Here is a 43692-nt window from a genome sequence, read left to right as displayed (position 1 = left end):
AGACGGAGGCGATGTTACGGACCTGGCTGGTCAGGTTGGCGGCGAGCTGGTTGACGTTCTCCGTGAGGTCGCGCCACGTACCCGAAACGCCTCTGACCTGGGCCTGACCACCCAGCCGGCCCTCGGTGCCCACCTCGCGGGCCACCCGGGTCACCTCGTCGGCGAACGACGACAGCTGATCGACCATCGTGTTCACGGTGTCCTTGAGCTCCAGGATCTCGCCCTGGGCAGCCACGGTGATCTTCTGCGACAGGTCGCCCTTGGCCACCGCCGTGGAGACCTGGGCGATGTTGCGGACCTGGCTGGTCAGGTTGGACGCCATGGAGTTCACCGAGTCGGTGAGGTCTTTCCAGGTCCCGGCCACATTGGGTACGTCGGCCTGGCCCCCGAGCTTCCCCTCGGTGCCCACCTCGCGGGCCACCCGGGTCACCTGCTCGGCGAATAGCCGCAGGGTGTCGGTGAGCCCGTTCATCGTGTCGGCCAGCTCGGCCACCTCGCCGCGGGCGGAGACCGTGATCTTCTGCGACAGGTCACCGCGCGCCACGGCGGTCGCGACCTGGGAGATCGAGCGCACCTGGTGGGTGAGGTTCGAGGCCATCGTGTTGACGGAGTCGGTGAGGTCCTTCCACGTGCCGGCGACACCGCGCACATCGGCCTGGCCGCCCAGCTCCCCCTCGGTGCCCACCTCGCGGGCCACCCGGGTCACCTCGTCGGCGAACGACGACAGCTGATCGACCATCGTGTTCACCGTGCGGCCGATCCGGAGGAATTCACCCCGAAGAGGTCGTCCGTCCATCTCGAGGGCCATGTGCTGGGAGAGATCGCCGTCGGCCACCGCCACGATGACCCGGGAGATCTCCGTGGTCGGGCGGGCCAGATCGTCGATCAGTGAGTTGACCGAGCGCACGCTGTCGGCCCAGGCCCCGTCGAGCCCCTCGTCATCGAGCCGCTCGGTGAGCCGGCCCTCCCGTCCGACCGTGCGGCTGATCCGGCGCACGTCGAGGTTCTGCTGCTCCTGCAGCGACACGACCTCGTTGAACGCGTCCACGAGATCGCCGAACGATCCGTTGCGCCGGGCCAGCCGTACCTTGAGATCGCCCCGACGGACCCGCCGCAGAGCATCGGCGACCTCATCGAGCAGGGCGGTCTCGTCGGTCAGACCGACGGTGACCTCTTTGGCCGCAGTCATGCTGTCCTCATTCGCTGTCCGACGCCTTGGGCGATCCATCATCCCTCGCCCGGCCGGGTCTTTGCGAGATGTGGCTTTGTGCATCCGGGCGTCGGCAGGAGAAGATGCATGCGTGCCGGTGGAGGTGGGACACGCGACGGGCGCCCTGGTGCGCCGGGTACGACTGCCCAACGACCGGCGTACGCCCGCGGCTGCCCGCGCTCTCGTACGCTCGGTCCTGGAAGAAGCCGGCCTCGAGCCCCTCGTGAACGAGGCGCTGCTCCTGACGACCGAGTTGTCCACGAATGCCGTGGTGCATGCCGGCACGGAGCTCGACATCGAGGTCGCTGCCGACCCGGCCGGGCTGACGGTCACGGTGACCGACTTCGCCCCGGGCCCGGTCGAGGAGCTCGCAGTCGGCCCCAGAAACGATAAAACGGACATCGGCGAGGTCGCCGAGCGCGGCCGCGGGCTGCTGCTCGTCGACCACTTCGCCAGCCGCTGGGGCACCGTGCACGAGGGCACCGGCAAGGGCGTGTGGTTCCGGCTGGAGAACCGCGACACCACCACGGCACCGGCCGCGCTGCCCGTCACCGAGGGCGACCCCACCCCCAGCGTCGGCGAGCTGACCGCGCTGCTGGAGGTCGACCCCGGCCGCGCCACCGACGACGCCCTGGCCGAGTTCGCCGCCGAGCTGCTTGCCCGGCTGTCCCGGCTCACCGGCGCGACCGGTGGTGTGGTCCGTCTCGACCGCGGCGAGGGCGCCGGCCGCCAACTGCTCGCCCGGCACGGCCGCGCTCCCCGGGACGACGCCGCCACCATCAAGGTGCCGCTCTCCGTGCATCGCCCCTATACGGGCGAGCTGGAGCTCGACGCCTCCCCCGACGGCTACGCCCAGCCGCTCGCCACGATCGTCGCCGAGCGACTCTCGCTGCACCTCGAGAACGACCGCCTGCGCCGCACCGACCTGCGCCGGCAGACGTGGCTGACGTTCCTGGCCGAGGCGAGCGAGCTGCTCGCCCAGAGCCTCGACGTCAACCTCACGATGGCGCTCATCCCCCAGCTCGTCGTCCCCCGCCTCGGCCAGTGGTGCGCCGTGCACACCACCGACGCCTGGGGCCGGCTCCAGCTCGCCGCCGCCACCCACGCGGACGAGGCCGCGGTGAACGAGCTCTACGGCACGCTGTCGGAGACCGGGCCCGACTCGATCCTGTCGCGGCTCGAGGAGGCGTCCCGGCTCGGCCAGCAGGTCATGTTCGGATCCCCCTCCGAAGGCTTCGCGGTGCCGCTGGTCGCCCGTGGCCAGCGCCTCGGCACCCTCGCGGTCGGGCGGCACCTGCGACACCGGCACGACGCCGACGAGGTCGCCGTGCTGGAGGACGTGGCCCGGCGGGCGGCGCTCGCAATCGACAACGCGCGCATCCACGACGAACGGCACAAGGTCGCGCGTACGTTGCAGGCCTCGCTGCTCCCCCCGGCCCTGCCGCACGTCGAGGGTGTCGGCTTCGCCGCCGAGTACGTCCCGACCGGCTCGGAGGTCGGCGGCGACTTCTACGACGTGGTCCCCTCGGGCGACGGCTGGATCGTGGTGGTCGGCGATGTGTCCGGCAAGGGCGTCCAGGCGGCGACGGTCACCGGCCTGGTCCGCGACGTGATCCGCATCCTGGTCGACGACGCCAAGCCGATGACCGAGATCCTCTGCCGGGTCAACCGCACCCTGGTCCAGCGAGGCGGCGGTCGCTACTGCACGCTGGCGATGGCCTCGGTGACCCGCAACGACAAGAACCTCGACGTACGCCTCCACCTGGCCGGCCACGACCGCGCCGTGCTGGTCCGCGCGGACGGCAAGACGTCCTTCGTCGGGGAGGGCGGCACGGCGCTGGGCCTGCTCGAAAGCATCTCGTCCCCGGACGCGCTGGTGACGCTGTCCCCCGGCGACTCGCTCATCTTCTACACCGACGGCGTCACCGAGCGCCGCCGCGGCCGCGAGCTGTTCGGCACCGCCCGGCTGCGCGAGGCCGCAGCACCGCTGGCGGGATATCCCGCGGACGTGATGGCGGCCCGGCTGCGCTCCACGACGATCAACTTCTCGGTGGAAGAACCACGCGACGACATCGCGATCCTCGTCCTACGAAACGACGCCTGACGTGGCCAGGACCCAGTACTACACCGCGACGAGTATCGACGGTTTCATCGCCGATCAGGACAACTCGCTCGACTGGCTCCTGCAGATCCCCGACGACCGCGCGAACGCCAACCCGTTCGGCCGCTTCTTCGCCGACGTCGGGGCATTCGCGATGGGTGCGACGACCTACGAGTGGGTCCTCGAGCACGAGGGGATGATCGGCGAACCCCTGAAATGGAAGAACTACTACGGCGACACCCCAGCCTGGGTCTTCACCCACCGCGAGCTGCCGGCCATCCCGGGCGCCAACCTGACCTTCGTCCAGGGCGACGTGCGACCGGTGCACGCGGCGATGACCGCAGCGGCCGGCGACAGGAACCTGTGGGTGGTCGGCGGCGGGGAGCTGGCCGGCGACTTCGCCGACGCCGGCCTGCTCGACGAGCTCATTCTCGGAGTCGCGCCGGTGACGCTGGGAGCGGGAGCCCCACTCTTCCCACGGCGGCTGCTCTCGGCGCAGGTCTCGCTGACAAAGGTCGAGCACCTGGGCCAGTTCGCCTACCTGACCTACGCACTGACGTCCTGATTCCGCGGTATTGCCGTTTTCGGCGCAACTTCACGCTGCGCTCCGGTGCTGGTTCCTGCCGCCATCGCCACCCACCGCAAACGAAGGCCCGACCTCGCCCACGGACTCGGCGTGCTCCATCAACTGGGGCCTAGCCTGATTCGACCTTTTTGTCGGCTCAGTCGTGGCATCGTGTTGGTCGTGGCGACGACTCAGTACTACACGGCGGCCAGCATCGACGGCTTCACGGCGGATCTGGACAATTCGCTTGAATGGCTGTTCGAGGTCGATGAGGGCACGGACAACCCGTTCGGTGCGTTCTTCTCCAACGTCGGCGCGTTCGCGATGGGTGCCACCACCTACGAGTGGGTGCTCAAGAACGACAACGTGCTCGAGGAGCCCGAGAACTGGCACGAGATGTACGGCGAGGTCCCCTGCTGGGTCTTCACCCACCGTGAGCTGCCCCTGGTGCCCGACGCCAACATCTTCATGGTCAGCGGTGACATCCGCCGGGTCCATCAGGCGATGACGGTCGCCGCCCAGGGCCGCAACGTGTGGCTGGCCGGCGGCGGTGACCTGGTAGCCGAATTCGCCGACGCGGGCCTGCTCGACGAGCTCATTCTCGCCGTGGCCCCGGCGATCCTCGGCGCGGGCACCCCGATGCTTCCTCGCCGCCTGCACGCCCGCCAACTGGCGCTGACCCACGTGGCCCAGATGGGCCAGTTCGCCTACCTCACCTATGCGGTGGGCAACCTGGCGAACCTCGGCCGGCACCTGGCTGCCGAGACGCTGAGCCGCACCCACCCGACCCTGCTGACCGCCCACGGCCAGGACATCCGGGTCAGCTCCTGAGCAGCCGCCGGATCTTCCCGGCCGCCTGATCGGCGATGGCGTGCCCCACCGGACGGGTCACCAGGTCACTGAGCGCGAACATGTCCAGCACGTCACCGACATGGGCCCAGTCGTCGACCAGGGGCAGGTCTGCGGGCTGATGCTCGGCGAAGCCCGCGCGGAAGCCGTCCAGGAAACCGTCGGGATGCTCGGCACCGAACCGGGCCATGTTCGCGGCATCGGCATACGGGCTTCCCGAATAGCTGAACTCCCAGTCGAGCAGCGCATTCACCCGCCAGCCGCCGCCCGCCCGGGAGACCAGGATGTTCTTCGGGTTGATGTCGGCGTGCACCAGCCGCGTGTGGCCGTCGATGCCTTCCAGCGCCGGCGCGTGCGTCGCGCACAGCTTCACCCAGGCCCGCCGCGCCTCCCCGTCGAGCCGGCCCTCGGGAACCGCGGCCATACAGCCCTCGGCGACCGCAACCAGCTGCTGCGACCAGGGCTGCTCCTCCTTGACGGTGAGGTCCCCGTCCTTGAAGAACCCACGCCGGTCGAACTCCACGACGGAGACGCCCGCGACGACCCGCCCAACCTCGGCTCCCAGCGCGGTCGCCTGCCGCCGATCAAGATCGTGCACCTGGCTCAGCACGAGGCCGTCCACAAACTCGAGGACCATCAAGCCGGGTGTCACCAGCAGGACCTCCGGGACCGGCACATGCGGACGCGCGGCCGCCATGACCGCCGCCTCGATCGCCGGGTCTCCCCCGCCGAACCGGGCGACGACCTGGCCGTCGGCGAGCGTGAGCAGGCGGGTCTCGTGCGAGAAGCCGCCCGCCAGCACCGATGTCGACACCACCGTGCTGCCGAGCGCTGCCGCGATGTCGTGAAGCTCGTCATCCAGCATCAGAACAGGTCCCGGGTCTGGGCCATGTCGATGTGGGCGCTGATCTCCGGTGGGGCCGCGATCGCCACGCAGCGACCGTCGCGGGCCAGCAGCACCCCGCGCACCGCGTCGAGAATCCCCTCCACCCGCTGGGCCGTCAGGGTCCCCGGCAGCACCGCGTGCATGGCGCCGCCGCGGCCCGCGGAGCCACGGATCGGCACCGGGATGCCGGTCGCGTCACCCAGGGCGTAGACCGCGGCCTGCAGCTCGGCGATCGGGACGGTCACCCGCAGCGCAACGGCCCCGCGCGCGAACGGGTAACGCCCCCACCAGGGCGGTGCCGTCGGCGCGACTGCCGCGTTGACGCCGAAGCCCGTCGCGAGACGTTTCGCCCGCTGCACGACGTCGGCCGGGTCTCCTTCGAGGAGCACCGCCAGGATGCCCGGGGGACGGCGGCCGGCCGGGGTCGGGAGGTCGACCTCGATCGCGCTGGGTTGCACGTCCAGAGCCCGGATCTCGGCGACCCGGCCGGGCACCTCGCGGGCCGCGCTCACCGGCACCGTCACCCAGCGGCGGGCCGCCGGCAGCGGCTCGAGGCGGACCAGCGCCGACAGCAGGACGCCGTCGATCTCGCCGATGCCCGGACGGCCCTGCTCGCCGTCGGACTCCGCGCGGTCACCGGCGCTCGTCACATAACTGATCCGCTCGATCTGGGCCGCGGGCGTGCCGAAGCGGTGACGCAGCGGGCCCGACTCGTTCCACGCGAGCATGCCGCCGAGCGTGGCCGTCGCCGAGGGCGGGTCGACCGCCAATCGCTGCCCGCTCAGGGCCAGGGCCGCCTGCACGGCTCGGATCGGGGTGCCGACCCCGATCTCGGCGGTGGCCGCCTCGCGGTCGTGATGCCAGATGCCGTCGAGCCGGCCCGTGTCGAGGAGCAGGTCGACGCCCAGCGGACGTTTACCCCAGTCCATCTTGGAGCCGGAGCCCCGCGGGACCACGGCGAGACCACGCTCGGCGGCGAGCCCCACGGTGTCCACGACGGTGTTGGTGGTAGCCGGTGCCGCGACAAAGGTTGCCCGGCGTCCCGCCACAGCATCGGCGGCGCCGGCCGCACGGGCGAAAGCCGGGCCGCAGATGTCCACCAGCGCCCTGAGCACCGGCTCGCGCGCTGGAAGACCCGGCCTCGTCGAGTCCATTCCGCCCCCGCCCCTCACCCACGCCGAAGACCGCTACGAAGACCATATTCGCCGATCAGCAACGAAGATCACCCGCTGTGGATCCCAGCGGAGATCGTCCACTCTGCACATCGTACACATGTTCGAATAAAGCGGGGAGACCCGACCGGCGTACGCCCCCGCGCGACCCCCGGGCGCCCGGTAACGTGGCAGGCGTGACGACTGAGATGCCCACGACACCGCCCACGGTGCGCCAGGTGCCCGCCGAGCGCACCTTCCACGGCGACACCGTCACCGACGAGTTCTCCTGGCTGGCCGAGAAGGAGAACCCGGAGACCATCGCCTATCTCGAGGCGGAGAACGACTGGACCGGTAAGGCCACCGCCCACCTGGACGGGCTGCAGACGACGATCTTCGAGGAGATCAAGGCTCGCACCCAGGAGACCGACCTCTCCGTGCCCCAGCGCAAGGGCTCCTTCTGGTATTACACGCGCACGGTCGAGGGCAAGCAATACGGCATCCAGTGCCGGGTCGCTGCCGCACCCGACGACGTGAGCCCGCCCGCGACCGGTGACGGCGCCCCGCTCGCCGGCGAAGAGGTGCTGCTGGACGGCAACGAGCTGGCCGAGGGCAAGAATTTCTTCGCGCTCGGCACCTTCGACGTGACCCCGGACGGCAACCGGCTCGCCTACTCGGTGGACTTCGACGGCGACGAGCGGTTCATCCTCAAGGTCAAGGATCTCGTCACCGGCGAGACGCTGGCCGACGAGGTGCCCGACACGTTCTACGGGAGCGCCTGGTCGTCGGACGGCTCGACGCTGTTCTACATCACCGTGGACGACGCGTGGCGGCCCTACCGGGTGTGGCGGCACGTCGTCGGGCAGCAGGCGGCCGACGACGTCATCGTCTTCGAGGAGGCCGACGAGCGCTTCTGGGTGGGTGTCGAGCTCACCCGCAGCGAGAAGTTCATCGTCATCGACGCCAACAGCAAGGTGACCTCCGAGGTCCGGGTGCTCGCGGCCGACAACCCGACCGCCGAGCCGGCCCTGATCCGCCCGCGGGTGCAGGGTGTCGAGTATTCGATCGACCACCACGGCCACCGCTTCCTGGTGCTGCACAACGAGGACGCCGAGGACTTCGCCCTCGCGTACACGTCGGTGGACAACCCCGGCGACTGGGTCGAGCTGATCCCGCACACCCCGGGCACCCGCCTGGAGTCGGTCGACGCGTTCCAGCGGCACATCGTCGTCTCCCTGCGCCGCGACGGCCTCACCGGCCTGCGCGTGCTGGCCGACGGCAGCACCGACAGCTACGACATGGAGTTCCCCGAGCCGCTCTACAGCGTCGGGCTCGCCGGCAACCCCGAGTACGACACCAACCTCGTGCGGATCAGCTACACGTCGATGGTCACCCCCGACTCGGTGTACGACGTGGACCTGATCACCCGCGCGATGGAGCTGCGCAAGCGCAAGCCGGTCCTCGGCGGTTACGACCCGGAGCAGTACGAGCAGTATCGCGAGTGGGCGATCGCCGACGACGGCACCCGGGTGCCGATCTCGGTCGTCGCGCGCAAGGACGTCCCGCGCAACGGCACGGCTCCGCTGCTGCTCTACGGCTACGGCTCGTACGAGATCAGCATGGACCCGTATTTCTCCATCGCCCGGCTCTCCCTGCTCGACCGCGGCATGGTCTACGCGATCGCGCACGTCCGCGGCGGCGGCGAGATGGGCCGCCGGTGGTACGAGGACGGCAAGATGCTGACCAAGCGCAACACGTTCACCGACTTCATCGCATGTGCGCGCACCCTGGCCCGCTCGTCGTGGACCAGCGCCGACAAGATCGTGGCGCGCGGCGGCTCGGCGGGTGGCCTGCTCATGGGCGCGATCGCCAACCTGGCCCCGGACGCCTTCGCGGGCATCGTGGCCCAGGTGCCGTTCGTCGACCCGCTCACCTCGATCCTCGACCCGTCGCTGCCGCTGACGGTCACCGAGTGGGAGGAGTGGGGCAACCCGCTGGAGAGCGCCGACGTGTACGCGTACATGAAGTCGTACAGCCCGTATGAGAACGTCGTGAAGCAGAAGTACCCGGCAATTCTCGCCGTGACCAGCCTGAACGACACCCGCGTGCTCTACCACGAGCCGGCCAAGTGGATCGCGCGCCTGCGTGCCACCGCGCCGGAGGGCTCATACCTGCTGAAGACCGAGATGGGCGCCGGGCACGGCGGCCCGAGCGGGCGCTACGACTCGTGGAAGGAAGAGGCGTTCGTGATCGCCTGGACCCTCGACACGGTCAACCTCGCCTGACGTGCTGAAAGGGGGGCTCGGGCCCCCCTTTCGCCTCATGCCGCGCGCAGTTCCTCGAGGTCGGTGCTGGATCGCAGGACCACCAGGCCGACCCCGGTGGCGATCAGCATGATGAGGAAGGCGCCACCTCCGAGCAGAGCAAGAGATCCCACGGGTACGGGCACCGTGAGCTGGACGGTGGGGGCTACGACCTCGGTGCCGGTGAGCCGGATGAGCCCGATCCCGGACGTCACCGCGAGCAGCAACGCCGGCGCCAGCGGCAGCATCGTCTGCCACAGCACCGATTCGGAGAGGGTTCTGCCCGGCACTCCCGCCGCGGTGAGCGCCGCATATGTCCGGCGCCGCGCCACGATCCCCTCGGCCAGCGAGATGAGCACCCCGGCCGCCGCGACGGTGACCCCGATCCCCACGGCGACCATGATCAGGTCGACCGCGCCGGTGTAGAAGCCCTCTGGCGCTCCGGCGCCCAGCTGCTCCTCATGGTTCTGCGCGTTGTAGCGGTTCCACGCCTCGAACTGGGTGACCAGGCTGATCCGGAAGCCGAGTGCGATGGCCCCGATGACGACGCTGGCGAGCAGGGCCGCGAGCGTACGACTGCCACTCCACGGATCGGCCATGAGCCGCCGCCCGGCCAGCAGCATCGCCGGACGGGGCCCGAACCGCAGCAGCAGCCGGCCCGTCGTGTGCGCGATCCACCCCGTGCCCAGGACCACCCCGATCGTGGTCAGCGCGACGCCGCCGCCGAGGAGCACCGCCCACCGATTCGTGCCGACGTCGATCCCTTTGATCTGTGCCGGCAGCTGGAAGATCACCAGACCGACGACGATCAAGAATCCCGGCCACGGCCAGGGACCGCGCTTACGGGTACGCCGGACCACCCCGAGCGGACTGATCACGACCTGCCGCAGCAGCAACGCGCCCACCAGCCCCGCCATGACCGGGACGAAGGCCATCAGAATCACGATCCACAGCACCGACGGCAGCACGTCCGTCGGGAGCAGCAACTCGCCACCGGCGTTGCGGCGTTCGAGCACCATGCGGAGCAGCAGGAAGACGCCGAGGCCCATGAACGACCCGATCACCCCGGCCGCCACGGTTTCGGCGCCGGCGATCAGCACCGCCTGCCCGGGGGTCGCGCCGGCCAGCCGGATCGCGGCGAGGCGACGGTCACGGGCCGGGGCGCCGAGCCGGATGGACTGCCCGGCCAGCGCCAGGATCGGCACCGCCAGCAGCACCAATGCGGCGATCACACCGGGTCGCAGCCCCGGCTCGGCGAGCAGCGAGCTGGCGTAATGGGCGTTCTCCCCCGATTCGCCGTTCTTGATCGCGATCACGGTGGCGGCGGCGAGCAACACGGCGAGGGCCAGTGCGGAACTCGCGGCCGTCAACGCCGTACGCAGATGGTCGGTCCGGTTTCCCGCCACCGCGAGCCGGAACAGGGTCGCGGGCCTCATGCGTGGGTCCGCAGGCCGAGACCGGTGGGGTCGAGGGCACCGTCGCGCAGGGAGATCTCGCGGTCGGCGTACGCGGCGATCTGCGCCTCATGCGTGACCAGCACGACCGCCATGCCCCTCTCCCGCGCGACGCGGACGATCTCGCCCAGCACCTGCTCTCCGGTGAGAACGTCGAGCGCGCCGGTCGGCTCGTCGGCGAAGAGCGCCCGTGGCTCGGTGACCATGGCCCGCGCCACCGCACAGCGCTGCTGCTGGCCCCCGGACATCGCGCCGGGCAACTTGTCGGCGAGCTCAGCGACGCCGAACCGGTCGAGCCACTCCTCCGCGGTCTTGCGGGCCTCACGCCGCTTCGCTCCGCCGAGGAGCAGCGGCAGCGCGACGTTCTCGCCCGCGGTCAGCTCCGGCACGAGCTGACCGAATTGGAAGAGGACGCCGAATTCCGTACGCCGCAGCTTCGACCGCGCCGACTCGGACCACAACCCGATGTCCTGATCCCGGTAGCGGACCGATCCGGAGTCGACCCGCATGATCCCCGCGAGACAGTGCAGCAGCGTGGACTTGCCGCAGCCGCTGGGACCGGTGATGGCGACAATCTCACCCTCGGTGACTTCGATGTCGACGCCGCGCAGGGCAGGCGTGGGTCCGTAGGCCCGGTGCAGAGCGGTTCCCTGTAGCAAGGTGTTCATGGGTTCATCTCCTCGTTCAGGTCGGCGAGGCGCAGCAGCGTGGTCTGCAACCAGCGCAGGTCCGCGTCCAGGTGGGCGATGGCGTAGTCGGCCGCGACGACGTCACCGACGGCGGCGGCACTGTCGGTCTTGACCGCGGTCAGCTCCCGCAGCCGGGTGATGTGGGCCGTCCGCTGGGCGACGAGATAGTCGGTGGCCGTCCGCTCCCCCGAGGCGAGCAGGCTGACCACGACCTTCGCGAAGAGTGCGCTGGTCACGTATGGTGCGGGCGCCTCGACCTCGGTCAGCCACTCACCCAGGCGGGCCCGGCCGGCCTCGGTGATCACGTACGAGGTGCGGTCGGGGCCGCCGTCGCGGTCCTGCCCGCTCTGCTCGACGAGACCGTCGCGTTCGAGGCGGCCGAGGGTCGCGTAGACCTGGCCGAAGGCGAGCGGCTTGGCCTGTGGCAGCCGCTCGTCATGCGACCGCTTCAGCTCGTAGCCATGGCGCGGACCGCCGGCGAGGAGCCCGAGAAGCACATGCGACGTGGACATGGCGGCCACTATTCACTGAGTGAATAGAGGTCGTCAAGAGGATAGGGTCGCGACTATGGGTGAGTTCATAACCGCAACCGCATTCCAGACCGAGGACCTCGACGCCGTACGCGAAGCAGTGCTCGGCTTCTTCAACACGAACTCATGGGCCGCCGAGAACGTCGACGAGCAGTCCCCGCCGACCGAGAACGACGTACGGGTCTACTCCCCCACCGGCGGCTGGACCGTGATCCTGTGGCCGACGCCGTTCTCCGAGCTGGCCGCCGCCGAGTTCGTGTCCCGCCGGCTCGGCACCCTGGCCAGCTCGGTCAGCCTCTACGACGGCGACTACTGGCGGCACATGCTGCTGCGCAACGGCGTGACGCTGGACCGGTTCGCGAGCCTGCCGGACTACTTCGCCGAGAGCCGGCAGGACGCCGACCGCCTGCGCAAGAAGTACGCCTCCCGGCCCGCCACGGTCGCCGACGCGGTCGGTATCCCCGTCGAGCAGGTGACTCCCTACCTGACGCCGGTCAAACTCGACGACATCGAGGACCTCGACATCGAGCGCGGCACGGCGTTCCCGGACGACGAGTTCGAGTTGGACGACCCGTGGGTCTTCGTCGACTTCTGGCGCCACTTCGGCCCGCAGTACCCCCAGGACCCGGCCGCGGCCCGGCTCATCATCCGGCTCGCGCCCGGCTGGCTGGAAAGACTGCCCTACGGCGACGGCGAGCTCTGAGCTCCAGGCCGTGTCCTGCCGATCACGGCGAGCCTGCCTAGGCCACTCGCCCCAGCGACGAGACCAGGTGATCCAGGGCCGGGGCTCCGGCCTGTGCGGCGATCGGCGGGGCGAACGGGCGGCGCGGGACCGGCATCGCGGCCAGTGCCTTCGCGGTGAAGCCCAGCTCCTGGACCACGATCTCGTCCGGGAAACCGGCCTGCTGACCGGTGGCCCGGGCGATGTCCCACCCGTGGACCAGCAGCTCGGTCAGCCTCAGGTGCAGCGCCATCAGCCCGTCGACCCGGCCGAACGGCACCTCGAGGATCCGGTCCAGCACTCCCGGTTGCCGGAACGCCGCGATCAGGGTCGCGGCGGTCTCGTCGAAGCCGGCGAGCAGCTCGCGATGCTTCGGCGGACGGGTCAGCAGACCGGAGGCATCCATGACGTTGCCCAGCACCAGATGCCGGACCAGGGCCTGCACGTCCCACTCGGGGCAGGGGGTCGGATCCCCCCACTGATCAGGCTTGATGCCATTGATCAACCACCCGACGTGCTCGGCCGTCTCGGCCAGCTGATCAACGGTCGCCGCGCTCACGCCAACACTTTATGGGGCCGCGCAAATTTCTGGCTCAGTAGACCCACACCTTGGTCTTGAGCGGGATCTTGTCGTTGGTCCAGAGATAGTTCATCGCCGAGATCGACAACCGGGCACAGCCATGGGACGCGGCGTACGGCGGGACGCTGTTGGCGCCGTGCACCGCGATGCCACCGTTGAAGTACTTCGGGCGCCACAGCAGTCCGAGCGGCGCGTTCCGCCAGCCGTCGATCTGACGTGAGACCGAGAACCTGCCCGCCGGGGTGGACGCGACGTGGGTCGAGCCCTCCTGCTCGTACTGCGCGCCGGAGCCCGTCGACGTGTTGAAGACCTGCGTGACCTCGCCGTCGTCCACGAGCATCAGGAGCTGGCGCTTCTTGTTGATCTCAATGACGTGCCCGCTCGTGCTCTTGGCCTTGGGCCGCACCCCCTTGTCGAGGGCCTTCTGGGTGTCGGCGCCGACCACGCCGTCGCGGTCCAGGCTCGCGGCCTTCTGCAACGCGTAGACCGCCTGCTGGGTCTGACCGCCGAATTTGCCGTCCGCCTTACCGTTCCAGTAGCCGAGCTCGTTGAGCCGCTGCTGCAACGCGACGACCCGGTCACCCTTCGCCCCCTGCTTGAGCTTGTCCGAGGTGGCGCTGGGTGTTGGCGCCGGCGTGTTCTCAGTCGGCTCGGCAGGCGCAGGAGCAGCTGTGGACGGCGCCGCCGAGGCTGTGGACGGGGCTGTGGATAACGTCGGAGTTGCCTGGTCAGAGGCGTCGGAATCACACGCGGTCGCGAGCGCTGCCGCCGCGGACACCGCCACGACGAACGTCAGAGCTCTGCGCACCACGATCCCCTCCCTGCTCGATCATCACACGCGAGAAACTTTCCAGTCCGGGTAATGGTCCGTCAAGGGTAATGACCAGGCCGACCGGGCTGCGGGGCGCGAAAAGAAACAAGTAGGCTTCGCCTATGTCATGGAAGGCGAGCGCCAGGCACGGCGTACGCGAGGCGCCCGCCGGCCTCGCCCTCCTGCAGGATCTCCTCAACACCCGGGCGACCATGTCTTACGCCCCCGACCTGCTCGGCAACCCGGACGACGCGCAGCGCTGGCTGAGCGACGCGCTGGCCACCTGGTCGCGGGTCTCCGCACTGCCCGCGCCGGTGCTCCTGCTCTCCTCGAGCGACATGCGTTCCCTGCGCCGGCTCCGCAGCACCTTCGAGGGCGTGATCCTGGCCGGCACCGGCCGCGAATCGGGCCAGGAGGGTTCGCTGCCCCCGGCCGACGTGCCCGTCACGCTCGTCCCGGAGGCCGACGGCTGGGTCCGGATCGTGCCGGCCGGGCGCGGCACGAGATGGCTGGCCTCGGCGCTGTGGTCGGAGGCCCTGCTGGCCCAGCAGGCCGGGCTCTGGCCCCGGCTCAAACTGTGCAACAACGTCGAATGCCGGGCCGCCTTCTTCGACACGTCCCGCAACAACAGCGGGGTGTGGCATGACGTCAGCACCTGCGGCAACACGGCAAACCTGCGCGCCTTCCGCGAACGGCGCCGGCTGATGGGCAACACCGGCGGCAACGCCTCGGTCCAGCGCCCCGACATATAGGCACTGGCATATAGGCCGCGGGAACTCTTCGGCCGCGCCGCGCGACTATGGGGGTATGGCGTGTGAGCAGTGGCGCGAGAAGCTGTCCGCTCAACTGGACGGCGAGGACGATCCGGCTGAGCGGGCCGGTGTCGACGAGCACCTGGCCGGGTGTGCCGGTTGCCGGGAGTGGCTGGATCGCGCCGCCACGGTCAACCGGCTGACCCGCACCGGCCTGGTCACCGACGTCCCCGACCTGAGCGGCGCGATCATGGCCGCCCTCGCCCACCCCGAGATCGCCCACCCGACGGCCCCTCAGCCGAAGCTGATCACCACCGACTCCCCGGCCGCCACCGGCCTGACCGGCGGGCAGCTGGCCGGCGCGGGGAAGGCCGGCGCGGGAAAGGCCAGCGCGGGGAAAGCCGGCGCGGGGAAGGCCGCGGCGGAGAAGGTGGCTGCGAGGTTGGGCCGGAGGCTGCCGGAGGACTGGCGGGTGCGGGCGACGGCCATGCTCTATGTCGCGCTGGCCGCGGTCGGGGCCGTGCAGCTCATCCTCGGCCTGGCGCAGGTCGGTGGCGGGGCGGCGAGCCTGCATGTGCACACCGGGCTGGACGCGACTCCCGGGCACCTCTGGCACGAGTCCGCCGCCTGGAACGTCGCGGTCGGGGCGGGCTATCTCTTCATCGCGCTGCGACGGAGCCGGCCGACCGGGCTGGTGCCGATGCTGACCGCTTTTGTGGGGATGCTGCTGCTGCTCTCCGTCAACGATCTTTCGGCCGCGCGGGTCGACGCCACGCGGCTCGTCAGCCACGGCTTCGTGATCATGGGTTATCTGATCGTGGTGGCGTTGTCGCGGGTTGCTGAGGGCTTCGCGCAGCCGCCGGGCAATCGCGTCTCCACCGGCCTTGGATGGCATCTGGTGGAGGAGGACGACGAGGCTGGGAGCACTTCACAGCAGCCACGGCTCCGGTTGATCCCGTCGGGCCCGCTGACCGCGCAGCACGACGAGGGCGAGCGCCGGGAAGCAGCCTAGGCCCGGGGCCGGACGGAGAGCTCACGCCAGTCGTCCGAGCCGTTCAGCAGGGCGCGGACCATGTCCAGCGCCTCGTCCTCGCTGTCGTACTCGAAGAAGTGGGAGACACCGTCGGAGCCGCCCGCGCGCTGCTCGACGTACCACTGGTCACCGCTTGTGCGCAGGTATACGTCCTTGCGAGCGACGCGTCCCCATTTGCCGTTCCACCAGTGCTTACGCTGCTCCATCCCGGCACTGTATCGAACATTTGTTCGAACAGTGCCGGATGGGGTCAGCTTTTCCGATCTTGATCAGGAAGGGCCCTGATCAGCGCGGCGGGTCCTGCTGGTGGCGTCCGAGAATGTCGTTCACCGCACCCGGGGCGACCTGCTGGCGCACGAGGGCATCGCGGATCTCGGTGAGCAGCTTGACCTCTTCGCTGGGGGCCTCCGGCGGCGGCTCCTCGCCGCGCTTGCGACGCTCGGCGAGCCGGTTCAGCGGGTAGACCACGAGGAAGTACAGCACCGCGGCGGTGAGGAGGAAGGTGATCACCGCGTTGAGGAAGCCCGGGATGTCGAACTCGACGCCGCGGATGGACGGCTTCCCCGCGCTGACGCCGGACCCGCCGCTGATGAGCTTGATGAGGGGCTCGAGGAACGCCTTGGTGAATGCGGTCACCACCGCCGTGAACGCAGCGCCGATGACGATGCCGACCGCGAGGTCGACAACGTTGCCGCGCATGATGAAGTCTTTGAAGCCTTTGAACATCGAACTCACGAGCACTCCTGCTGACGGGGACCGAGGGGGTTCGACCGCAGCAGTTTCCCGCGACCGATCAGCGACAAACTACGCTGATCGGCCATGAGTTAAAAAGGGCACACTCAGTCGAGCGCCGGCTCCTCGGCCGTCACGGCCTCATCAACCGTCGGGTACGTGTGGAGCACCTCGACCAGACCGCTGACCTCGAGGATGCGCAGCACTCCGCGTTGCGGGGCGGCCAGACGCACGACACCACCCGCGTCGTCGGTGCTGTTCTTGGCGCGGACGAAGACGGAGAGACCGGTGGAGTCGCAGAACGACACCTCGGCGAGGTCGAAGACCAGCCGGGTGCGGCCCTTCTCCAGCAGGTCGCTGATCTGGTCCTGCAGCTGCGGAGCGGTGGCCATATCGAGCTCACCACCGACCGACACGACGACGACATCGCCGCGCTGTTCCGTTTGAACCGTCAGGGACATTCAGGACCTCCCACTATTGAGCTGAACGTTACTCCACGGAGCCGCCGCTTCGCCGAACGGGGAGGCCGAGCTGACCATGGAGTATTAGTTGGCCTAAGGCAAGTAAAGGACGCCCCGATGGTAAAGTCCGGCGCGGCTGCCCGCGACCCGCGGCAGGCTCTACCCGGCAATGTCACGGGAGGCAGCGGTGGCGCTGAGTTCGGAACAAGGAAGTCGTCTGGCCGATCTGTTCAAGGGGCACGAGGACGCCATCATCGCGTCCTGGACCGAGGAGATCGCAAGGACCACCCGGGGGCGACTGAGCCGGGCTGAGCTGCAACGCCAGACCTCGGAACTGCAAAAAGGCTTTCAGACCGCGCTCCGGGGCGGCGCCCCGAACCTGCATGACGACCTGGCCGCCGAGCTGCGCGCGCAGCTCGCGGAGCTCTCCAGCACCAGGGCGCGACAGGGTTTCACCGCGAATGAGACCGCGGTCGGCGTCTTCGCACTCAAGGACGCCATGCTCGAGCTCGTCCAGAAGGGCGACGAAGCGGACGCCGGTGCCTTGCGGGACTACATCGCCTTCTCGGCGTTTGTCGACCAGGCAGCCCTGTTCACCTTTGACACTTATGTTCGGATTCGCGAGGAGCTGATCGCCGACCAGGCGGAGCAGTTGCTCGAGCTCTCCACCCCGGTGGTGAAGCTCTGGGAGGGCGTGGTCGCGGTGCCACTGGTCGGCACGCTGGACTCCGCCCGCGCCCAGGTGGTGATGGAGCGGCTGCTGCAGACCCTGGTCGACACCGGCTCGCCGTACGCCATCATCGACATCACGGGTGTGCCTGCGGTCGACACCCAGGTCGCCCAGCACATCCTCAAGACCGTGGTGGCCGCCCGGCTGATGGGCGCCGACTGCATCATCTCCGGCATCCGCCCGCAGATCGCCCAGACGATCGTGGCGCTCGGCATCGAGTTCGGGGACATCGCCACCAAGGCGACGCTCGCGGACGCCCTGCGGCACGTCCTCCGGCTGACCGGGACCAAGCGGCAGGAGCGCTAATGGAGCGCGTACCGGTTCTGAAGATCGGCGACATCCTGCTGGTGTCGATCCAGATCGACATGGAGGACCAGGTCGCCCTGCAGCTGCAGGAGGACCTGGCTGACAAGATCGTTGTGACCGGTTGTCATGGCGTGATCATCGACATCAGCGCGCTGGACATCGTCGACTCGTTCGTCGGGCGCACCCTCGCGACCATCGCCTCGGTGTCGAAGGTGCTGGACGCCGACACCGTGGTGGTCGGCATGCGGCCCGCGGTCGCGATCACGCTGGTCGAGCTCGGGCTCTCGCTGCCCGGCATCCGGACGGCGCTCAACGTCGAGCTCGGCATGAAGCTGCTCGCCCAGGAGCGGGAGCAATACGAGCTGGACCTGGAGGACGAGGACGAGGAACCGGCGGTTTCCACGCGATGACGACGTGGGACGGCGCGGCCGCCGCCGAGCGGGTTGCGATCATCTCGGACCAGGACGTGGTCCGGGTGCGCCAACTCGTCCGCACCCTCGCCGTGGCCGTGAAGCTGTCGCTGGTCGACCAGACGAAGATCGTCACCGCCGCCAGTGAGCTCGCCCGTAACACGCTCGTCTACGGCGGTGGCGGCAACGCCGAGGTTTCCCGGGTCGACAACGGGCGCAAGCCGGGAATCCGGATAGTGTTCGCCGATGAGGGCCCCGGAATCCCCGATCTCGACCTGGCGCTGACCGACGGTTACACCACGGGCGGCGGAATGGGTCTCGGGCTCTCCGGTGCACGACGGCTCGTCGACGAGTTCGAGATCGACACCGAGGTGGGTAAGGGCACGACCATCAGCGTGACCAAGTGGTGCCGATGAGCGGAGGCGCAGTGGCGTCAGTTCCCGAGGGCCTGCTCGATGAGGGCATCTGGTTCCGGGTCGAGGACGCGAGCACTGCCGCCGCCGTACGCCGGGCCGCCGAGCGGCTCGCCGCGGAGCTGGGCATCTCGGAGCGGGACACCGCGGATCTCTCGATCGTCGCCGCCGAGACCGCGGGCAACCTGGTCAAGCATGCCGACGAGGGCGTGCTGCTGGTGCGACCGGTCCGGGTCCGGGAGCGCGCCGGGGTGGAGATCGTCGCGATCGACCGCGGACCCGGCATGGCCGACGTCCCCTATTCCGTCGGCGACGGGCACTCCACCGCCGGCACCCTGGGAATAGGGCTCGGTGCGATCCTGCGCCAGGCGACCTGGTCCGATCTGCACTCGGTGCCCGGCAGGGGCACGGTGCTCGCCGCCCAGGTCTGGACCGGGCGGCAGGCCGAGCAGACCTGGGCGAGCGGGCTGATCCGTCCGATCAATGGCGAGACGGTCAGTGGCGACGCCTTCGCGATCCGCGAGGTCGACGGGCGGCGTCAGGTGCTGGTCTGCGACGGCCTCGGTCACGGTCCGCTGGCGAACGCCGCCGCGCAGGCCGCGGTGCGAACCTTCCATATGACTCCGATCGCGCCGCCCGCCGCGGTCGTCGAGGCGCTGCACCGGGCTCTGGGGCACACCCGCGGCGCCGCGCTCGCCGTCGCCGAGCTGGACGCCGACCGGGCCACGCTGCGATATGCGGGGCTGGGCAACATCTCCGGCACGATCCTCAACCCCGACGGCACCCGCCGGGGTCTGGTCTCGCTGCCGGGCATCGCGGGGCATCAGAAGCGCCAGATCCGGGAGTACGACTACCCGTTACCGCCGGAGTCCGTCCTGCTCATGCACTCTGACGGTATCGTCGACCGGTGGAGTCCCGCCGACTATCCCGGGTTGCTGACCCACTCCCCGCTGGTCATCGCGGCGACCGTGCTCCGTGACGCGGGCACCCGTCGGGACGACGCGGGCGTGCTAGTGGCGCGGTTGCCATGACCGAGCCGCTGATGCGGACGAGGATCCGGGTGGAGCAGGACGTCTTCGCCGCCCGGCAGCTCGGCCGCGAGGTGGCGCGGGAGGTCGGCCTGGTCGATCAGGACCAGACCAGGCTCGCCACGGCGCTCAGCGAGGTGGGCCGGCTGATGGTCGCCGCCGGACGCGATGCCGACGTGGCGTTCACCGCGAGCACCGACGGGGTACCAACCCTTCTGGTAGAGATGGCGCATGCGGTGTCGGGGGACGCGGAGCGCCTGGCGTCGCAGCTCGTCCAGGTGCGCCGCCTCGTCGATACGATGGAGGTAACCGATGACGAGCCCGGCACAGTGGTCCGCATGTCCCGGCGCTTGCCCGCAGGCGCGCCAGTTCTGAGCCACGACCGCATGGACGAGATACGAGAGCGCCTCTCCAGCCACGTGCCGGGGACGCCGTTCGATGAGCTGTCGGTGCAGAACCAGCAGCTCATCGCGGCCCTCAACGAGGTGCGCGCGCAGCGTGACGACCTGGCCCGGCTCAACGCCGAGCTGGAGGAGACCAACCGCGGCGTGATGGCGCTCTACCACCAGCTCTCCGACGAGCTGGAGGAGACGAATCGCGGCGTGGTGGCGCTCTATGCCGAGCTGGACGAGAAATCGGTGCAGCTGCGGGCGGCCAGTGAGGCGAAGAGCCGCTTCCTGGCCAACGTCAGCCACGAGTTGCGCGCCCCGGTCACCGCGATCATCGGTCTCGGCCGGCTGCTCGCCGACGATGCCTCCGACGACCTGACCTCGGAGCAGGACCGCCAGGTCGAGCTGATCCGTGGCTCGGCAACCGACCTGCTGACGCTGGTCAACGATCTGCTCGATCTCGCCAAGGCCGAGGCCGGCCGGATCGAGCCGAACTGGTCCGATGTGGACCTCAAGGCGGTCTTCGGTCAGCTCCGCGGCACGATGCGCCCGCTCGCGACGCGACCCGAGGTGGAGTTCGTGGTCGAGGAGCCGACGGTCGCGTCGATGCGCTGCGACGAGGTGCTGCTCGCCCAGGTGCTGCGCAACCTGTTGACCAACGCGATCAAGTTCACCGCGAAGGGCTCGGTGCGCCTCAGCATGGAACGCGCGGGCGGGGATGTGCGCTTCACGGTCGCGGACACCGGCGTCGGCATCCCTCCCGAGCTACAGGAACGCGTCTTCGAGGAGTTCTATCAGGTGCCCGGCAGCCACGCGCTGAGCGGAAAGGGCACCGGCCTGGGCCTGCCGTACGCCCGCCGCCTCGTCACGATCCTCGGCGGCGCGATGCGCGTCACGTCCGTGCCGGGCGAGGGCAGCACGTTCATCGTCTCGCTGCCCTCCGGAGAAAACCCGCTGCCCTCCGCGGAAAACACCGGCGAAGGCCGGCCCCGATGACCCCATCGGCCACCGTCCTTGTCGTCGACGACAGCGCCACCAAGCGTTATCTGCTGGTGAGCTGGCTGTCGCGGGCCGGCTTCACGGTGGTCGAGGCGGAAACCGGTGGTTCGGCGCTGGAGATGCTCCGCGAGATCACGGTGGATCTGGTCGTGCTGGACGTGAAGCTGCCCGACATGAGCGGCTTCGAGGTGTGCGAGCAGATCAAGACCGACCCGGAGTACGGCGTACTCCCGGTCATCCACGTCTCCGCGCACGCCGTCGACGTGGTCGACCGCACCCAGGGCCTGAACCGGGGCGCGGACGCCTACCTCGTCGAGCCGATCGAGCCGGACGAGCTGATCGCGACCTCCCAGGCGGTGCTGCGGTACTACCGGGCCCGGCAGCGCGCCGAGTCGCTGGCCGCCCGGATGGTCAAGCTGGCCGAGACCACGCTGGCGATCAACTCCGCGCCGACGCTGGCCGTCCTGCTGCAGGCCGCGGCGGACGGCGCGTACGAGATCTTCGGCGGTCCGATCGTGGTGATCACGGAGAACGCCGAGGGTGACGGCCTGGCGGCGATCGCAGCGACAGGCCCGGCGACAGTGCAGCCGTGGACGGCCGAGGACCATGACACCGCGGTGGGTTCCACCGTACGCACGGACGAGCCCTCAGCCTGGCCCATGGTCGACTGGCCCGAGGGCGAATCCGTCGCGGTCGCCTCCGCCCGTCTGCGCAACGACCGCACCCCGGTCTACATCGCCGTCCCGGCCAGCTCGCAGAGTCCTGGCTTCCCCGTGCTGCGCCAGCTGTCCCAGGCGGTCGCGGCAGCCGTGGAGGCGCAGCGCTCCTTCGACGAGGAGCACCGGATCGCCGTCACGTTGCAGCGCAGCCTGCTGCAGTCGCGCCTGCCCGACGTGCCGGGCCTGGAGCTCGCGGTGCGTTACGAGCCCGCCGGCGCGCAGACCGAGGTGGGCGGCGACTTCTACGAGCTGACGATGCTCGACGGCCGCCTGCTGGTGGCGATCGGAGACGTGGCCGGCCACTCCCTGCACGCTGCCACGGTCATGGCCGAGCTGCGGCATGCGGTCCGGGCGTACGCGGTGGAGGGTCATCCGCCGGGTACGGTTCTCCAGCTCGTCAACCACTTCATGCGTACGGTGCTGCCGACCGAATCAGCGACCGTCTGCCTGCTGACGCTGGAGCCTGACACCGGCCGGGTACGCCTGGCCAGCGCGGGCCATCTCCCCCCGCTGCTGCACATGCCGGATTCCGGCGCGGGTTTCCTGACGCCGCGCGGGCCGCTGCTGGGTATCAACGCGCCCCGGCCGGCGGATCTCGAGTTCACCCTCCCGCCGGGCGGCACGCTGGTCCTCTACACCGACGGCCTGATCGAACGGCGCGACGCGGACATCGACGTCGGGCTGAAAGCGCTCGCGGAGTGTGCGGCGGAGGTCGAGCCGAGCCTGGACGCGTTCTGCCGGCGATTGCTGGATCATCTCGCCGTCGCCGAGGACCAGGCCGACGATATCGCCGTCGTGGCGCTCCGCCGCCGCCCCTGACGCTTATCCTGGACAATCCGGGTATAGCGGAAGCGAGGCGAGCACCATGACGCACGAGGCACCCGATCCAGCGGTTCCCGAAGAGGCGAAGTGGGCGCTCGCCGAGGCCAAGAAGGAAGCCATGGCGGTCGCCGCCGGCTGGTTCCGGGCCTGGCCCAGCGGCGACGAACGCTGGTCGGTGGTCAACATCCGCGCCGCCACCCAGGTCATCGTCAACCACAGCCGTGAGGACGAGCGACACCCCAACAGCTGGACCGTACGCGCCCTGTTCGGCGACAAGGCCGTGGAGTTACGCGTCGGCCCGTACGACAACAAAGAGCAGGCCATCTGGGTGGCCCACGCCGTCCTGAATCTAGCCTTCGCCCCGGATCCCGCTTAAGCGGACGCCTGCAACGACGTGACGGCCTCCATCGCTGAAACGAACGCGTCGACCTGCTCCCGGCTGGTCCGTGGCATGCAGATCAGGTGGCTCTGACCGATCGTGTCGTTTGCGAGCGGCCACCGCTGCTGAATGCTCGCCGGCGGCGTCGGGAAGACCACCGTGAAGGACCACGGATGCCGCCAGGCCGGCCAGCCGATCGCATTGAGCCGATTCTCCGCGTACGCGGCCAGCCGCCGGGCAGCGTGCGCCTGCGCCCGTAACCCGTGCTCCCCCTGCGTGGCGACGGTGTACCACATCATCGCGATCGGCAGCCCGTCGATGCTCCCGACCGGGGTGTCGTCGATGGCCGAGATGTAGGAGACGCGCTCGCTACGGCGGCCGGCGGCTTTGCGACCCACGATCAGGCCGCCGACCCGGGGCGTACCCAGAAATTTGTAACCGCTGAGCGAGACCGAGTCGACCCCCTCGGTGACCAGAGCCCCGTCGAGCGCGAGCGGGATGGCGCTCAGTGCCCCGTCGCAGTGGACATAACGGTCCTCGATGCCTCCTGCATCGAGCACGGCATGAACCTTGCCCGGATCGTCGACGGCCTCGGTCATGGTCGTGCCCGCCGTCACCGTGATGATGGCCGGGGCTCCGGGGCGCAGCTGCTCGGCGAGGTGCCCGTAGTCCATCTCGCCGTACGCGTCGGTGTGGATCCGCACGGCCGGGATGTTCAACTCGTGCAGCATCTTGGGGACGCTGTAATGGGCGGCCGCCGAGTAGTAGGCGACCGCCGTCGTCATGCCGTACGGCGTACGCGGAAAACGGTCCCGCGCGATGAGCAGGCCCGCGCGATTTCCCGCCGTGCCACCGGTGGTCGCGTTGCCCCACCAGTCGTCGGCCGGCAGGCCGAACAACCGCGCCGCCCAGGCCAGCAGCGCCCGTTCCAAGCTCTTGGTGTGATTGCCGCCGGGCGGATTGGAGCCGGCGCTGCCGATGTTGTTCCAGAGCACGTCCTGGAACCGTTGCATGGCACCGAAATTCCCGGCCGGACCGGTCGGGAAGAACATGTGCCGTTCCGCTTCGCCGTCGCGCTGGGCGAGCGTGGCGCCGAGGACCTCGTCGACGTTGACGGGGTTGCCGCTGATCAGGGAGGCGGCTTCGTCCAGCCAGCCGACGCCGGGATCCCCGGGCGGGGTGTTCATGAGCTCATCAGGACGTGATGCAGCTTCTCCAGCGCCTGCCAGATCAGGGTCTGCTCCAGCGAGGCGTTGAAGAGCAGCTCGTTGTCCAGCGTCGGCCGGTAGATGCTGTGCACCGGCCGGTTCGTGACGATCAGGTGCTGGCCCGAGCCGCCGCTCATCTGGGCTGCGCGCAGGAAGTACATGGCCGAGCCGTCCTTGAGCAGCACGTAGCCCTGTCCGGCGAGGTTGAGCCCGTCAGCGCCGGTCACCGTGCGCTTGAGCTCGTGCCACGGCGCCACCGGGGTGTCCAGTGTGGAGATCGCGAGCCCGACGTACTCGGTCTGCGGGGTGACCGGGTCACTGCGCAGGACCAGCCCGTCCATGGGCGTACGCGGATCCCACCGCTTCCCGGTGCGATGCGCGGCCTGGATCTGCGTCCACGCATGGTTGGTGAGCGAGGTCAGCATGGCCGGCAGGTCCTCGCCGCGGTGCTCCTCGTAGTCGAGGCGCGTCGCGGTGCTGAGCTGGAACGGCCGTGCCGTGCCGTCCACCGAGAACAGGATCAGCGCGTGCTCGCCGAGCGCGTCCCGGGTGCCGATCCGGTCCGCCGCGTTTCGGGCGTGCGAGGCGTTGACCTGGATGCTGCGGTCCAGCGTGCGGCCGCGTACCGAAGGAGTGATCGCACTGTCCTCGGCAGGCTGGGGTTCCTGGAAAGCCTGCGGGGCCGGTTGTCCCCAGGAGGGGGCAGCGGCCGGGGTGAAGTGATGACGGCCGGAACTCTGATAAGGCTGCTGGGTCACGACGTCGTCCTCAGAGTTCGATGTCCGCGAGCCGGGCCGCCGGCACCGCGTGCCGGTTGCCCTGCCCCTGCCCGATCTGCTCCCACACGTCGGGACGCGAGCTGCGCAGGTATCCGGCCCAGAACAGACCGGCGATCGCGCAGGCGACCACCACGGCCGGGATGATCAGCGGCACCGAGGAACCGGGCGCGCTGCCCATCAGGGCGTCCGCGTTGACCACCATCAGCACCAGCACCACGAGACCGCCGGCGACGCCGAGCCCGGGAGCGATCACGCGCTTCCAGCCGCTCGCCTGGGCGGGGCCACCCTCACGCAGGTATCGCATCGCCGAGATCGACGTGAGGATCAGCAGGGTCATCAGGCCCAGCGCGCCGACCGTCGAGAACCAGGCGAACAACGAGGCCAGCGGGTCGAGATCGAGGATGGCGAAGACCGCGATCACCACGACCGCGATGCCGCTCTGCAGCAGGGATCCGCCGACCGGGGCACCCGTACGCGCGCCGCGCCCGGTGCTGCCGATCCACCGTGGCAGCACACCCTCACGTGCCATGCCGAACCCGTAGCGGGCGGCGATCGAGTGCAGGGCCAGCATCGACGTGATGATCGCGAAGATCAGCACCATGGTGACGAACGGCGGCATGAGCGGGCCGTACTGCAGGTCGAATGCTTCCATCGGGTCCGGCAGACCGGCGGTGACCTGGCCGGGGCCGACCGCGACACCGACCGCCCAGGCGACCACTGCGTAGACGACCACGAGCACCAGCAGGGCGACGGAGACGGAACGCCCGGGTCCGCGCGGGGTCCGGGCCTCCTCCGAGAAGCTGGCGCCGGCTTCGAACCCCATGAGCGAGGCGAGCACGTACGCGGCCGCGCCGCCGATGCCACCGGTGAGCCCGGCGGTGCTGAAACCGTCCGGGTTGTAGTTGCCGGGCAGCGCCGGGTTCTGCACCGCGGCGATCACGAACATCACCACGACCAGCACCGACACGGCGAGCACCAGGGAGAGCACAACCGTCGAGCGGGTGATGCCGCTGCTGCCGAACGCCGCGATGAGCACGGCGACGATCAGCGCGCCCACCCACCACTTGCCGCCGAACGTGTCGGAGAGCTGGGCGCCGAGGAGCCCGTACAGCGAGGTCTGAATGCCGTTGTAGGCCAGGAGTGCGATGAAGCCGGCGGCGACCCCGGTGGATTTGCCGAGGCCCTTGGCGACCGCGGCGTAGTAGACGGCCGGGTGCGGAGCCTGGCGCGACATCTCGGTGTAGCCGACCGAGAGGAAGCCCACGACGGCACCGACGAGCAGGAACACCAGCGGCACGGCGAGCACGCCGGTGGTCGCATACGTCGCCGGGATGCTGCCCAGCAGGACGACCGGCAGGGCGGACGCGGCGACGGCGAACACCCACATCGCCGGCGCGGTCATCGTCTTGCGGTCGAGTGCGAACGGTTGGTTTGTCATCGTCGGCTACCGCCCCCGCAGCTGGCCGAGATGTCAGTTTCTGGTCCTGTGTGGACGTTGGAGTCGGACGTAAGGGTCCGGCGGAACACGGGGGCCTCCGGGAAGAGTGGATTGTGGATCTTCGACGTTCGGCGGACACCTTACGACGAAAATGCTTCCCGGAGCAGCGGCTGCGCGAAAGTAGTGCTAATCACGCTTTGGGATCATGCGTTATACGCGCCGTTTAGTTCTTTTGCCATCTAACGGCCTAAAACGGGTCAGCCGGCAACGGCCAGCGAGTGGGTCACGCGGCGCAGGAATTCCCTGTTCGAGCTGGTCGTACGCAGTTGGGCGAGCAGTTGCTGCAGCCCCTCGCGCCGATCCTGTCCAATGAGGGCACGCCGGATCAGCGCGGCCGCGGCAAGCTCGCCGGGAGCCATGATCGTCTCGTCGTGCCGGGTGCCCGAGCTCGCCAGGTCGACGGCGGGGAACAGCCGCGACTCGGCCAGCCCACGGTCGAGCTTGAGCTCGGCGTTCCCGGTGCTCTTGAACTCCTCGAAGATCACGGTGTCCAGCGCGGACCCGGTCTCCACCAGCGCGGTGGCGATGATCGTGAGCGAGCCACCGCCCTCGATGTTGCGGGCAGCGCCGAGGAAACGCTTCGGCGGGTAGAGCGCCTCGGAGTCCAGCCCGCCGGAGAGCGTGCGCCCCCGGCCACGGGCACTCAGGTTGTACGCCCGCCCGAGCCGCGTGATCGAGTCGAGCAGCACCACAACGTCCTCGCCGAGCTCGGCGAGCCGCTTGGCCCGCTCGATCGCCAGCTCCGCCAGCGCGGTGTGGTCCTGCGGCGCCCGGTCGAACGTCGCCGCGACGACCTCGCCGCGGATCGAGCGGCGCATGTCGGTGACCTCCTCGGGGCGCTCGTCGACGAGCACCACCATCAGGTGCACCTCGGGGTTGTTCTCCGCGATGGCGTTGGCCACCTCCTGGAGCACGGTCGTCTTGCCCGCCTTGGGCGGCGCGACGATCAGCGCCCGCTGCCCCTTGCCGATCGGCATGACGAGGTCGATGACCCGGGTGATGAGCCGGTCGGGAGTGGTCTCGAGACGCAGCCGCTCCTGCGGGTAGAGCGCCGTCAGCTGGTAGAAGTCGGGACGCCGGCCCGGCTTGCGGCCGTTGATCGTGTCGACCTTCAGCGCGGCCGGGCGGCGGCCGTTGAGCTCGGCGGATCCGGTGACGAGGTCACCGCGGCGCAGCCCGAGCTGCCGCACCTGGTTCTGGGAGACCGGGATGTCGTCCGGTCCGGGTAGGTAACCGTCGGCACGCAGCCAGGCACGGTCGTCGACGATGTCGAGAAATGCGGAAAAGTCCGTCACAGCGGAACTCCAAAAAGGAAGGTGGCACCGTGTCGGTGCCAAGAATGGGATCGCACAGCCTGGGTCGTAGAAGACGCAGCAGTGAGGTGCGAAAGGGTGAATCCAGGAAGCCTTGGGGGCGACTACAGCCGCTCTCAGCCTTGGCTTCCTGCAATGTACCACCTGTTAGCCATTTTCTGTCCATCTGAAACCGATAACTTCCGGAATCATGACGAACATCGATCGCCGGGCCTTCCTGCGCATGGCAGGACTACCGGCCGCCGCAGCGGCGATTCCGCTCGACCTCAGCAAGGCGCTCTCGATCCCGGCCCACGACCGGACGGGCAGCATCGCCGACGTCGAGCACGTCATCTTTCTCATGCAGGAGAACAGGTCGTTCGACCACTACTTCGGGACGCTGCGCGGGGTGCGAGGTTTCGCCGACCCGCACCCGATGCGCACCCCGAACGGGAAGACCGTGTGGCAGCAACCGCAGGCCGGTGGACCGGATCTGCTGCCGTTCCGCCCGGACGTGCCGGATCTCGGCCGAACGTTCCTGCCGGACCCGCCGCACGGCTGGAACGATGGCCACGCCGCCTGGAACAACGGCCGCCACGACCGGTTTGTTCCCAACAAGGGCGTCACCACGATGACCTACCACAACCGCGGTGACCTGCCCTACCAGTATGCGCTGGCCGACGCGTTCACCGTCTGCGACAACTATCACTGCTCGTTGCTGGGCCCGACCGACCCAAATCGCTATCACATGTGGAGCGGCTGGGTGGGCAACGACGGCCTGGGTGGCGGCCCGGTGGTCACCAACGCGGAGGCCGGTTACGACTGGTCGACCTACCCGGAACGCCTCGAGCGCGCAGGTATTCCCTGGAAGGTCTACCAGGACGTCGGCACCGGCCTGACCGCCGCAGGATCGTGGGGCTGGACCTCGGATCCCTACATCGGCAACTACGGCGACAACGCACTGCTCTACTTCCACCAGTATCAGAACGCCGCGCCGGGCACCCCGCTCGCCGACCGCGCCAAGACGGGCACGAACGTCAACGCGCTGGGCCGTGACCCGGAGGCGCTGCTCAGCGACTTCCGCCGGGACGTCAGCGAGGGCACGCTGCCCGCCGTCTCGTGGATCGTCGCGCCGGAGGCGTACACCGAGCATCCGAACTGGGAGCCCGCGTTCGGTGCCTGGTACGTCTCGCAGGTCATCGACATCCTCGCCGAGCACCCCGAGGTGTGGAGCAAGATGGCGCTCTTCATCACGTACGACGAGGAGGGCGGCTTCTTCGACCACCTTGCGCCCCCGACGCCGGGCGAGTCGACCGTGCCCACCACCAACGAGATCTTCCCGGGCAACGCGAGCAACCCGGCCGGCCCCTACGGCCTCGGTCTGCGGGTGCCGATGGTGGTCGTCTCGCCGTGGACCCGCGGCGGCTGGGTCAACTCGCAGCTCTTCGACCACACGTCGCTGATCCGTTTCCTCGAGGCGCGCTTCGCGAACGGCCGCCCCGACCTGGTCGAATCCAACATCACGCCGTGGCGGCGGGCGGTCACCGGCGACCTGACCAGCGCGTTCGACTTCAAGACCCCGAACCGGTCGCGCCCGGTGAGACTGCCGGGCACCGAGGAGTTCAAACCCGCGGAGCTCGTACGCCACCCCAACGCGATCCTCGTTCCCCCGGCCGACCAGCGCCTCCCCCACCAGGAGAAGGGTGTACGCCCCGCCCGCGCGCTGCCGTACTCGCTGCACGCGGATGCCCGGGTGGCCAACGGCACGCTGACGGTGACCTTCCGCAACACGGGACGCGCGACGGCGGTGTTCCAGGCCCGCTCGATGGCCGAGGACGAGGACCCCCGCAGCTTCACCGTCGAGCCGGGCAAGACACTGACCGGCACGTGGCCCGCGACCACCGGATATGACCTGTCGGTCCACGGCCCGAACGGCTTCTACCGGGAATTCCGGAGCAGCGCTCGCGCCGCCGCCGTGCTCGGGCTGCGCACCGACTACGACACGCGCGCGGAGAAGGTCACCGTGACGTTCACCAATGCGGGATCGAGCCGGTTGCAGCTGACCGTGCGGGACGCGTACACCTCAAAACGGACAACGGTGTCGCTGCGCGGCAGTGAGAGCTCGCGCGAGTCGTTCGCGGTCGTCCGGAGCCGGGGCTGGTACGACCTGGAGATCACCGCGGGTCCGGAGGTCGTCTACCGCTGCGCCGGTCACCTGGAGAACGGCAAGGACAGCATCACCGATCCGCGGATGGGCGGCCTGGTCGTCTCTTGATGTGAGCCGGTCAGCCTTCTTTCGGTCAATTTTGAGGAACCGCTCTTAGGCTCGGTGCATGGAGCGTCCCGTGATGACGGTGCTGCCGACTTCGGAGCCATCGGAGCTGTCTGACGAACCGGACAGCTCCGATTCCGCGCCGAAGCGCCAGTGGAACACCCCTGAGCTGCGCCGACGTGTGCTGCTCGGGGTGATCCTGGCGTGGGCGCTGGTGATCACCGTCGTCGTGTTCACCCGCGGCGACGACACCCCGGCCGCGGTCGCGCCGAAGCCCGCGCCCACCCCGTCCGCCTCGCAGGGCCCGTTGAGCACGGCAGACGTCTATCAGACGCTGCTGCCCTCGGTGGTACGGATCCAGACAACCCGCCGTGGCACGTCGACCCAGGCGAAGAACATGACCGAGTCGGCGATCGGCACCGGCGTGATCGCCAACGCGGACGGCTCGATCCTGACCGCCTTCCACGTCGTCGACGGCGCCACCGCTATCAAGATCAGTTACACCGACGGCACCGAGACGACCGCTTCCGTTGCCAGTTCCGACCCCGCGCAGGACATCGCCACGCTGACCCCGGCGCAGCTGCCGGAGACGCTGGTGCCCGCGGTGCTCGGTGGCGGCCCCGCGGTCGGCGACACCGTGGTGGCGATCGGCAACCCGCTCGGGCTGACCATGAGCACCAGCAGCGGTGTCGTCTCCGGTCTCAACCGCACGATCTCTGGCGACGGGCCCGAGGGCCTCATCCAGTTCGACGCGGCCGTGAACCCGGGCAGCTCGGGCGGCCCGCTGATCAACGACCGCGGCGAGGTGATCGGCATCGTGGTGTCGCTCGCGAACCCGACGGATGCGGGCACGTTCATCGGCATCGGGTTCGCCGTGCCGATCGGGTCCGCCCTGGGCGCGGGCGGCGACGGCACCGGCCAGGCACCTCCCCTTTAGGCCTCTAGGAAGGACCGCTGCATGAGTTGGAACGACGCGGGAACCCCGGCAGCTGCCGCGGGCCCGATCGAGAAGGTCCTCTACGAGGTCAAGAAGACCATCGTGGGTCAGGACGTGCTGCTCGAACGGCTGGTTGTGGCGCTGCTCGCCCGCGGGCACATCCTGGTCGAGGGCGTGCCCGGGCTCGCCAAGACGCTCGCGGTGAAGTCGCTCGCGGAGGCGATCGGCGGCGAGTTCCACCGCGTGCAGTTCACCCCCGACCTGGTGCCCGCCGACATCCTCGGCACCCGGGTCTTCCACCAGCCCACCGGCGAGTTCCAGGTGTCGCTCGGGCCGGTCTTCACCAACCTGCTGCTCGCCGACGAGATCAACCGGGCGCCGGCCAAGGTGCAGAGCGCGCTGCTGGAGGTCATGCAGGAACGCCAGGTCACCATCGGTCGCGAAACCCATAAGGTGCCCAACCCGTTCCTGGTCATGGCGACCCAGAACCCGATCGAGTCCGAGGGCACCTATCCACTGCCCGAGGCGCAGGTCGACCGGTTCATGATGAAGGTGGTCATCGGCTACCCGACGGTGACCGAGGAGTTCGTGGTCGTCGAGCGGGCCCTCGCCCCCGCCGCGGTGATCCAGAAGATCATCGACCCGGAGATCCTGGTGGGGCTCCAGCAGGCGGCCGACCAGGTCTACGTCGACCCCTCCCTCATCGAGTACGCCGTCAACCTCGCGCACGCCACCCGTGACCCCGCGAAGGTGGGCCTGACCGACCTCGCCAAGTACGTCACGTTCGGTGCCAGCCCGCGATCGTCGATCAGTCTCGTGCTGGCCGGGCGCGCCCTCGCCTACCTGCGCGGCCGTGAGTACGTGGTCCCCGAGGACCTCGCCGACCTGGCCCTCGACGTGCTGCGGCACCGCCTGGTGCTCTCCTACGAGGCGCTCTCCGACGAGATCACCCCGGACATGATCCTCGGCAAGGTGCTCGCGAACCTCTCCGTTCCCGAGCCCGCCGGCCGGGGCCGCTGAGCCATGACCTCGGCCCCCGACCGGCTGCTGCGGCGTCTCGAGTGGCGTCTCGGCCGCCGCCTCGACGGGCGCCTGCAGGGCGCCTACCGCACGGTGTGGCACGGCACCGGCATCGACTTCACCGACCTGCGCGCGTACACGCCCGAGGACGACGTCCGGCACATCGACTGGAACGTCACGGCCCGCCTCGACGAGCCGTTCGTCCGGCAGTACACCGAGGACCGCGAGCTGACGGCGTGGCTGGTCATCGACCGGTCGGCGTCGATGCGGTTCGGCCAGGGTGCCGGTAAAGAGTCCATCGCCACCGAGCTTGCGGTGAGCCTGGGGCGGCTGGTCACCCAGGGCGGCAACCGGATCGGCGCGATCCTCTACGACAACGGCAACCACAAGATCATTCCGCCGCGTACGGGCAGAGATCAGATTCTGCGTATCACCCACGAGCTGTTGCGTCCTGTTACGCCGGGCACCCCGGGCTCCTCCACCGACTTGTCCGCGATGCTGCAGCTCGCCGCCGTCACCACATTGCGCCGGCGCAGCCTGGTCTTCGTGATGTCCGACTTCATCGGCGACCCGGGCTGGGACCGCCCCCTCGCGATGCTCACCCACCGCCACGAGGTCGTCGTCATCCGCGTCGTCGACCCCGCCGAGCTCGAGCTCCCCGACCTCGGCCTGATCCTGGTCGAGGACGCGGAAACCGGTGAGCAGATCCTCGTCGACACCAGCGACCCACTCCTGCGCGGCCGCCTCGCCACCCAGGTCGGCGCCCGCGAGGACGAGCTCGCGGAGGGCATGCGCCGGGCCGGCGTCGACGCGCACCGCATCACCACCGACCAGGACCTGCTCACCGCTCTGGTCGGCATGGTCCAGCGATCCGGACGGGTACGCCGATGAGCTTCCTCTACCCGATCGTGATCGCCGTCGCGGTGCTGGTCACCGGCTTGGCGATCTACGGCTACGTCACCCTGCAACGCCGGCGGACCCGGGCACTGACCGCGGCCGGGTTCGGGGTGCTCGCCGGGGGCGGGTCACGGCGGCCGGCATTACGGCGCCATCTTCCGTACGCCCTCCTTATCGCCGCCCTTCCGATCATGCTGGTCGGTCTGGCGCGTCCCCAGGCCGAGCTGTCCGTGCCCCGGGTCTCGGGCACCGTGGTACTCGCCTTCGACGTCTCCAACAGCATGTCCGCCGCCGACGTGCAGCCGACCCGGCTCGGCGCCGCCCAGGCCGCCGCCACCGACTTCGTCAACGACCAGCCGGACACCGTCGACGTCGGCGTCATGCTCTTCGGCGACCAGGCCCTGCTCACCCAGGCGCCGACCGCCGACCACACCGCGTCCGTCGCCGCGATCAAACGGCTCAAGCCGGGTGGTGGCACCTCACTCGGCCAGGCCATCCTCGTCGCGCTCGGCACCGTCACGGGCAAACCGGTGACAGCGGACTCCACCTCCACCGACCTCGGCTACTGGCCGTCCGCGACGGTCGTGATCTTCTCGGACGGTCAAGAGACCGGGGGCCCCGATGCTGAGGCGGCTGCTGAGCTTGCGGCCGCTGCGGGCGTACGCATCCAGACTGTCGGGGTTGGCACCGCCAAAGGTGCCACCGTCGAGGTGGACGGCTACCAGCTGAACACCGCGCTCGACGAATCCCTGCTCACCACGGTCGCGCAGACGACCGGCGGCGCGTACCAGGCAGCCGGTGACGCAGCCGCGCTGGACAACACCACCAAGTCGATCGACCTGCGCCTGACCACCGAGAAGAAGCCGGTCGAACTGACCGCGCCGTTCGCCGGCGCCGCTCTCCTGCTGCTGTTCGCCGGCGGCCTGCTGGGCACACGCTGGCACGGAAGGATCGTCTGATGTCGTTCAGCTGGCCGTGGGCCCTGCTCGCGCTGCTGGCGGTGCCGCTGCTGCTGGCCCTGCGCTGGTGGCTGAACCGCCGCCGCAAACGCTCCGCGATCACCGTCTCCAGCATCGCCCTGATCCGCGCGGCCCTCCCCGGCCGCACCGCCTGGCGCCGCAAAATCCCGGTCTACCTGTTCCTGACCGGACTGCTCGCCCTGGCCGTCGGCGCGGGCCGCCCCCAGGCCTCCCTCTCGGTCCCGGCCAACAACACCTCGATCCTGCTGGCCATCGACGTCTCCGGCTCGATGTGCACCACCGACATCGCCCCCAACCGCCTCGCGGTGGCCAGCGACGCCGCCCGCGAATTCATCAAGGCCCAGGACGACGGCACCAAGATCGGCCTCGTCGCCTTCTCCGGCATCTCCGGCCTCCTGGTAGCCCCGACCACGGACAAGAACGCCCTGCTCGACGCGATGGACACCCTCAAAACCGCCCGCGGAACAGCCATCGGCCAGGCCATCCTGACCTCCCTGGACGCCATCGCCGAAAACAACCCCGAAGTAGCAGCCACCGGCATCGACCTGACCGACACCCCACCCAACACCCTCGGCGACTACGTCCCGGACACCATCGTCGTCCTCACCGACGGCGCCAACAGCACCGGCGTAGACCCGGTCACCGCCGCCGAGCAGGCCGCCGCCCGCCACGTCCGCGTCTACACGATCGGCTTCGGCACCACCCAGCCCGCCCAAATGGTCTGCACCCCCGACCAGGTCAGCGGCGACTCCTTCATGGGCCGCGGCAACCGGGGCGGAGGCGGCTTCGGCGGAGGAGGCCGCAACCAGCAAATCGACGAACAAGCCCTCAACTCAGTCGCCGACCTCACCGGCGGCCGCTACTTCCGAGCCGAAGACGCCGACCAACTCAACGACGTCCTCGGCGACCTCCCCAAAGAATTCGGCCTCCACAAACAGAACGTCGAGATCACCGCCTGGTTCCTCCTGGCCGGCTTCCTCTGCGCCTTCACCGCCACCGGCCTCTCCCTCTGGTGGAGCCGCCCCCGCCCGTAACGCGCCCAAGCCCTCACCCTGCGCTGAAGTCCAGGCTCCAGGCCGGTGTGCCTGCGCCGGTCAGTCCGAACCGCCGCAACCGTTCACCGTTCACGGCGTCTCTGTCGTGTTCCCTGAGCTGGGCCAGGGCGAGCAACGCCCGGGCGTCACCGCGATTGACGGCCTGCAAGAGCAACTTTTCCGCCCCAGCGAGGTGTCCGTTCTGCAGACGCCGCAGGGCCAGGGTCCGGAGCGCTTCGGTGTCGCCGCGGTCAGCAGCCTGAACGACCAGAGCCTCGGCACTCGCCAGATTCCCGTTCTGCTCCCGTCGTAGGGCCAGGATCTGCAATCCGTTCGGGTTGCCGCGGTCGGCGGCCTTGATGGCCAGGGTCTCCGCACCGACGGGGTCACCGTGTTGTTCCCGGACCAGGGCCTGGACCACGGCTGCGGTGGTTTCGTGCGAGTAAGGCGCTGCAATCACGATGCGATCCGCGTGCTGTTCTCGTGGCAGGGACTCGGTCTGCGGAGTCCTTGGGACACGATGATCGATGGCCGGCAAAACTTGCTCGTCAGCGCCGATGGGATCGCCGGATCGCTCCCGTCGCACGCCCAACGCGTGGAAAGCGTGGACGTCACCGCGTTCGGCGGCATTGCGATAAAGGTTGACAGCGTGCTGATAGCGACCTCGCTCCTCGGCCTGCCGGGCGAGCGCGCGCAGCAAACCGGTGTCGGTGATGGTCGAGTTGAAAGCGGCCCAGAGTGTGTCGGGCGGATAGACGGCGACACGCTCGATGCTTCCGGTTTGTTCGAGATAGTCCGCGAGTCGGTAAAGCTGCTGACCTCTTTCGAGAGGTCCGATGCCAAGCCGGCTACGAACTCGGGTCAGGGGTCCGCGGGCACCCTTGCAAGGCTCCGCACAGTAGGCGAGGGCCTGTTCGAGCCAGCCTTCTCCGAGCGCATCCCAGTCTTGGTCGTCGAGATAACCCGGCACGGCTCGAGCCAGTAGGGCATGCGGCAAGGCGAGGGGATGGCCGAGACGACGTGCGTCCATCGCCGCCCGGATGACCGCCCGTGCCGCAGCGGGGGCCGTGCGGTATCGGACCTCGAGTTCGGGCGCACCTGCGAGGTACTGCGTGACACGGCCGTTCTCGGCACGGGCAGCGGCCTGTCGTACCCGAGGATCGGTGCCCTCCTCGACCAGGCCGGCGAGCTCTTCAGGAGTGAACCTGTCGCTGACAATCACCGCGGTCGCGGTCAGCAGATCCCGAGCCTGGGCAAACGGGTCCGGCTGGCCGGGGTCGGGCCGTGAGGCCAGCATCTGCCAGTACTGCGGCCAGAGCGTGGCCAGGATCAGTACCGGTCCGCAGCTCGGGTCATTGAGCACTGTGCGCAGGCCGGCTGCGACCCGCTCACCGAGTTCCGGGACAGCGGGCATGAGGTAGTGCTGCGCCTCATTCAGCCAGACAATCGTGTACGGGCCGACCTGGTCCAGGACGGATTCCACTGCACTCGAGCGGGTCGGGTCATAAGGATGCCACAAGCGCCATTGATTCGGCGTCCGTCGATCCAGATACTGGGTTAGTTCCCACGCGGCCCGGGTCTTCCCGGTCGACGAACCGCCGACCAGTGTCACCATCCGCGAACTCCCCTGGATCACTTCATCAGCCACGTTCCGTAGCCGCGCATCATGAGTCCGGGGCACGTACGCCGGCAGCAGGCCCGGGTGCTGCCCGAGGCCATGCGCCTGGATCGTGGGATGAACTTCCAGCGCCAGAGGATCGCAGGCTGCGACTGCCCGGCCCAGCCGTGCCAGGGGTAGAGATGCGGGCGCCGTCCTGGCGTCGATCCATAACTGGCGCACCTTCTCTGCCAGTTTCTCAGTGTCCCCGCGACCGGCAGCATGAGCCATAGCGACGGCAACGGTCACGGTGTCCTGCTGCGTCCCCAGGCCCTCACCGCTGAGGATCTTGCTGATCAGATCCTTCTTCGGTGCCCCGGGAAGGCTGTCATCCGCGGCGATCGTCTCGACCAAGTCGTCCAGCCGCGGACAGTCCGCCTCCGCATACAACCGGTAGAGAACCTCCGCTAAATCCCGCGCGGGTCCGGCCGGCAGCACGACGCGTTCCACGGGCCGGCCACGGCGGATCGCGGGTCGGGACTCGTCGGCATCCATCGCCCCTTCAGCTTCCGTCAACCGGCTCGGCCTGGCACCCGTCGTCACCTGTCGGTGCTGAGGATCGACCCCTTCGAGCGACCTGATTCTGAACACGCGGCCGACCGGCTCCGCGTTCTGCCTACGACTCAGGAGCACTCAATGAACCACCGCGACCATGACTCGAGACCCCATACGCATCGCAACAGGATCGCCGATACCGCGGTCATCGGGCTGCTCAGCGGTATCGCACGGGCCGTGACCACGTGGGTGATCGAACAGCTGACCACAATCTGGTGATCGCCTACGCACGGAGGTCGCAGCGATACGCCCTGACCTGCACATCCGGATGGGCTTGCTGGGGTCTGACATGTTGGGCTGGTGGTTGAGTCCATTGTGGATCTTGTTCAGCGGCATGCTGGTGAGCGGCCGGGTAAGACGGCGTTTGTTTGTGGGGATCGCCGGGTGACGTTTGGGGAGTTGGAGGAGCTGACTCGGCGGTTTGCTGGGGGGCTGGCCGGGATGGGGGTCGGGCGGGGCGATGCCGTTGTCGTCTGCCTGCCGGCGGGGATCGATGCGGTGGTGGCGGTGCTGGGGATTGTGCGGGCCGCGGCTGTGGGTGTGCCCGTGGATCCTCGTGCTTCCAGCGCTGAGCTGGACCGGCTCGTGCGGGATTGCCGGGCGAAGGCTGTTGTTACCGACTCGGCTCATGGTGTTGCGGGGGTTGGGATCGCGGCGGTTCTTGATCAGCCGGGTGTGGCGCGGGATGACCTCGGGCTGGATGAGGACTGCTGGATTCATTACACGTCGGGGAGCACCGGGCGGCCGAAGGGTGTTCTTTCCAGTCAGCGGATGTGGCTGGGGATGATTGATACGGCGCTGGTCCGGCATCAGGGGCTGCGCGAGGATGACCGGTTCCTGTGGCCGCTGCCGTTGTTTCATGCGCTCGGGCATGCGCGGTGTGTGCTGGGTGTCGTGGTGCTGGGGGCGACCGCGATCATTCTGCCGTACCCGTCGGATTCCGATCTGATCGATGCTTTGGAAAGCGCGGAGCCGACCGTGCTGACCGGGGTTCCGACGACCTATCACCGATTGCTGGCGACACTCCAAAACCGACAGATCACATCAGCGAGGTTGCGGATCTGTGTCACCGGCGGGGCACCGTGCCCGCCGGAATTGCGGCTTGCCGTTCGGGAAGCGCTCGGGGCGCCGCTGGTCAACACGTATGGCAGCACCGAGACGTGTGGCGCGATCGCTATGGAATTGCCGGGGCCGATGCCCGCGGAAGGCTCCGTCGGGCGGGTCATCGGTTTTGAGGTTCGGATTGTCGAGGGTGAGGTCTGGCTGCGGGGGCCGAGTCTCATGCGCGGCTATTTCCAGCAGCCCGAGGCGACCGCTGAGGTGCTGGTTGACGGCTGGTACCGGACCGGGGATCTGGGGCGGCTCGAGGATGGGCATCTGTTTCTCAGTGGGCGCGCGCGGGATCTGATTATTCGCGGTGGGGCCAATGTGCATCCGGCGGAGATCGAACGGGTGCTGATCGGGCTGCCGGGGGTCGCCGATGCCGCGGTGGCCGGGCGGGCACATCACCGGCTGGGGCAGGTGGCGGTCGGGTATGTCGTGCCTGCGAACAGGGATGTCGATCCGGTTGCGCTGCTCGCGGCCTGCCGGCGGGTCATGTCGGCCGCGAAGGCTCCGGACGAGATCCGGCTCGTGGACGCCATTCCGCGTACGGCCACCGGCAAAGTGATTCGCGACCAGCTGGACAGCACCACAGACCGGGACCCGATCGCGATTGTCGCCATGGCGTGCCGTTATCCGGGTGGGGTCGGGTCGCCCGAGGATCTGTGGGCGCTGGTCGACAACGAGGTCGACGCGATCACACCGTTCCCGACGGATCGCGGATGGGCGTCGGACCTTTACGATCCCGACCCCGACAGTGCAGGACATACGTACGCCCGAAGCGGCGGCTTCCTGCACAACGCGACGGATTTCGACCCGGCACCGTTCGGGATCGGGCAGACCGAAGCGCTGGCCATGGATCCTCAGCAGCGTGTCCTGCTGGAGACCGCGTGGGAGCTGTGGGAGCGGGCCGGTATCGACCCGGCGAGTGTGCGTGGCAGCGACACCGGCACCTACGTCGGCCTGATGTACAGGGATTACGCGAACGGCGTCGACAGTGTGCCGGCGGAGGTCGAGGGGCATCTCGGGCTCGGGTCCGCGGGCAGTGTGGCGTCGGGGCGGATCGCGTACACGTTCGGGCTCACCGGGCCGGCGGTCACGGTCGACACCGCCTGCTCGTCCTCGCTGGTGGCGTTGCATTCGGCCGCGCGGGCGCTGAGCAGCGGCGACTGCGCCCTGGCGATCGCGGGTGGTGCCACGGTGATGTCGACGCCCGCCCCGTTCGTGGGGTTCAGCCGGCTCCGGGGGCTGTCGCCGGACGGCCGGGTCAAGGCGTTCTCGGGCGACGCCGACGGCACCGCGTGGGGCGAGGGCGTCGGGTTGCTGCTGTTGGAGCGGCTCGAGGACGCGCAGCGCAACGGGCACCCGGTGCTCGGTCTGCTGCGCGGCACCGCGGTCGGGTCGGACGGCGCGTCGAACGGGCTCGCGGCGCCGCACGGTCCCGCGCAGCAGCGGGTGATCCGGGCCGCGCTCAAGGATGCGGGGCTCGGGGCCGCGGATGTCGACGCGGTGGAGGCGCACGGCACCGGCACGCTGCTCGGGGACCCTATCGAGGCGCAGGCGCTGCTCGCGACGTACGGCCGGGATCGTCCTTCGGGTCGTCCGCTGTGGCTGGGAACGGTGAAGTCGAACATCGGCCATACGCAGGCCGCCGCCGGGGTCGCCGGGGTGATCAAGATGGTGGAGGCGTTCCGGAACGACACGCTGCCCCGGACGCTGCACGTCGATCAGCCGAACGAGCACGTCGACTGGACCGCCGGCGACGTGTCGCTGCTGACCTCCGCACGCCCGTGGCCCAGGTCGGCGGAGCGTCCACGCCGCGCCGGCATCTCGTCCTTCGGCATCTCCGGCACCAACGCCCACGTGATCATCGAGGAACCACCCGCAACACCGCCTGCAAGACCAAAAATATCCGATATGCCGCTCTTGTTCGCAGCGGCCGATGAGCACGCGTTGCAGCACATCGCCGCGCGCCTGCTCAAAGACGAAACCGTGGACGCCGCAGCGCTCGGCACAACCCGGGCTGTCCAGCGATTCCGAGCCGCCATGACCAGGAAGAACAACGTCACGCTGGGCACGGGACGCCCGCCGGGGCAGGTGATCTTCCTCTTCCCCGGCCAGGGCGCACAACGACCCGGAATGCGCGACCTGCTGCCCTTCGACGTCTTCCGGACGGCGTACGACGAGGTCCTGACCAAGCTGGGCAATCCCGCCGAGGGAGACCGCACGGAGAACGCGCAGCCGGCGCTGTTCGCGTTCGGCGTCGCGGCGTACCGGCTGCTGCAGTCCTGGGGCATCCAGCCCGGCCTGCTCATCGGCCATTCGATCGGCGAGCTGGCCGCCGCACACATAGCCGGGATCCTGTCCCTCGAGGACGCCACGAAGCTCGTCTCGGCCCGGGCCCGACTGATGGGCGCGCTGCCACCGGGCGGTGCGATGGCCGCCGTCAAGGCCTCCGAAGCGGAGATCGTCCCGCTCCTGGACGACCGGGTCAGCATCGCGGCCATCAACGGCCCGCGGGACATCGTGATCTCCGGGGACGAAGCGGCCGTCGAGCGGGTCACCCGCGGCTTCCGGGCCAAGGCCCTGCGGGTCAGTCACGCTTTCCACTCGGTACGCATGGAGCCCATGCTGGACGAATTCGCACAGGTGGCGGCGTCGATCGAGTACCGGAAGCCCACCATCCCGATCGTTTCCACGCTGACCGGGCTCCCCGCGACCGGCGACGATCTGCGCAGCGCGGGGTACTGGGTGCGCCAGGTCCGCGAGCCCGTGCGTTTCGCGGCGGCGATCAGCGACGTCACCGGCCTGTTCGTGGAGCTGGGTCCGGCACCGGCGTTGGCCGCGCTCGTGCCGCACGAGGTTGTCCCGGTGTCTGCGGACGGCGCGGCGCGGCTCTGGGCGTACGGCGTGGATGTGGATCGGGTGGCACTGCTCGGTCGCGGGGATCCCAAGGTCGCAGCGACGATGCCGACCTATCCCTTCCAGCGGAAGCGTTTCTGGCTGTCCGAGGGCAGCGCACCGGCCAGGAAGCGGCTGCTCGACGCGATGTTCGCCGTGCCCGGAACGGGGCGGCACATGGCAACCGGCCGGCTGTCGCTGACCGCCCAACCGTGGCTGCGCGACCACGCGATCGGTGGCGAACCGCTCGTGCCCGGCACCGCGTTCGTCGAGCTGGCTACGGCGTTCGGACGCTGGGCCGGGGTGCCGGTGGTGGCCGAGCTCGCGATCAGCCAGGGCCTGGTCGTCACCGACGACGAGGTGGACCTGCAACTGATCCTCGGCGAGCCGGAGCCCGACGGAACCCGCGCACTCGAAATCCACGCGCAGCAGCTGCACGCAAGCGGCCGCTGCGAACCAGCCGCACCGGAGGCCGACGACGACTGGACCTGGGCAGCCGTTTGGCCGCCCGAGGGGGCGACGCCGGTTGACATCACCGAGCTTTACACCGACGGCGGTTACGGTCCCGCTTTCCGCGGGGTGACGGCTGCCTGGCGGCACGGCGATCACATGTACGCGGAGGTGAGCCTGCCCAGCGCAGCCGGGAACGGCGGCGCCGACCTGCACCCCGCGCTGGTGGACGCTGCCCTGCATCCGGCGCGGCTGTTCGATGCCGGGGACCGTACGCAGCGCCTGCCCTTCGTGTGGTCGGGTGTTCGCCGTCATGCGGGCGGCGCCACGTCCGCCCGGGTCCGCCTCACGCGCGCCGCCCCTGACCAGATCGCGGTTCGCCTCGCCGGCGCGGACGGCAATCCGCTGCTCTCGGTGGAGTCGCTCACGTTGCGGTCGGTGCCGCGGGCGCTCTTCCGGCCGTCGTGGGTCCCGGTCACGCTGCCCACGAGCGGTCCCGGGCGGCAAGTTCTCGATCTTTCGTACGCACCCCCGCGCACCCCCGCGGACGTACGCGACCAGATCTGGTCCGCCGCCGAAAAGTTGCGTTCCCTGCTCCCCGGCCCGGAGCCGATCGTCGTGACCACCCGGTCGGCAGCCGTCGCGGGGCTCGTTCGGGTCGCCGCCGCCGAGTACCCGGGGCAGGTCGCTCTCGTCGAGCTCGACGGCACCCCGGAGTCGGAAGAAGCGTTGCCCGCCGCGATCAGGGCCACGGATCCCGAGCTGCGAATCACGCGCGGCGAAGTGGGCTCATTCCGGCTGGTCCGGGCCGAGAGCGACACCGAGGGCGCAGTCGATTTCGGTACGGGCAGCGTCCTCATCACGGGCGGTACCGGGGCGCTGGCCGGTGTCGTCGCACGTCATCTCGCGGGTGCTCACGGCGTACTGAAAATGGTGTTGGTGAGCAGAAGCGGCGATCAAGCCGCGGGCGCCGCATCCCTGAAAGAGGAGCTCGGCGACCGCGTCTCGATCGTCGCGGCCGATGTCAGCGACCGTGCCGCACTCGCGCGGGTCCTCGCGCAGGCCGACCCGCCGGTGACCGCAGTGGTGCACGCCGCAGGAGTGATCGCCGACGGCACGATCGAGTCGCTCACGCGGGAACGCGCCGACACCGTGCTGCGGCCCAAGATCGACGCCGCCTGGCACCTCGACGAGCTGACCGGCGACCTGGCCGCGTTCATCCTGTTCTCGTCGGCGAGCGGGCTGCTCGGCAACCCTGGCCAGGGCGCCTATGCGGCCGGCAACTCGTTCCTCGACGACCTGGCGCGGCGCCGGCACGCGGCGGGCAGACCCGCGCTCTCGCTCGCCTGGGGCCCGTTGGACCTCGACGGCGGCATGGAGATCGGCAGGTCACGGCTGCGGCCGATGACGCCGCCGGAGATCACGGCCGCCTTCGACGCGGCGCTGCACAGTGGCGAGCCGGTGCTCGCGCCGATCGTGCTCGACCGTCCCGCCGCAGCCCGCCCGGCTCCGGAGCGGCCCCAACCCGTTTCCCTGCGCGGTCTCAGCGGGGAAGAGCTGACCGCCAAGCTCAATCTGCTCGTACGCGACGAAGTGGCGAGCGAACTCGGCTATCCCGACCCGGCGATGGTCGACGTCCGCACCGCGTTCACCGATCAGGGCCTCGACTCGGTGGGCTCGATCCAGTTGCGCACCCGGCTCGTCGCGGCGACCGGGGTGCCCATGCCGGCGACCGTCGTCTTCGACCATCCGAGCCCGGCGGCGCTGGCGCAATGGATCGCCGGGGAGCTGGCCCATGCTCCCGCGGTGCCCGTGGTGGCCGAAGCGCCCCGCACGGTGGCCGAGCTCTTCCACGCGATCGCCGGTTCGGGGCAGTACTGCATGGCCGTCAACCTGCTGATCAGCGCGTCTGCTTTACCTTCTCGGCGAGGGGACGAAGCCGCTCCGCCGGTGGCGCTCGCCGATTCTGCGGACGGGCCGGTGCTGGTGTGCCTGCCGTCGTTCGGGCCGCTGGGGGTGGCCGAGTTCCTGCCGTTCAGCCGGGCGGTCGGGGGCGCTGTGGCGGTGGTGCCGTTGCCGGGGTTCGAT

Annotated in this window: 37 protein-coding genes (1 of these 37 cut by a window edge); 21 read left to right on the top strand and 16 right to left on the bottom strand. The window is 69.5% G+C overall.

Annotation, left to right across the window (positions count from 1 at the left end; genetic code table 11):
• The coding region (locus tag Ahu01nite_RS13245; RefSeq protein ID WP_203836785.1) for a HAMP domain-containing protein at positions 1-1189 on the bottom strand (1189 nt) is incomplete at its 3' end.
• Positions 1190-1301: 112 nt separating this feature from the next.
• Here Ahu01nite_RS13245 and Ahu01nite_RS13240 point away from each other — a divergent pair.
• The 3 genes from Ahu01nite_RS13240 to Ahu01nite_RS13230 all read left to right on the top strand — a co-directional run bounded on the left by Ahu01nite_RS13240 (position 1302) and on the right by Ahu01nite_RS13230 (position 4707).
• A complete protein-coding gene (locus Ahu01nite_RS13240) occupies positions 1302-3314 on the top strand; it encodes a SpoIIE family protein phosphatase (RefSeq protein ID WP_203836784.1) in 2013 nt (670 codons plus the stop codon).
• A 1-nt stretch (position 3315) separates the two neighbouring features.
• Positions 3316-3876, top strand: a complete 561-nt coding sequence (locus tag Ahu01nite_RS13235; protein ID WP_203836783.1) for a dihydrofolate reductase family protein — start codon at positions 3316-3318, stop codon at positions 3874-3876.
• Positions 3877-4056: 180 nt separating this feature from the next.
• Positions 4057-4707, top strand: coding sequence for a dihydrofolate reductase family protein (locus tag Ahu01nite_RS13230; protein WP_203836782.1), 651 nt, complete (start codon positions 4057-4059; stop codon positions 4705-4707).
• Here the strand turns inward: Ahu01nite_RS13230 and Ahu01nite_RS13225 are convergent.
• Positions 4697-5590: a phosphotransferase family protein gene (locus Ahu01nite_RS13225; protein ID WP_203836781.1), complete on the bottom strand. Its 894-nt coding sequence runs from the start codon at positions 5588-5590 to the stop codon at positions 4697-4699. The two genes, Ahu01nite_RS13230 and Ahu01nite_RS13225, sit on opposite strands and share 11 nt — an antisense overlap.
• Complete coding sequence (locus Ahu01nite_RS13220) at positions 5590-6765, bottom strand: FAD-binding oxidoreductase (RefSeq protein ID WP_203836780.1); 1176 nt, start codon at positions 6763-6765, stop codon at positions 5590-5592. Before Ahu01nite_RS13220 ends, Ahu01nite_RS13225 begins: the two co-directional genes overlap by 1 nt.
• Positions 6766-6959: 194 nt before the next feature.
• Here Ahu01nite_RS13220 and Ahu01nite_RS13215 point away from each other — a divergent pair, with 194 nt between their 5' ends.
• Entirely contained in the window at positions 6960-9047 is a 2088-nt protein-coding gene (locus Ahu01nite_RS13215; protein WP_203836779.1) for a S9 family peptidase, read from the top strand.
• A gap of 35 nt (positions 9048-9082) precedes the next feature.
• Here the strand turns inward: Ahu01nite_RS13215 and Ahu01nite_RS13210 are convergent, their stop codons facing one another.
• Genes Ahu01nite_RS13210 through Ahu01nite_RS13200 form a run of 3 tightly spaced genes read right to left on the bottom strand, consistent with a single transcriptional unit; the run spans position 9083 to position 11720 of the window.
• Positions 9083-10501, bottom strand: a complete 1419-nt coding sequence (locus tag Ahu01nite_RS13210; protein ID WP_203836778.1) for an FtsX-like permease family protein — start codon at positions 10499-10501, stop codon at positions 9083-9085.
• Entirely contained in the window at positions 10498-11187 is a 690-nt protein-coding gene (locus Ahu01nite_RS13205; RefSeq protein ID WP_203836777.1) for an ABC transporter ATP-binding protein, read from the bottom strand. The genes Ahu01nite_RS13210 and Ahu01nite_RS13205 overlap by 4 nt, the downstream gene beginning before the upstream one ends.
• Entirely contained in the window at positions 11184-11720 is a 537-nt protein-coding gene (locus Ahu01nite_RS13200; protein WP_203836776.1) for a PadR family transcriptional regulator, read from the bottom strand. Before Ahu01nite_RS13200 ends, Ahu01nite_RS13205 begins: the two co-directional genes overlap by 4 nt.
• A 55-nt stretch (positions 11721-11775) precedes the next feature.
• Here Ahu01nite_RS13200 and Ahu01nite_RS13195 point away from each other — a divergent pair, with 55 nt between their 5' ends.
• Positions 11776-12441 carry a hypothetical protein gene (locus Ahu01nite_RS13195; protein WP_203836775.1) on the top strand — a complete coding sequence of 222 codons (666 nt, stop codon included), beginning with the start codon at positions 11776-11778 and terminating at the stop codon, positions 12439-12441.
• A gap of 37 nt (positions 12442-12478) precedes the next feature.
• Here Ahu01nite_RS13195 and Ahu01nite_RS13190 read toward each other — a convergent pair whose 3' ends face one another.
• Both Ahu01nite_RS13190 and Ahu01nite_RS13185 read right to left on the bottom strand, forming a co-directional pair.
• Entirely contained in the window at positions 12479-13018 is a 540-nt protein-coding gene (locus Ahu01nite_RS13190; RefSeq protein WP_203836774.1) for a TIGR03086 family metal-binding protein, read from the bottom strand.
• Between the two features lie 34 nt (positions 13019-13052).
• On the bottom strand, positions 13053-13850 hold the full coding sequence (locus Ahu01nite_RS13185; RefSeq protein WP_239158817.1) for a L,D-transpeptidase family protein: 798 nt from the start codon (positions 13848-13850) through the stop codon (positions 13053-13055).
• Between the two features lie 122 nt (positions 13851-13972).
• Between Ahu01nite_RS13185 and Ahu01nite_RS13180 the strand changes: the two genes are divergently transcribed.
• Both Ahu01nite_RS13180 and Ahu01nite_RS13175 read left to right on the top strand, forming a co-directional pair.
• A complete protein-coding gene (locus Ahu01nite_RS13180; RefSeq protein ID WP_203836773.1) occupies positions 13973-14602 on the top strand; it encodes a CGNR zinc finger domain-containing protein in 630 nt (209 codons plus the stop codon).
• A 55-nt stretch (positions 14603-14657) separates the two neighbouring features.
• Positions 14658-15614, top strand: a complete 957-nt coding sequence (locus Ahu01nite_RS13175) for a zf-HC2 domain-containing protein (RefSeq protein ID WP_203836772.1) — start codon at positions 14658-14660, stop codon at positions 15612-15614.
• Here the strand turns inward: Ahu01nite_RS13175 and Ahu01nite_RS13170 are convergent.
• The 3 genes from Ahu01nite_RS13170 to Ahu01nite_RS13160 form a co-directional block, all read right to left on the bottom strand.
• Positions 15611-15841 carry a hypothetical protein gene (locus Ahu01nite_RS13170; RefSeq protein WP_203836771.1) on the bottom strand — a complete coding sequence of 77 codons (231 nt, stop codon included), beginning with the start codon at positions 15839-15841 and terminating at the stop codon, positions 15611-15613. The two genes, Ahu01nite_RS13175 and Ahu01nite_RS13170, sit on opposite strands and share 4 nt — an antisense overlap.
• A 79-nt stretch (positions 15842-15920) precedes the next feature.
• Positions 15921-16361: a large conductance mechanosensitive channel protein MscL gene (gene mscL, locus Ahu01nite_RS13165; RefSeq protein ID WP_203836788.1), complete on the bottom strand. Its 441-nt coding sequence runs from the start codon at positions 16359-16361 to the stop codon at positions 15921-15923.
• A gap of 113 nt (positions 16362-16474) precedes the next feature.
• The gene (locus Ahu01nite_RS13160) at positions 16475-16828 is read right to left on the bottom strand and encodes an STAS domain-containing protein (RefSeq protein ID WP_015618359.1); all 354 of its coding nucleotides are present in this window, start codon (positions 16826-16828) and stop codon (positions 16475-16477) included.
• Between the two features lie 187 nt (positions 16829-17015).
• Between Ahu01nite_RS13160 and Ahu01nite_RS13155 the strand changes: the two genes are divergently transcribed.
• Genes Ahu01nite_RS13155 through Ahu01nite_RS13125 form a run of 7 tightly spaced genes read left to right on the top strand, consistent with a single transcriptional unit; the run spans position 17016 to position 23020 of the window.
• Positions 17016-17864, top strand: coding sequence for an STAS domain-containing protein (locus tag Ahu01nite_RS13155; protein WP_203836770.1), 849 nt, complete (start codon positions 17016-17018; stop codon positions 17862-17864).
• The gene (locus Ahu01nite_RS13150; RefSeq protein WP_203836769.1) at positions 17864-18274 is read left to right on the top strand and encodes an STAS domain-containing protein; all 411 of its coding nucleotides are present in this window, start codon (positions 17864-17866) and stop codon (positions 18272-18274) included. Before Ahu01nite_RS13155 ends, Ahu01nite_RS13150 begins: the two co-directional genes overlap by 1 nt.
• Positions 18271-18690, top strand: coding sequence for an ATP-binding protein (locus Ahu01nite_RS13145; protein WP_203836768.1), 420 nt, complete (start codon positions 18271-18273; stop codon positions 18688-18690). The genes Ahu01nite_RS13150 and Ahu01nite_RS13145 overlap by 4 nt, the downstream gene beginning before the upstream one ends.
• Positions 18687-19718: a SpoIIE family protein phosphatase gene (locus Ahu01nite_RS13140; RefSeq protein ID WP_203836767.1), complete on the top strand. Its 1032-nt coding sequence runs from the start codon at positions 18687-18689 to the stop codon at positions 19716-19718. Before Ahu01nite_RS13145 ends, Ahu01nite_RS13140 begins: the two co-directional genes overlap by 4 nt.
• Before the next feature lie 11 nt (positions 19719-19729).
• Complete coding sequence (locus Ahu01nite_RS13135) at positions 19730-21100, top strand: sensor histidine kinase (protein ID WP_438874772.1); 1371 nt, start codon at positions 19730-19732, stop codon at positions 21098-21100.
• Positions 21097-22641 carry a fused response regulator/phosphatase gene (locus tag Ahu01nite_RS13130; protein ID WP_203836765.1) on the top strand — a complete coding sequence of 515 codons (1545 nt, stop codon included), beginning with the start codon at positions 21097-21099 and terminating at the stop codon, positions 22639-22641. The genes Ahu01nite_RS13135 and Ahu01nite_RS13130 overlap by 4 nt, the downstream gene beginning before the upstream one ends.
• A 46-nt stretch (positions 22642-22687) precedes the next feature.
• Entirely contained in the window at positions 22688-23020 is a 333-nt protein-coding gene (locus Ahu01nite_RS13125; protein ID WP_203836764.1) for a hypothetical protein, read from the top strand.
• On the opposite strand, the gene Ahu01nite_RS13120 is transcribed toward Ahu01nite_RS13125, so the two are convergent.
• From Ahu01nite_RS13120 to rho, 4 genes are all read right to left on the bottom strand, one after another.
• Complete coding sequence (locus Ahu01nite_RS13120; RefSeq protein WP_203836763.1) at positions 23017-24210, bottom strand: PLP-dependent aminotransferase family protein; 1194 nt, start codon at positions 24208-24210, stop codon at positions 23017-23019. The two genes, Ahu01nite_RS13125 and Ahu01nite_RS13120, sit on opposite strands and share 4 nt — an antisense overlap.
• A complete protein-coding gene (locus Ahu01nite_RS13115) occupies positions 24207-24989 on the bottom strand; it encodes a hypothetical protein (protein WP_203836762.1) in 783 nt (260 codons plus the stop codon). Before Ahu01nite_RS13115 ends, Ahu01nite_RS13120 begins: the two co-directional genes overlap by 4 nt.
• A 10-nt stretch (positions 24990-24999) precedes the next feature.
• On the bottom strand, positions 25000-26448 hold the full coding sequence (locus tag Ahu01nite_RS13110) for an APC family permease (RefSeq protein ID WP_203836761.1): 1449 nt from the start codon (positions 26446-26448) through the stop codon (positions 25000-25002).
• Between the two features lie 257 nt (positions 26449-26705).
• The gene (gene rho, locus Ahu01nite_RS13105) at positions 26706-27803 is read right to left on the bottom strand and encodes a transcription termination factor Rho (protein ID WP_203836760.1); all 1098 of its coding nucleotides are present in this window, start codon (positions 27801-27803) and stop codon (positions 26706-26708) included.
• Between the two features lie 208 nt (positions 27804-28011).
• Between rho and Ahu01nite_RS13100 the strand changes: the two genes are divergently transcribed.
• Genes Ahu01nite_RS13100 through Ahu01nite_RS13075 form a run of 6 tightly spaced genes read left to right on the top strand, consistent with a single transcriptional unit; the run spans position 28012 to position 34940 of the window.
• Positions 28012-30075: a phosphocholine-specific phospholipase C gene (locus Ahu01nite_RS13100; RefSeq protein WP_203836759.1), complete on the top strand. Its 2064-nt coding sequence runs from the start codon at positions 28012-28014 to the stop codon at positions 30073-30075.
• A 58-nt stretch (positions 30076-30133) separates the two neighbouring features.
• Positions 30134-31009: a S1C family serine protease gene (locus Ahu01nite_RS13095; RefSeq protein ID WP_203836758.1), complete on the top strand. Its 876-nt coding sequence runs from the start codon at positions 30134-30136 to the stop codon at positions 31007-31009.
• 21 nt (positions 31010-31030) lie between these two features.
• Positions 31031-32029, top strand: coding sequence for an AAA family ATPase (locus tag Ahu01nite_RS13090; RefSeq protein ID WP_203836757.1), 999 nt, complete (start codon positions 31031-31033; stop codon positions 32027-32029).
• Positions 32030-32032: 3 nt separating this feature from the next.
• Positions 32033-32920: a DUF58 domain-containing protein gene (locus Ahu01nite_RS13085; protein WP_203836756.1), complete on the top strand. Its 888-nt coding sequence runs from the start codon at positions 32033-32035 to the stop codon at positions 32918-32920.
• Positions 32917-33885 (top strand): VWA domain-containing protein, encoded by a 969-nt coding sequence (locus Ahu01nite_RS13080; protein ID WP_203836755.1) that lies wholly within the window; start codon positions 32917-32919, stop codon positions 33883-33885. Before Ahu01nite_RS13085 ends, Ahu01nite_RS13080 begins: the two co-directional genes overlap by 4 nt.
• Entirely contained in the window at positions 33885-34940 is a 1056-nt protein-coding gene (locus tag Ahu01nite_RS13075; RefSeq protein WP_203836754.1) for a VWA domain-containing protein, read from the top strand. The genes Ahu01nite_RS13080 and Ahu01nite_RS13075 overlap by 1 nt, the downstream gene beginning before the upstream one ends.
• Before the next feature lie 13 nt (positions 34941-34953).
• Here the strand turns inward: Ahu01nite_RS13075 and Ahu01nite_RS13070 are convergent, their stop codons facing one another.
• Positions 34954-37092, bottom strand: a complete 2139-nt coding sequence (locus tag Ahu01nite_RS13070; RefSeq protein WP_203836753.1) for a tetratricopeptide repeat protein — start codon at positions 37090-37092, stop codon at positions 34954-34956.
• Between the two features lie 360 nt (positions 37093-37452).
• Between Ahu01nite_RS13070 and Ahu01nite_RS13065 the strand changes: the two genes are divergently transcribed.
• On the top strand, positions 37453-43692 hold the 5' portion of the coding sequence (locus tag Ahu01nite_RS13065; protein ID WP_203836752.1) for a type I polyketide synthase. The gene runs 594 nt beyond the window's last position; only the first 6240 of its 6834 coding nucleotides appear in the window; it begins with the start codon at positions 37453-37455; its stop codon lies beyond the right edge, outside the window.

The sequence above is a fragment of the Winogradskya humida genome, from assembly GCF_016862215.1.
Taxonomy (GTDB): domain Bacteria; phylum Actinomycetota; class Actinomycetes; order Mycobacteriales; family Micromonosporaceae; genus Actinoplanes; species Actinoplanes humidus.
This window is presented reverse-complemented; position numbering and strand designations above follow the sequence as displayed.

What these genes read in the sequence shown, in the direction of transcription:
- Ahu01nite_RS13095 (WP_203836758.1), top strand. Translation starts at nt 30,134, where the DNA reads ATGGAGCGTCCCGTGATGACGGTGCTGCCGACTTCGGAGCCATCGGAG.
- Ahu01nite_RS13220 (WP_203836780.1), bottom strand. Translation starts at nt 6,765, where the DNA reads ATGGACTCGACGAGGCCGGGTCTTCCAGCGCGCGAGCCGGTGCTCAGG.
- Ahu01nite_RS13140 (WP_203836767.1), top strand. Translation starts at nt 18,687, where the DNA reads ATGAGCGGAGGCGCAGTGGCGTCAGTTCCCGAGGGCCTGCTCGATGAG.
- Ahu01nite_RS13100 (WP_203836759.1), top strand. Translation starts at nt 28,012, where the DNA reads ATGACGAACATCGATCGCCGGGCCTTCCTGCGCATGGCAGGACTACCG.
- Ahu01nite_RS13120 (WP_203836763.1), bottom strand. Translation starts at nt 24,210, where the DNA reads ATGAACACCCCGCCCGGGGATCCCGGCGTCGGCTGGCTGGACGAAGCC.
- Ahu01nite_RS13150 (WP_203836769.1), top strand. Translation starts at nt 17,864, where the DNA reads ATGGAGCGCGTACCGGTTCTGAAGATCGGCGACATCCTGCTGGTGTCG.
- Ahu01nite_RS13225 (WP_203836781.1), bottom strand. Translation starts at nt 5,590, where the DNA reads ATGCTGGATGACGAGCTTCACGACATCGCGGCAGCGCTCGGCAGCACG.
- Ahu01nite_RS13130 (WP_203836765.1), top strand. Translation starts at nt 21,097, where the DNA reads ATGACCCCATCGGCCACCGTCCTTGTCGTCGACGACAGCGCCACCAAG.
- Ahu01nite_RS13125 (WP_203836764.1), top strand. Translation starts at nt 22,688, where the DNA reads ATGACGCACGAGGCACCCGATCCAGCGGTTCCCGAAGAGGCGAAGTGG.
- Ahu01nite_RS13145 (WP_203836768.1), top strand. Translation starts at nt 18,271, where the DNA reads ATGACGACGTGGGACGGCGCGGCCGCCGCCGAGCGGGTTGCGATCATC.
- Ahu01nite_RS13195 (WP_203836775.1), top strand. Translation starts at nt 11,776, where the DNA reads ATGGGTGAGTTCATAACCGCAACCGCATTCCAGACCGAGGACCTCGAC.
- Ahu01nite_RS13080 (WP_203836755.1), top strand. Translation starts at nt 32,917, where the DNA reads ATGAGCTTCCTCTACCCGATCGTGATCGCCGTCGCGGTGCTGGTCACC.
- Ahu01nite_RS13110 (WP_203836761.1), bottom strand. Translation starts at nt 26,448, where the DNA reads ATGACAAACCAACCGTTCGCACTCGACCGCAAGACGATGACCGCGCCG.
- Ahu01nite_RS13210 (WP_203836778.1), bottom strand. Translation starts at nt 10,501, where the DNA reads ATGAGGCCCGCGACCCTGTTCCGGCTCGCGGTGGCGGGAAACCGGACC.
- Ahu01nite_RS13070 (WP_203836753.1), bottom strand. Translation starts at nt 37,092, where the DNA reads ATGGATGCCGACGAGTCCCGACCCGCGATCCGCCGTGGCCGGCCCGTG.
- mscL (WP_203836788.1), bottom strand. Translation starts at nt 16,361, where the DNA reads ATGTTCAAAGGCTTCAAAGACTTCATCATGCGCGGCAACGTTGTCGAC.
- Ahu01nite_RS13180 (WP_203836773.1), top strand. Translation starts at nt 13,973, where the DNA reads ATGTCATGGAAGGCGAGCGCCAGGCACGGCGTACGCGAGGCGCCCGCC.
- Ahu01nite_RS13200 (WP_203836776.1), bottom strand. Translation starts at nt 11,720, where the DNA reads ATGTCCACGTCGCATGTGCTTCTCGGGCTCCTCGCCGGCGGTCCGCGC.
- Ahu01nite_RS13160 (WP_015618359.1), bottom strand. Translation starts at nt 16,828, where the DNA reads ATGTCCCTGACGGTTCAAACGGAACAGCGCGGCGATGTCGTCGTCGTG.
- Ahu01nite_RS13090 (WP_203836757.1), top strand. Translation starts at nt 31,031, where the DNA reads ATGAGTTGGAACGACGCGGGAACCCCGGCAGCTGCCGCGGGCCCGATC.
- Ahu01nite_RS13075 (WP_203836754.1), top strand. Translation starts at nt 33,885, where the DNA reads ATGTCGTTCAGCTGGCCGTGGGCCCTGCTCGCGCTGCTGGCGGTGCCG.
- Ahu01nite_RS13170 (WP_203836771.1), bottom strand. Translation starts at nt 15,841, where the DNA reads ATGGAGCAGCGTAAGCACTGGTGGAACGGCAAATGGGGACGCGTCGCT.
- Ahu01nite_RS13135 (WP_438874772.1), top strand. Translation starts at nt 19,730, where the DNA reads ATGCGGACGAGGATCCGGGTGGAGCAGGACGTCTTCGCCGCCCGGCAG.
- Ahu01nite_RS13205 (WP_203836777.1), bottom strand. Translation starts at nt 11,187, where the DNA reads ATGAACACCTTGCTACAGGGAACCGCTCTGCACCGGGCCTACGGACCC.
- Ahu01nite_RS13175 (WP_203836772.1), top strand. Translation starts at nt 14,658, where the DNA reads ATGGCGTGTGAGCAGTGGCGCGAGAAGCTGTCCGCTCAACTGGACGGC.
- Ahu01nite_RS13085 (WP_203836756.1), top strand. Translation starts at nt 32,033, where the DNA reads ATGACCTCGGCCCCCGACCGGCTGCTGCGGCGTCTCGAGTGGCGTCTC.